Raw genomic sequence first — 47707 nt, 5'->3', positions numbered from 1 at the left:
AAGTTAAGCTCTTTAGCGCCGATGGTAGTTGGGGGCTGTCCCCCTGCGAGAGTAGGACGTTGCTAGGCCTACTAAGGTACTGCTGATTTTATCGGTAGTACCTTTTTTATTTCCAAAAAAGTATTCCCTTTTCATATTGAATCTTCAAAAGTTTTCTCTTCTTTCTAATTGCCACAAGCCACAAAAAAATTGTCAATTTTTCTCCATTCCAAAAAGAATTTAAACAACCTGTGACTGTATTCGACATTTCATATAAAACATGCAAGTTTTCTTTGTATTATGGAGAATGAAAACACATAAAAATTCCGCTTGAATGATGCTGTTCGCTAATAGTTTAACACACCTTATCTTTAAGAATTAATAAGTAGCTAAACAATTTAATATAATAATTTCATAAAGTAATTCTTCAGTAGACTAAATCACTAAAATAAATTGAATATTCAAAATAATGTTGACAAACAAATCATTGTACACTAGTATTTATTTTTATAATCGTAACGAATTTTATGACTTTACGAGTTAAAACGAAACGTGAAGCAAAGAATTTATTTTGATTTTCGGCTCAAAAATCTTTTGTTGAAGAATGTTTTATTACTTAAAAGGGGTTGGATGACTATTGAAGAGTTTAAGAGAACGGGCATTAGATTTGCATAAGAATTTGAATGGTAAATTAGATGTACAAATTAAGCTACCGGTAGAATCAATTGATGACTTGAGTCTAGCCTACTCACCAGGTGTTGCAGAACCTTGCATTGAAATTGAAAAAAATCCGAATGCTGTTTATGACTATACGATGAAAGGGAATTTAGTGGCAGTAGTAACGGATGGGACAGCTGTACTTGGTTTAGGGGATATTGGGCCAGAAGCCGCATTACCTGTGATGGAAGGAAAAGCACTTTTACTTAAACGCTTTGCAAATGTAGATGCTTTTCCGATTTGTTTAGATACAAAAGAGCCAGAAGAAATTATACAAGCCGTGAAAGCGATTAGTCCAACCTTTGGTGCTATTAATTTAGAAGATATTTCAGCCCCACGTTGCTTTGTTATCGAAGAGCGTTTACGTGAAGAATGTAAAATTCCTGTATTCCATGATGATCAACATGGAACAGCAATTGTAGTTGGTGCAGGTTTATTAAATGCGTTGAAGATTGTTAATAAAGATATTAAAAATGTTCGAATTGTTATTAACGGAGCTGGTGCTGCAGGAATATCTATTTTACGCTTATTACGCAGCTTAGGCTTTGAGCATATGATAGTTTGTGATTCTAAGGGAATTATTCATAAGGATCGTAAAATAGGTATGAATTCAATGAAAGAGCGTATTGCAAAGTATAGTAATCTAGAGGGATTACAAGGCTCACTTGAAGATGCATTAATAGGATCAGACATTTTTATTGGGGTGTCTGTAGCAAATGTTTTAACTGAGCAAATGATTCAGTCTATGAATGTTGATCCTATTGTATTTGCATTAGCAAATCCAAACCCGGAGATAACATATGACCATGCTAATGAGTGGGGAGTACGAATAATTGCAACGGGGAGATCAGATTATCCAAACCAAATAAACAATATGCTAGCATTTCCGGGTATCTTTAGAGGCGCATTAGATGTACGTGCATCAGATATCAATGAAGAAATGAAATTAGCAGCAGTTAGTGCAATTGCTTCTCTTATTACTGAACAAGATTTGAAAAATGGAAGAATTGTACCGGAGATTTTTGATACACGTGTAACGGATACTGTTGCAAATGCAGTAAGACTTGCTGCTTTATCAACTGGAGTTGCACGTATCCAACCACAAGGAAAAAAGATAGAGATTTTTTGAAGAAAGAAAATACACAGGATATTGAATCCTGTGTATTTTTTTTTATGAAAACTGTTATAGCAGTTATAATAAGAGAAGATCTATGTAAGGAAGTGACACTTTGGCTAAAAAACAAGTATGGTTTGAAGTAGAAGAAACAGAAACAATTGATGAATGTTTGGAAAGAATGAAGCAAGAAGGCTATATGCCTGTAGGAAGAAAAGAGGAGCCGCTTTTTCAAATGGTGAATGGAGAACCTGTTCCGATTCGTCAAATTATTAAATTTAAAGGGATGTCTATAGGAGAATAGTATAAAAAACAACCAAAATACGAACGATGAAATAAAACAAAAAGTTCATTGTTCGTATTTTATTATTGACTTGTAATCTTTCTCTTGTTAAAATGTGAGTAGAAAAACATCGAATCCCCATATATGCTAGAGGATTGGCTCTAGTGTCTCTACCCAGCACCGTAAATGCTGGACTATGCGGGAAAGCAACTTTAGGAATAATGTACAGGGGAAAGTCTATCTTTCATAGTCCTGTCATTTCAAAATCCTCAGGTATCTGCTTTTCACGCATGGTAATAATGTGTGAATTGGGGTAGCTGAGGATTTTTTATTTGCACGTAGAGCGAACAACAAATCAAAATCAGAAAAATTTAGCCGAGGCGCAATTAACAGGAGGCGTACATTACATGAATCCAAAAATTGGCGTAATCATGGGAAGTTCAAGTGATTGGGAAACTATGAAATATGCATGTGAGATTTTAGATGAATTAGACATTCCATATGAAAAAAAGGTAGTCTCTGCTCATCGTACACCTGATTTAATGTTTGAATATGCACAGGAAGCTCGTAACAGAGGATTACAAGTCATAATAGCTGGTGCTGGAGGAGCAGCTCATTTACCTGGAATGGTTGCTGCAAAAACGACATTACCTGTTATTGGCGTACCAGTTCAATCTAAAGCATTAAATGGAATCGATTCATTACTATCCATCGTGCAAATGCCAGGAGGTGTTCCTGTAGCAACCGTTGCGATCGGCAAAGCTGGAGCAACTAACGCAGGATTGTTAGCAGCGCAAATATTGTCAATAACTGATTCAAGTATTACTGAAAAAATAGAAGCAAGACGACAAGTGATGAAGATGAAAGCTTTAGAAAGCACAGGTGAGTTACAGTGATGAAAACCATTTTTCCTGGCCAAACCATTGGCATTATTGGTGGGGGTCAGCTTGGGCGTATGATGGCACTAGCAGCAAAAGAAGCAGGATTTAAAATTGCTGTATTAGAACCAACTATGGATTCGCCGTGTGGTCAAGTTGCAGACATTCGAATTGTAGCTCCTTACAATGATGAAACTGCTCTTGAAGAATTAGCAGAAGTTAGTGACGTCATCACATTTGAATTTGAAAATATCGATTATGAAGGATTAAAACGATTAACAGAAATTGCATATGTACCTCAAGGTGCTGAGTTAATCAAAATTACACAAGATCGTATTCAAGAAAAATCAACCATTAGTGAAGCGGGTTGTCCAGTTGCAAATTATATAGCATGTCAAAACTTCAATGAATTAGTTAAAAATATAGATAAAGTTGGTTATCCTTGTATTGTAAAAACGGCTCGTGGTGGTTATGACGGAAAAGGGCAACAAACGATTCATTCATCTGAAGAGTTAGAACTCGCAGCATCATTATTCGAACATTCAGCATGTGTAGCAGAAGCATTTGTTCCTTTTACAAAAGAAGTTTCCGTTATTGTTCAACGTAATAAACAGGGTGAAACGTATTGTTTACCAATAGGGGAAAACATTCATGTCAACCATATTCTTCATGAAACTATTGTGCCTGCTAGAATTGACAATAAGACAGCGGTATTAGCCATCGAAGCAGCAGAAAGAATTGCAGATTATCTCCAACTAATTGGAACACTAGCAGTTGAAATGTTCGTCCTTGAAGATGGAACGATTTTGATCAATGAATTAGCACCACGACCTCATAATTCTGGTCATTACTCAATCGAAGCTTGTAACATTTCGCAATTTCATCAGCACATTCGAGCAATCTGCGGCTGGCCTTTACGTAAGCCAAAACTTTGGAGCCCTTCAGTTATGGTCAATATTTTAGGGCAACATGTCATGCCTGTTACGAACTCTTTACTAAAATATCCAGATTGGTCTATTCACCTTTATGGAAAACAAGAAGCAAAGAAGAATCGGAAGATGGGACATGTTACAATAATGACGGATGATCTTGATCATACTATTAGAGAAATTGAAGATTCTGCCATCTGGGCAGAGTAGAAGGAGACAATAATGATAGCACGTTATACTCGTCCTGAAATGGGCGCAATTTGGACAGAACAAAACAGATACCAAGCATGGTTAGAAGTTGAGATTTTAGCCTGTGAAGCATGGTCAGAACTTGGTGAAATTCCAAAAGAAGATGTTGCGAAGATTCGCGAAAACGCAACTTTTGATATCGATCGCATTTTAGAAATTGAAAAAGAGACTCGTCACGATGTCGTAGCATTCACGCGTGCCGTATCTGAATCACTTGGTGAAGAACGTAAATGGGTACATTATGGTTTAACTTCAACTGACGTTGTAGATACAGCTCTTTCTTACCAATTAAAACAAGCAAATGAAATCTTAAGAAAAGATATTCGTAATTTTATCGATATTATTGCTGAAAAAGCAAAAGAACATAAATTTACAGTTATGATGGGACGTACTCATGGTGTTCACGCTGAACCAACTACATTCGGTCTAAAACTTGCCCTTTGGTATGAAGAAATGAAACGTAACCTAGAACGTTTTGAAGCAGCAGCTAAAACAATTGAAACAGGAAAAATTTCTGGTGCTGTAGGTACTTACGCAAATATCGAGCCATTTGTTGAACAATACGTTTGTGAAAAACTAGGACTACAAGCTGCACCAATTTCTACACAAACATTGCAACGTGATCGCCATGCAGAATATATTGCAGCTCTTGCATTGGTTGCTACTTCTATTGAGAAATTTGCAACAGAAATCCGCGGACTTCAAAAATCAGAAACTCGTGAAGTAGAAGAATTCTTTGCAAAAGGTCAAAAAGGATCTTCTGCAATGCCTCATAAACGTAACCCAATCGGTTCTGAAAATATGGTTGGTATGGCTCGTGTCATTCGTGGTCATATGGTGACAGCTTTCGAAAACGTTTCTTTATGGCATGAACGTGATATTTCACATTCTTCTGCAGAACGTATCATCTTACCTGATACAACAATCGGCTTAAATTATATGTTAACTCGTTTTGGTAACATCGTGAAAAACCTAACAGTCTTCCCAGAGAATATGAAACGTAATATGGGACGCACTTTTGGTTTGATTTACTCACAACGTGTGTTACTTGCTTTAATCGACAAGGGTCTTGTACGTGAGGAAGCATATGATACTGTTCAACCATTGACTGCAAAAGCATGGGATGAACAAATTCAATTCCGCGAACTTGTCGATGCAGATGAAAAAATTACTTCTTATCTTTCAAAAGAAGAACTAGATGATTGCTTCGATTACCATCACCACCTAAAACAAGTGGACATGATTTTCGATCGTCTAGGATTAAACTAAATAACTAAACCTAAACCGGGGGAATAAACAGTGGAAAAAGGTCAACTTTTGTATGAAGGAAAAGCAAAAAAATTGTATACAACAGAAGATGAAAATATTTTGTTTGTTGAATACAAAGATAGTGCTACAGCATTCAACGGTGAAAAGAAAGCAGAAATTGCAGGTAAAGGTGTTTTAAATAACAGCATTACATCATTGATCTTTGACAAATTAAAAGCAGCTGGTATTGACTCACACTTCGTTGAGAAAATTTCAGACAACGAACAACTTGTCAAAAAAGTAGATATTATTCCTATCGAAGTGGTAGTACGTAATATCGTAGCTGGTAGCCTTGCGAAACGATTAGGAATAGAAGAAGGAACACCTCTTAAACGTCCAATCGTAGAATTTTATTACAAAAATGATGACCTTGGAGACCCGTTTATCTCGGAAGAACATATTGACGTAATGGGCATCGCTTCTAAAGAAGAAGTGATGGCCCTTTACGACAATGGTTTAAAGATAAATGAAATTCTACGTCCATTTTTCTATGATATTGATGTAATATTAGTAGATTTTAAACTAGAATTTGGTCGTGATGAAAACGGTCAGGTGCTTTTAGCAGATGAAATTTCACCTGATACATGTCGTTTGTGGGATGCAAAAACAAAGCAACATCTTGATAAGGACGTATTCCGCCGTGATCTTGGTGACTTAACTGAAGTATATGAAATCATATTATCCCGTCTAGGAGGAGTTTCTAAATGAAAAAAGTGAAAATCTACGTAACACTTCGCGAAAGCGTGTTAGACCCACAAGGCTCAGCAGTAAAAGGATCCCTGCACACAATGGGATATAACGAAGTAGAAGATGTTCGCATTGGTAAATATTTAGAATTACAAATCGATCCTTCTGAACGAGACATCGATGGCATTGTAAAAGAAATGAGTGAAAAACTACTAGCGAATACAGTAATTGAAGATTACCGTTACGAAATCGAGGAGGCTAACTAAAGATGAAATTCGCAGTACTCGTATTTCCAGGATCGAACTGTGATTTAGATATGTATCACGCGATTCAAGACGAACTCGGTGAAGAAGCAGAATACGTTTGGCATGATGCAACAGATTTAAGCGGGTATGACGGTATTTTATTGCCAGGGGGGTTCTCTTATGGAGATTATCTTCGCTGTGGTGCAATTGCTCGTTTCTCAAATGTAATGGCTGAAGTCGTAAAAGCTGCAGAAGCTGGTAAGCCAGTACTTGGTGTATGTAATGGATTTCAGATCTTAACAGAAGCAGGGTTACTTCCTGGAGCTTTGTTACGAAACAAAAATCTTAAATTCATGTGCCGTACAGTAGATTTAAAAGTAGTAAACAATAATACATTATTTACAAACCAATATGATTTAGACGAAGTTATTCAAATACCAATTGCACACGGTGAAGGAAATTACTATTGTGACGAGGAAACTTTACAGCAACTAAAAGACAACAACCAAATTGTTTTTACGTATGCAAGTGAAAATCCGAACGGTAGTTTAGAAAACATCGCTGGTATTATCAACGAAAAAGGGAATGTTCTTGGTATGATGCCTCATCCAGAACGTGCAGTGAATGAATTAATCGGTGGCGCAGATGGTCTTGCCGTATTCAAATCAATTGTCAAACAGTGGAGGGAATCATATGTCAACCAAGCTTGAACCAACTTCTGAGCAAATTAAAGAGCAAAAGCTATACGCACAAATGGGCTTGTCAGACGAAGAATTTGCTCTAGTAGAGAAAATTCTAGGACGTACACCAAATTGGACAGAAACAGGTCTTTTCTCTGTAATGTGGTCCGAACACTGTTCTTACAAAAACTCAAAGCCTGTCCTTCGTAAATTCCCAACAAAGGGGCCTCGCGTATTGCAAGGACCTGGTGAAGGAGCAGGGATTGTTGATATCGGTGATGAGCAAGCGGTTGTTTTCAAAATGGAATCACACAACCATCCTTCAGCAATTGAACCTTATCAAGGTGCTGCTACAGGTGTAGGCGGTATTATTCGTGACGTATTTTCAATGGGCGCTCGTCCTATTGCTATGTTAAACTCCCTACGTTTTGGGGAACTAGATGCATCCAAACGTGTCAAATATTTATTTGAAGAAGTAGTAGCAGGGATTGCAGGCTATGGTAACTGTATCGGTATTCCAACAGTTGGTGGAGAAATTCAATTTGATCCATGCTACGAGGGAAATCCATTAGTTAACGCTATGTGTGTAGGTTTAATTGACCATAAAGACATCCAAAAAGGGATTGCTTCAGGTGTAGGTAACACGGTAATGTATGTTGGTGCTAAAACAGGTAGAGATGGTATTCATGGAGCAACGTTCGCATCAGAGGAATTAAGTGAATCTTCTGAGGAAAAACGACCAGCTGTCCAAGTTGGAGATCCATTCATGGAAAAATTGCTATTAGAAGCTTGCTTAGAACTTGTTAAGTATGACTCTCTTGTAGGGATACAAGATATGGGTGCTGCAGGACTTACATCTTCTTCAGCTGAAATGGCTTCAAAAGCAGGTTTTGGTATAGAGATGAATTTAGACTTAGTACCACAACGTGAAACAAACATGACACCTTATGAAATGATGCTTTCTGAATCACAAGAACGTATGCTAATTGTTGTGAAAAAAGGGCAAGAACAAGAAATCATCGACCTATTTGTAAAATACGGTTTAGATGCTGTAGCGATCGGGCATGTGACAGAAGATAAAATGCTTCGTCTTATTCATAAAGGTGAAGTAGTAGCAAATGTACCAGCAGATGCTTTAGCTGAAGATGCACCTGTTTATCACAAACCATCTGCAGTACCAGCGTACTTCACTGAATTCCAACAGATGAAAAACGAAGAGCTAACTGTAGAAAATTACAAAGAAACATTACTTGCACTTCTGAAACAATCAACCATTGCATCAAAAGAGTGGGTTTATGACCAATATGATTACCAAGTGCGTACATCAACTGTTGTAGCACCAGGATCTGATGCAGCAGTTGTACGTGTTCGAGGTACAAACAAAGGACTTGCAATGACAACAGACTGTAACTCTCGTTATATTTATCTAGATCCTGAAGTTGGTGGGAAAATTGCAGTAGCAGAAGCAGCGCGTAACATTGTATGTTCTGGGGGTAAACCTTTAGCTATTACGGACTGCTTAAACTTCGGAAATCCAGAGAAACCAGAAATCTTCTGGCAAATTGAAAAATCAGCAGATGGTATTTCAGCAGCATGTGAAGCATTAGAATCACCAGTCATAGGCGGGAACGTATCCCTTTACAATGAACGAAGTGGTGTTGCAATTTATCCAACTCCAACAATTGGTATGGTTGGTTTAGTTGAAGACCTAGCACATACAACTACACAAAAAGTAAAAGCAGCAAGTGATTTCATCTACCTGATTGGTGAAACAAAAACTGAATTTGGTGGCTCTGAACTTCAAAAATTACAAAATAACGGTCGTATTTTTGGTTTAGCACCAACAATTGATTTAGAAGTGGAAGCGACAAGACAAGAAGCGTTATTGCATGCCATCCAACAAAATCTTGTTGAATCTGCACATGACCTGGCTGAAGGCGGTCTTGCAGTTGCGTTAGCAGAAACAACATTTGGAACTGAATTTGGTGCAGAAGTAATTTTAAGCGGTTCAGCAGTTACTGCATTATTTAGTGAATCTCAATCTCGTTTCTTAGTTTCAGTAAACAAAGAAAATGCAGATGCATTCGAAGCAATTGTTCAAGATGCAACTAAAATTGGAAATGTGTTATCTAATCCGCAATTAATCATTCGTGACGAAAATAGCGAAATCCTAATTGAGGGTTCAGTTTCAGAATTCCAAGATGCTTGGAAAGGAGCTATCCCATGCTTGGTGAAATCAGAGGCTTAAACGAAGAATGTGGAGTGTTTGGTATTTGGGGTCATCCAAATCCTGCCCAAATGAGTTATTATGGCTTACACGCTCTTCAACATCGTGGTCAAGAAGGTGCGGGTATTGTTGTCACAGATGGTGAAAAACTGCAAGCTGTTAAAGGGGAAGGCTTAGTTAACGAAGTTTTTAATGGAGATAAGTTAGATAAGCTACAAGGAAAAGCAGCCATTGCACATGTTCGTTATGCAACTGCTGGTGGCGGTGGAATTGAAAATGTACAGCCATTGCTTTTCCATTCATCTACAGGCAGTCTTTCAATTGCGCATAACGGGAATTTGGTAAATGCGAATCATTTGAAAAAACACTTAGAACGTCAAGGAAGCATTTTTCAAACTACTTCTGATACGGAAGTGTTAGCGCATTTATTGAAGCGGAGTGGTTTTGGCTCTATGAATGATCGTGCCCAAAATGCTTTAACGTTATTAAAAGGTGCTTATGCTTTTTTAATCATGACAGAAGATGAAATGCTAGTAGCTTTAGATCCTCATGGTTTACGTCCTTTATCACTTGGAAAATTAGATGACGCTTGGGTGGTTGCTTCAGAAACTTGTGCTTTCGATATCATTGGAGCAGAGTTTGTTCGTGCTGTGGAACCAGGTGAATTAATTACGATCAATGATGAAGGCTTGAAATCAGAAAAGTTTGCATACCCTTCAGAACGTGCTATTTGTACAATGGAATATGTTTATTTCTCTCGTCCTGATTCAGATATTGATGGCATCAATGTCCACATGGCACGTAAACGTTTAGGAAAACAGCTCGCAAAAGAAGTGAATATTGAAGCAGATGTCATAACAGGTGTTCCAGATTCTAGTATTTCCGCTGCGATTGGTTTTTCTGAAGAAAGTGGTATTCCCTATGAATTAGGATTAATTAAAAACCGCTATGTAGGTCGTACATTTATCCAGCCTTCTCAAGAAATGCGTGAAAGAGGCGTTAAGATGAAGCTTTCTCCTGTGCGTCAAGTTGTTCAGGGCAAGAGAGTGATAATGGTGGATGACTCAATCGTTCGTGGTACGACTTCTAAAAGAATTGTAAATATGTTGAAAGAAGCAGGTGCCAAAGAGGTACATGTTGTCATTAGTTCACCGCCAATGACAAACCCATGTTTCTACGGTATTGATACATCAACGCATGAGGAACTCATTGCATCCTGTCATAGTGTAGAAGAAATACGAGAAGCAATTGGAGCAGATTCGTTAACTTACTTATCTGTGGAAGGAATGGTTCAAGCCATTGGAAGAACGGATGAGGGCCAAAATTGCGGACATTGTCTAGCGTGCTTCACTGGTAAGTATCCTACAGAAATATTCCCAGATACAATCTTGCCACACGAAAAAGAATTGGTACATTAATTTGAGGAGGAAGAATCATGTCAAAAGCATATGAACAAGCAGGCGTAAACATCGAAGCAGGCTATGAAGCTGTACAACGTATGAAATCTCATGTTGAGCGTACAGCAAGAAAAGGCATCCTAGGTACATTTGGTGGCTTTGGTGGCATGTTTGATTTGTCCGAACTAAACTTAAAAGAACCAGTTCTGATTTCTGGAACAGATGGTGTTGGTACAAAATTAAAATTGGCATTTATGACAGATAAACACGATACGATCGGGATTGACTGTGTGGCTATGTGCGTTAATGATATTGTAGCGCAAGGGGCTGAACCACTGTATTTCTTGGATTATGTGGCTGTTGGTAAAGCTGAACCAGCGAAGATTGAACAGATTGTAAAAGGTGTAGCAGATGGTTGTGTACAATCAGGCGCTGCTTTAATTGGTGGAGAAACTGCAGAAATGCCAGGTCTTTATGATGAGAGTGAATATGATTTAGCGGGTTTTGCAGTAGGTGCTACTGAAAAAGCAAATATCGTAACAGGCGAACGCATTATAGCAGGGGATGTATTAGTTGGTATTGCTTCTAGCGGTGTACATTCCAACGGGTACTCATTAGTTCGCAAAATTGTTTTTGCTGATGCGGGCTTAACACCAGATACAGTAGTAGCAGGATTCGAAGATCTTGGTCCAATTGGCGAAGCTCTTCTCACACCAACAAAGATATATGCAAAGCCAGTGCTTGAAATGTTAAAAGAGTCTGAAATTCATGGTATGGCACATGTAACAGGAGGCGGTTTCTATGAAAACCTTCCACGTATGATGCCAGAAGGACTTGCAACGGAAATTGATTTAGGAACATGGCCTGTTTTACCAATTTTCGAATTCCTAAAACTACAAGGTAATTTGCAACAACGTGATTTATTTAATGTATTCAACATGGGGATTGGATTTGTATTAGCTGTTCCTGCTTCTGAAGCAGAGCGCGTTATTGAAATTGCTGAAGCATATGGTGAAAAAGCTTATACCATTGGTCGTGTAGTAGAAGGAGAAGGAGTTATTTTCAAAGGCGATCATGATGGGAGTTTAGCATAATGAAGAAACAGGTATCTATCGCGGTATTTGCTTCTGGGAGCGGTACAAACTTCCAAGCGATTCAAAATACGATTGAACTTGGAAAGTTAAATGCAAAAATTGAATTAGTCGTTACAGATAAACCAGGCGCATATGTGACAAAAAGAGCCGAGGAAAAAGGGATACCTGTCTTAGCGTTGAATCCGAAAGACTTTGATTCGAAGGAAGCTTATGAAATAGAAGTGTTAAAAAACCTGCAAGAGAAACAGGTGGAATGTCTAGTGCTTGCAGGTTATATGAGATTAATAGGAGAAACATTACTATCCGCATACCCTTCGAAGATTGTTAATATCCATCCATCTTTACTACCATCTTTTCCTGGAAAAGATGCCATTGGTCAAGCTATGGCGCATGGAGTGAAGGTTACTGGGGTCACGGTTCATTATGTGGATGAAGGTATGGATACAGGTACGATTATTATGCAGAAAGCCGTTAACGTGATTGAAGGTAATCGAGATAAGACAGAGCAAGCTATTCATGAAGTAGAACATGAGATTTACCCAGCTGCATTGCAATCATTATTAGATTAATAATGTGATTGACTTCGCCAGAATTTACATACCAACACAAACATTGTTGGCTTAAACTCAAGGAGGAAATTATTGTGGGAAAACGTGCATTAATTAGTGTTTCTGATAAATCAGGCATCTTAGAATTTGCGAAAGAATTAGAGGCATTGGACTACGAGATTTTATCAACTGGTGGTACAAAAAAACATTTACAAGAAAACGGAGTAACTGTTACATCTGTAGATGAAGTAACAAAATTCCCAGAAATCTTAGGGGGACGTGTTAAAACATTAAACCCAATGATTCACGGTGGTCTTCTTGCAAAATATGATGATCCTGAGCATCAAGCTCAAATGCAAGAACATGGCATTGAACCAATCGAAATTGTATGTGTAAACCTGTATCCATTCGTTGAAACAATTTCAAAGCCAAACGTTGAGTTTGCTGATGCGATTGAAAATATCGATATCGGTGGCCCTACAATGCTACGCTCGGCTGCTAAAAACCAAAAATACGTAACAGTTATCGTAGATGCGAACGACTACGAAGCAGTGCTTGCAGAGTTAAAAGCAGATGGTCAAACAACGCTTGAAACACGCCGTCGTTTAGCAGCAAAAGTATTCCGTCATACAGCAGCGTATGATTCATATATCTCAAATTACTTAACAAACTACGTTGGTGAAGAATTCCCAGATCAATTAACACTAACTTATGAATTAAAACAACCTCTTCGCTACGGTGAAAATCCTCACCAAAAAGCAGCATTTTATCAAAAACGTCTTGGATCTGATTTTTCTATCGCATATGCCGAACAAATACATGGTAAGGAACTTTCCTACAACAATATTCAAGATGCGAATGCAGCACTTCAAATCATTAAAGAGTTTAAACAACCAGCAGCAGTGGCAGTTAAACATATGAATCCATGTGGCGTTGGTATCGGTGAAACAATTGCGGAAGCATTTAACGAAGCATACGAAGCAGATTCGACATCAATTTTTGGTGGTATCGTGGCACTGAATCGTGATGTAGATGCAGAAACAGCTGAAAAACTTGCTGGAATTTTCTTGGAAATCATTATTGCACCAGGATTTACAGATGAAGCTATTGAAAAATTAACTGTAAAGAAAAATGTTCGTCTACTTACAATCTCATTTGAACAACAAAAACTTGATCAATTCAATACCGTATCTGTTGAAGGTGGTTTACTTGTTCAAGAACCAGATCGCAAAGGGTTTGACGAAGCAGAAATTACAGTAACTTCTGAACGCCAACCAACTGAACAAGAATGGGAAGCGTTAAAACTAGGCTGGTCCGTTGTAAAACATGTTAAGTCAAATGCCATTGTTGTAACAGATGACAAAATGACTTTAGGCGTTGGTGCTGGTCAAATGAACCGCGTTGGTTCTGCTAAAATCGCTCTAGAACAAGCAGGCGAAAAGGCAAAAGGAGCAGCATTAGCATCGGATGCCTTCTTCCCAATGCCAGACACAGTTGAAGAAGCTGCAAAAGCAGGGATTACTGCTATTATCCACCCAGGTGGTTCAAAACGTGACCAAGATTCAATCGATATTGCAAACAAATATGGAATTGCAATGGTGACAACTGGGGTACGTCATTTCAAACATTAATCACTTTTGGGTTTGAGGAAGCTCGTCGGTTCGCCAGGGGAAAGCGAAGCTGATTTCACTTCAATTAAAGGGGTTTGTAATATAAAAACGAGTAATAAAATAGTTTTTCAGTGTCCATAGCACTAAGTGAAAGAATATACATTCTAAAATTTCCACAAATATTTCATAAAAGGAACACGCCCGCAATTTGAGCGTGTTTTCTTACATAAGGAGGAATTCCGATGAATATTTTAGTTATAGGCAGTGGTGGTCGTGAACATGCAATTGCCAAACAATTTGCAATGTCACCTTCTGTTGAAGAAGTATTTGTTGCACCCGGTAATGATGGTATGAAGCAAGATGCAACATGTGTGAATATCGCTGCAACAGATTTTGATGCGTTAATAACATTTGTAAAAGAGCATGCTATTGATTTAACCTTTGTTGGCCCAGAACAACCACTTGCTGAAGGAATTGTTGATGCATTTAACGAACAAGGTTTATTGATTTTTGGACCAACTAAAGCTGCGTCTCAAATAGAAGGAAGTAAATCCTTTGCGAAAGAAATTATGCAAAAATATAATATTCCAACTGCGGCTTATGCTACATTTACAGATGCAGAACAAGCAGTTGCATACATTCAGAAAATGGGTGCTCCAATCGTTGTGAAAGCAGATGGACTTGCAGCTGGAAAAGGCGTTATTGTTGCAATGAGTGAACAAGAAGCAATCGATGCAGTTCGTGATATGATTGGTAATCAACGATTTGGTGAATCTTCATCCAAAGTTGTGATTGAAGAATTTTTAGATGGTGAAGAATTTTCCTATATGTCATTTGTTCATAATGGACAAATTTATCCAATGGTCATTGCACAAGATCATAAACGAGCATATGACGGAGATCAAGGACCGAATACGGGAGGAATGGGAGCTTATTCACCAGTACCACAAATTCCTGATGAAGTGGTGCAACGTGCATATAACGAAATTGTTGTACCAACCGTTCAAGCGATGTCAACAGAGGGAACTCCTTTTACAGGGATTTTATATGCAGGATTAATCTTGACGAATCAAGGTCCAAAGGTAATTGAGTTTAATGCTCGTTTTGGGGATCCTGAAACACAAGTAGTATTACCAAGAATGTCATCTGATTTTGGAGAATTCATGATGGCATTAATGCATGAAAAGCCATTTGATTTATCATGGTCTGACGAAGCGGTGTTAGGTGTAGTTATAGCTTCTGATGGTTACCCTGGCGATGTTACAAAAGGGAATCCATTACCTTCTTTAAAAAATCTTTCACAAGAATTTTCAGTATTCCATGCAGGAACAAAACTCCAAGATGATCAATATGTAGGTAATGGTGGTCGTGTTTTATTAGTAGCTTCAAAAGCGCCAACATTAAAAGAAGCACAAGAAAAAGTTTATCAAGGATTAGAAAAAGAAGAATGGAATGGCTTTTTCTATCGTAGAGATATTGGTTGGAGAAATATAAAAACAGACCAAGCTTGAGGTTATATTAAATAAAAACTGCCCGAATAATTTTCGGGCAGTTTGCATCATGATTGTCCTGTCGTACCTTTAGGTTTAGATTGCTGGTTCGAATTCGATTGTTGCTTATTCGTTTGCTGATTTGAATTTGACTGTTGGTTAGTATTAGATTGTTTATTTGAGCCGGCTTGCATATTAGCATTATTTTGCTTTTGCTGATTTTGTTGGTTTTGTTGATTTTGTTGGTTTTGTTGATTTTGTTGATTTTGTAGGTTTTGTTGATTATTTTGATTGTTTTGTTGCTGGTTACCTGATGTGTTTGATGAAGAAGTATTTGCAAAGTCCTTCATCAATTGTGCAACATCAGCTATAGGATTAGTATTAGAGCCTGATCCCGTACTAGAAGAAGAGCCAGAAGAAGAACCTCCTCCATTCATACCACCCATAACAGCTGAAGCAACAGCACCTAATCCAGAACCAGCTGATGAGGAGTTAGATGAAGAACCGGAAGAAGAGCCAGAAGAAGAACCTCCTCCATTCATACCACCCATAATAGCCGAAGCAACAGCACCTAATCCAGAACCAGCTGATGAGGAGTTAGATGAAGAACCGGAAGAAGAACCAGAAGAAGAACCAGAAGAAGAACCTCCTCCATTCATACCACCCATAACAGCTGAAGCAACAGCACCTAATCCTGAACCGGCTGATGAGGAGTTAGATGAAGAACTAGATGAAGAACCAGAAGAAGAACCTCCATTCATACCACCCATAGCAGCCGAAGCGGCAGCACCTAATCCTGATGAGCCACCTGAAGAGGAGCTGGAATTGCTTGATTGAAATTCATTGAAAAGAGAAGTTAATGAGTTGTTCAAGATTGCTTTTGTAGGACAATATTTTAGAATACCTTCTGCCATTTTCATGGCTCCTAAAATAACCATTGCCCTACCTCTCATACAATCAGGTTTACGAGAGAGTTTAGCAACACCAAACGCTGTCATAGTAGCACCACAGGCGAACCGAGAAAAAGCATTCCGAGTACTTAAATTTTCATCTAATGGCATTAATTTAACCTCCAGTTGAAATAGTAATTATTCAAATCATAATGCTTTGCTTTCCTAAAGTGCTATGATACGATATACCTTATAATACCAAAAATACAAATTGAATTTTTTTCAATTACAAAATAATCGTGCCAAAAAAGCACACACTTTTAAGAAAGGAGATGGATGCAATGCTTGAACCAGCATGGAAAATTGGAGAAATACGACAACAAGTAGCTGTAATAGACGGAAAGGTAGCACCCAGTATTGTAATAACTAATGCTCGTTTTTTACATAGCATGTATAAACGATGGATGCAAGGGAATATCTGGATTTTAGGGGATCGCATTGTTTATGCAGGTCCTAAAATGCCCGTTAATACAAAGGGGACGGAAATCGTAGACGCAAAGGGACAAACAATTGTTCCAGGCTATATCGAACCGCATGTACATCCATATCAACTTTATAATCCCCAAACATTAGCGGATTATTCTGCACAGCTAGGTACTACTACTTTCATATCAGACAATATGACTTTATTTTTAGAACTCAGCAATAAGAAAGCGTTTTCAATTATAGATCAACTAAAGCAATTACCATTTTCATTTTATTGGTGGGTTCGCTTTGATTCTCAAACAGAACTACTTCATGAACATGATTTATTTACCACAACGACTATTCATGAATGGTTTGAACGCAGAGATGTATTATTAGGAGGAGAGTTAACTGGCTGGCCGAGATTAGTGGCTGGAGATGATCAAATGCTTTATTGGTTACAAGCGGCAAAAGCCTATTGTAAAAAAATAGAAACCCATTTACCAGGAGCTTCTTCTCGAACATTAGCACGATTAAAACTATTTGGTGCAGATGGTGACCATGAATCGATGACACTTGAAGAAGTGGAAAATCGAATTCTTCATGGCTATGCTGTAACGTTAAGACATTCCTCAATCCGTCCAGATCTACCTGATTTATTAAAAGAAATTGTAGATAAAGATTTAGATATTTTTGACCACCTAATGATGACAACTGATGGGGCGACACCATCATTTTATGTAGATGGGATTATGGATAAATGTATTCAAGTGGCGCTTGATGCAGGTGTAGACCCAATTAATGCATACCAAATGGCATCTTACAATATAGCTCGTTATTACAATATGACGGATTTACATGGCTTTATCGCAACAGGTCGCTATGCAACATTGAATATTTTACAAGATGAATACCATCCTGTACCTTTAAGCGTTTTGTCAAAAGGAGTTTGGCTAAAACGTGATGGTGAAAAGGTTTGCTCATTAGAGGAAGTTGATTTCTCAGCATTAGGTTCATTAGATTTAGACTTTGATTTATCAGATGAAGATTGCCAGTTTTCAATGCCATTTGGTATTGAGATGGTCAATGATGTCATCACAAAACCATACAAGGTTTCCGTTCATACAAATGATGGACATTTAAGTGAAGAACATGATGAATGCTATTTAATGCTTGTTGACCGTAAAGGTAAATGGCGTGTGAATACATTAATTAAAGGCTTTGCAAACAAACTCCAAGGTTTCGCTTCGTCTTACTCTTGTACAGGAGATATAATTTTAATAGGTAAGGATGTTCAAGCAATGCTTCAAGCATTCCACGTAATGAAAGAAATGAATGGTGGAATTGTCATAGTAGAAAATGGTGAGGTAGTAGAAAAATTACCATTACCAATTGGTGGAGGCTTATCTGAAGAGCCATTAGAAAAACTAATGGAGCAAGAAAAAGCTTTAAAAGCAGCCTTAGCAGAACGAGGATATCCTCATGGAGATGCAATCTATACTCTATTATTCTTACAGTCAACACATTTACCTTATATTCGAATTACACAACGAGGTATTTTCGATGTAATGAAGAAAAAAGTCTTATTTCCATCTGTTATGAGATAGTCGTACTTTAAAGTGTTAAATTGAAATTAGTATATCTATGATGTTAAAATATAAATGATAATAGACCGTTGTCATAGGGAAGCTGCGAACTCTTTGACATGTTACAATCATGTATATTTTGTCCATCAGGGGATCATCCTACACCTTCCAATCCTGGACGAGAAAAAAGTCGTTAGGCACCCGAATAGGGAGGAGGAAATAAATTTATGCAAGTCGAAAAAATTAAAGGCCATCAAACAGACCAATTGTTCAAAGCCGTTTTAGAACTAAATAATCTTGAAGAGTGTTATAAGTTTTTTGATGATTTATGCACAATTAGTGAAATCCAATCATTAGCGCAACGATTTGAAGTAGCGCATTTATTACGCTTGAAAAAAACATATGAAACCATAAAAAAAGAAACAGGTGCATCTACGGCTACCATTTCTCGTGTACGCAGATGTTTTGATTATGGTAATGATACGTATGACGAAATGTTGGGACGTCTTTATCCAGACGAAAAACCCTTTCAAGCACCTAAATAAGACATATTTTCGTTTTGAAGAAAATAAGGATTGAGAAACTGGACAGATTCTGTTCAGTTTTTTCCTTTTTATGAAATTGCTATTGTAGATGATCATATTTAAACATCGGATATCTAAAGAGAAAACTTGCATTGCTATCTATGTTGAAGTGGAATCAACGTAGACTCCTGCAGGAAAGTATCTTAGTAGAAGTGGAATTAGCGGAGACTCCTGTGAGCTAGACGAGACCCCGGAGCAAAGCGAGGAGGCTCGTCAGTTCGCCCACGGAAAGCGGAGCTAATTCCACTTCAGACAAAAACTGATTTTTACTTTCGACTTGTTTTAAAGGAATCTATGAATAATCTAGCTATAAAACTAATTCGCGAATAGAGCCATAAGTATGATTTGTGTATACTGTTAACAGAAAGAAATATAGATAGGTGGGTAATTAATGGAGATAAAAAACTGGCAGCATGTGTTCAAGGTTGATCCAGCAAAAAATATAACAGATGAAGAACTAGAAGCATTATGTGAATCAGGTACAGATGCAATAATAGTGGGAGGAACTGACGATGTAACAATTGACAGCGTGTTAGATTTACTCGCTCGTATTCGTCGTTTCACTGTTTCCGTAGCATTAGAAATTTCTAACTTAGAATCTGTAACTCCAGGTTACGATTATTATTTGATTCCAACCGTATTAAACAGCACAGACACAGCTTGGGTTAAAGACTTGCATCATGAAGCGATCAAAGCATTTGGGGATATAATGATGTGGGACGAGCTAGTTGCAGAGGGCTACTGTATCTTAAATGGAGATTGTAAAGCAGCTAAATTATCTAGTGCAAAAACAGATTTAGATGAAGATGATGTAATTGCATATGCAAGAATGGCTGAAAATTTCTTTAGACTACCTGTATTTTATATGGAATATAGCGGCACATATGGTGATCCGCAATTAGTCAAAAAGATTAGTCAAGAATTAAAACAAACTCAATTAATTTATGGCGGTGGCATTACTTCTACAGCTCAAGCTAAACAAATGGCTGAATATGCAGATACAATTGTTGTAGGGAATATTATTTATGACGATTTAAAAACAGCATTACAAACCGTAAAAGCAGTGAAAGATATAAAATAATATAGTATAATTAAGAACAAATGTTTGTATAAGGTGGTGCGTTATGGAACAGCTAACGAAGAACTTAATCAAAGGTATGAATAAAGAACAAGAAGAGGCTGTCAAAACGACAGAGGGTCCGCTACTAATTATGGCGGGTGCTGGCTCTGGTAAAACGCGCGTGCTAACTCATCGTATCGCATATTTAGTTATTGAAAAACAAGTATATCCATCTAAAATTTTAGCGATTACATTTACCAACAAAGCCGCGCGTGAAATGAGAGAACGAATTGATGGATTACTTGGTAATGGCACAGGAGAACGTATGTGGGTTTCAACTTTCCACTCTATGTGCGTACGTATTTTAAGAAGAGATATCGATCGAATTGGCTTCAACAAAAACTTCTCAATTCTTGATACATCCGATCAACTCACAGTGATAAAAAATGCTTTAAAGGAGCTAAATATAGACTCGAAACGATTTGACCCACGCTCAATGTTAAATGCTATTAGCTCAGCAAAAAATGAATGTATTGATGTCAAAGCATATCAAGCACAAGTAAACGAATCTAATCCTTACGAACGCACAGTAGCGCAAGTATATGAAAATTACCAAAAACGTTTGCGCAAAAATCAATCACTCGATTTCGATGATTTGATCATGCAAACGATTCGTTTATTTGAAGAAGTACCTGATGTATTGGAACATTATCAAAATCGTTTCCAATATATCCATGTGGATGAATATCAAGATACCAACCATTCACAATACCGTTTAGTGCAAATGCTAGCTAAGAAATTCCAAAATATTTGTGTAGTAGGAGATTCTGACCAATCCATTTATCGTTGGCGTGGTGCCGATATCCAGAACATTTTATCTTTCGAAAAAGATTATCCGACTGCTAAAGCAATCATGCTTGAGCAAAATTATCGTTCTACTTCTCGCATCTTACAAGCGGCTAATGACGTCATAAAAAATAACGCCAGTCGTTATCCAAAAAAACTTCGTACAGATAACGAGGAAGGCGAGAAAATTTCGCTCTGTCGCTCATATGACGAAAAACAAGAAGCTCAATTTGTCGTTAAGACTATTCAAGAGCTAATGGAAAAAGAAAATCGCTCATTAGATGATTTTGCTATTTTGTATCGTACAAATGCTCAATCTCGTGTAATGGAAGAAATGCTAGTGAAATCGAATATGGAATATACCATTGTCGGTGGCACAAAGTTCTATGATCGTAAAGAAATCAAGGACTTACTCGCATATCTACGTTTAATTGCGAATAATGATGATGATTTATCTTTAGCTCGGATTATTAACGAACCGAAACGTAGCATTGGTGCAACATCATTTGAACGAATGGCACAATTTGCAATTGATCAAGATCGTTCTATTTTCGATGCATTAAAAGAAGTCGATTTTATGGGATTATCGGCAAAAGCTACAAATGCAGCAATTGCTTTCCACACAATGATTTCAAACTTTACTAAAATGCAAGAATTTATGTCTATATCAGAACTAGTAGAAGAAGTTCTTGATAAATCAGGATATCGTGACATGTTAAGAAATGAAAAAACAATCGAAGCGGAAAGTCGTTTAGAAAATATTAATGAATTTCTATCTGTAACAAAAGCTTTCGAAGAGCAAAGTGATGATAAATCATTAGTAGCATTCTTAACAGATTTAGCATTGATTGCAGATATTGATTCACTTGATAAGGAAGACGAGTCAAAAGGTTCAATCGTATTAATGACGATGCACTCTGCAAAAGGTCTAGAATTTCCAGTTGTCTTCATCATCGGAATGGAAGAAAATATCTTCCCACACTCACGATCATTGCAAGATGATGATGAAATGGAAGAAGAACGTCGTTTATGTTATGTGGGGATTACGAGAGCAGAACAACAATTATATTTAACATGTGCGCAATCTCGTACAATTTTTGGACGCAGTAGTTTCAACCGCCCATCACGGTTCTTACAAGAAATTGGGACGGAAATACTTGATGAAATTTCTATACAAAATGGTCATTCACCTAATACAAGTAATAGTTTCGGTACATCAACACGTCGTACTTCAGGCTTTACAACACCACAAACCCGTAAAACAACCATTACACCTACGTATAAACAAACCGGTGGCGACCAAATTGGGTGGAAGGCTGGCGATAAAGCCTCACACAAAAAATGGGGAATCGGTACTGTCGTTGGAGTACGTGGTGAAGGCGAAAATACCGAATTAGATATTGCATTCCCAAGTCCAACTGGGATCAAACGATTATTAGCGAAATTTGCACCAATCGAAAAAGTCTAATCATATATGGAGGAAAAAGAATGGATAGAATTCAATTGGAAAAGCGTGTAGCAGAGTTAAATCAGCTTCTTCATGAATATGGACATGCCTATTATGTATTAGATAACCCGGTTGTACCGGATGCAATTTATGATCAACTTCTACATGAACTAATAGCATTAGAAAAAGAAAATCCTGATTTAATCTATCCAGATTCACCAACTCAACGTGTGGGTGGGGAAATTTTATCTGGTTTCCAAAAAGTTACGCACCAATATCCAATGCTAAGTTTAGGTAATACATTTAACGAAAGCGATTTGAATGATTTTGACCGTCGCGTTCGATCTGTAATCGGGGATCATTTCTCTTATGTATGTGAATTGAAAATTGACGGATTAGCTATTTCATTACGTTACGAAGATGGAGTTTTCATCCAAGGGGCAACTCGAGGTAATGGTACAATTGGTGAAGATATTACCGAAAATCTAAAAACAGTTCACTCTGTACCACTTCGTTTAAAAGAGCCAATCACAATTGAGGCACGTGGTGAATGTTATATGCCGAAACGTTCATTTACTAATTTAAATAAAGCACGTGCTGAAAAGGGCGAAGAACTATTTGCTAATCCACGTAACGCTGCAGCAGGCTCTTTACGACAACTTGATCCTAAAATTGCAGCAAGTCGTAACTTAGCTACTTTTATTTATGCGATTGGTGGCAGTGGTGAATCATATGGTTTAACAAGTCATAGTGAAGCTCTAGATTATATGGATAAGCTAGGCTTCCAAACAAATCAAGAACGACGCAATTGCAAAGACATACAAGAAGTGATGGCTTATATTGAAGAGTGGACAGAAAAGCGACCAACATTACCATACGAAATTGATGGTATTGTTATTAAAGTAGATAACTATGTGCAACAAGCTGAATTAGGGAACACAGTGAAAGCTCCAAGGTGGTCAATCGCGTATAAATTCCCTGCAGAAGAAGTTGTAACGACTGTGATAGATATCGATTTAACGGTTGGCCGTACAGGTGTTGTCACTCCTACAGCTATTTTAGAGCCTGTACAAGTAGCAGGAACAACGGTACAACGTGCTACATTGCATAATGAAGATATTATCCGGGAAAAGGATGTTCGTATCGGAGATAAAGTCATTATTCGTAAGGCTGGCGACATTATCCCAGAAGTTGTGTCTGTATTATTCGACCAACGAAGTGAAGATATCGAACCTTTTGCAATGCCATCTCATTGTCCAGTATGCGATAGTGAATTAGTCCGTATCGAAGGTGAAGTCGCTTTACGTTGTGTGAATCCACAATGTTTTGCCCAAATTTCAGAAGGTATGGCGCATTTCGTATCACGTAATGCTATGAATATTGATGGCTGCGGTGAAAAAGTAGTAGAACAATTATTAAAATCAGAGCTTGTAAGAGACGTGTCTGATTTATATCATCTACAAGTTGAAGAACTTGTACAGCTAGATCGAATGGGTGCAAAATCTGCAACGAATTTAGTGGATGCTATTGCAGAATCAAAGAAGAATTCATTAGAGCGATTATTATTTGGACTTGGTATACGTCATGTGGGTGCAAAAGCAGCAAAATTAATAGCCGAAGAGTTCGAAACAATGGATCGATTAATGGATGTCACCGAAGAAGAATTAGTCAATGTTTTTGAAATTGGAGAAAAAATGGCGGACTCTATTGTTTCGTACTTTGATAGTGAAGATGTACAAGCATTAATCACTCGTTTACGTGAAGCTGGCGTTAATACGACTTATTTAGGTAAAAAAGTAAATGCTGAAGAAATTGACAGTGCATTTGCGGGCAAAACAATTGTGTTAACTGGTAAATTAGAACAATTGACACGAGAAGAAGCAAAAGAGAAAATAGAGGAGCTAGGCGGAAAAGTGACAGGTAGCGTAAGTAAAAAAACAGATCTTGTCATTGCCGGAGCAGAGGCAGGCTCAAAACTCACTAAAGCTGAACAACTTGGCATCGAAGTGTGGAATGAAGACCGTCTTATTGAAGAACTAACAGAGTAAAGGAGCATTCAAGACAATGAACCGACTTCGCTGGATACCAGCTATGGTTGTAACAGCTATGCTAGCAGGCTGTAGTTTACCTTCTTTGACAAAAGATTCAAAAGTTGTACAATCAACGAATTCGAAAGATAAAGAAGAAACAACAATCATTCCTAGTATGCAAATTGATAACCAATACTACCGTACACTTTTACCATATAAAGAAAGCGCAAGTAGAGGTTTAATTGTTTCAAATATTAATACAAAATATGATGTAAAAGAGGCCGAAAGTGGTCTATTACGTTTATCTCAGCAAGCATTTGATCCAGATAAATATTTTTTCCAAGAGGGACAATATTTAGATAAAAATACTGTTAATTCATGGTTAGCTCGCAGTTCCCAAGATCCTGCGGGGCTAAATCCAAAAACGACAAAAAATATGTCTCCTACAGAACGTGCAAAAACAGCGCCAATTTACTTGGCGCATATTGTAGAACAAAACTACTTACAAGAAACAGGTAAGAATAAAGTAAAACTAGCAGGGGTTTCAATTGGACTTGCATTGAATTCAGTTTACTACTACCAAAAAGAACAATATGGTGCAACCTATGAGGAAGACATTCCACAAGCTGAACTTGAAGCACAAGGCAAAAAAATCGCTTCACAAGTAGTAAAACGTTTACGTCAAATAGATGGACTATCAGAAGTTCCGATTACTGTCGGTCTATTTAAACAACAAAGCCGATCTGCCATCGTACCAGGAACATACTTTGCTTACACAAACGTTGATCAAGGTAGCGCTCAAATTAAAGATTGGAAAAAGGTTAATGAGGAATATGTTCTTTTCCCAACAAGTGAGTCAAACAACAAATACCGTGATATCAACGAAAACTTTAATTATTTCAAACAAGATATTGATAAATACTTTTCTAACTATACTAATATCATTGGTACAGGATTCTATCAAAATGATAAGATTCAAAAACTAGAAATCCAAATACCTATAAAATTCTATGGTTCATCAGAAATAATTGGTTTTACTCAATATATGGCAGGAGAAGTAATGGATCAATTCCCAAAAGGTTTACAAGTAGAAGTGAATGTTACATCTATTAATGGTCCAGAAGCATTAGTTGTCAAAAAAGCAAATACAGACGAACCATATATCCATATTTATAATGACTAAGTAAAAGAGGTTGACCCAAAAAGATGGGTCAACTTCTTTTTATTTTGGCTTTGTTACATGATATTGTTGTTTTTTTAATGTATCTTACTTGATTGAAAGGCGGTGGCTCCTGAGGGAAAATGAGCGAGGGCACTGAAAAAGTAAAAATATTGTATAGCTATCTTTGTTGATGTGGAATTAGCGAAGACTCCTGCGGGAAAGCGAGAAAGGTGAGACCCCGCAGTGAAGCACGGTACGGGCTTCCGAGGAGGCTCAACGCTCGCCCGCGGAAAGCGAAGCTAATTCCACATCACTCAGCAAGCAGATTAATACTATTAATATTTATATTGAAACACTTTTTCAGTACCTAAAAAACGAGCCAGACTTGTCCTCACTAGAGAACGGAAGTTTTTCTTAGATGAAGCTAGAGAAGCGATGTATAGTTAAACAAAGCCTTAATCTTTGAAATTAATGGCAATACTTTTCTTTGTGACGAAAAATTGTATAATTTTTAATGGGACAATTTTTTATTGAATTTATCGATATAATAATAACTAATCAACTTACATTGCGTAGGGGGAATCAAACCCTTTATTTTCAAGCATTTAAACGCGCTTTAGTGAATAGAAGTGTCTTGCGCATTTCTTTAGAATAATGATATTATTATCGGTATGGTTATTGATTTCGGAGGTGTGAAAAATGGCAAAACTTTCAAAAGAAGAAGTGAAACACGTAGCGAATCTTGCTCGCCTTGCAATTACAGAAGAAGAAGCTGAAAAATTTGCAGCTCAACTAGGTGCAATTACTGACTTCGCTGAACAATTAAATGAACTAGATACTACAAATGTAGAACCTACTACTCACGTATTACCGTTAGTAAACGTATTACGTGAAGACGTAGCAGCTAAAGGTTTAGATCGTGAAGTTATGATGAAAAACGTCAAAGAACAACAAGATGGCTTAGTCAAAGTACCACCAATCATTACAGAATAAGACTAACGTTAGGAGGGACAAGAATGTCACTATTCAAAAAATCAGCGGCAGAATTACAAGAGCTATTACATAGCAAAGAAATCACAATCGCTGACTTAGCACAAGAAGCGTACAACCGCATCGATGCAGTTGATAGCGAAGTAGGTGCATTTTTAGCATTAGATAAAGAAAACGCATTAGCACAAGCAAAAGAAATGGATGAAGTGCCATTTGAAAACCGTGGACCACTTTACGGTTTACCAATTGGGGTAAAAGATAATATCGTTACAGAAGGATTAGAAACAACTTGTGCTTCTAAAATCCTAGAAGGCTTCAACCCAATTTACAATGCAACAGTTGTAAACAAATTAAAAGAAGCTGGTATGGTAACAATCGGTAAATTGAACATGGATGAATTTGCAATGGGTTCTGCAAATGAAAACTCTGCGATCAAACCAGTTCACAACCCTTGGAACTTTGCTCATGTACCAGGTGGTTCTTCAGGTGGTTCAGCAGCAGCTGTAGCAGCAGGAGAAGTACCATTCTCACTTGGTTCTGATACAGGTGGTTCAATTCGTCAACCAGCAGCCTACTGTGGTGTTGTAGGTATGAAGCCAACATATGGTCGCGTATCTCGTTTTGGATTAGTTGCATTCGCATCTTCTTTAGACCAAATTGGACCAATTACTCGTAATGTACGTGACAATGCTTTATTACTTGAAGCAATCGCAGGCGTTGACGAACACGATTCAACTTCAGCAAATGTAGAAGTACCTCACTATGTTGACCAATTAACTGGTGACATTAAAGGACTTAAAATTGCTGTACCAAAAGAATACTTAGCTGAAGGTGTTAGCGATGCTTCACGCCAATCAGTATTAAATGCAATCGAAAAATTAAAAGAACTAGGTGCTACAGTTGATGAAGTATCACTTCCTCACTCAAAATATGCACTAGCTGCTTACTATATCTTATCTTCTTCTGAAGCATCTTCTAACCTTTCTCGTTTCGATGGTATCCGTTATGGTTATCGTGCTGAAGCAGATAACTTAGATGAACTTTACACGAAAACTCGTGCTGAAGGCTTCGGTGATGAAGTAAAACGTCGTATCATGCTTGGTACTTACTCATTATCAGCTGGTACTTATGATGCTTACTACAAAAAAGCACAACAAGTACGTACATTAATCAAACAAGACTTCGATAAAGTATTCGAAGAGTATGATGTAATCGTTGGACCAACATCTCCAACACCTGCATTCAAACTTGGTGAAAACATCGATGATCCGATGACAGTGTACGCTAACGATATTTTAACTGTTCCTATTAACCTTGCTGGTGTACCTGCTATCTCAATCCCATGTGGTTTTGACAATGGTCTTCCATTAGGTTTACAAATTATTGGTAAATACTTCGAAGAAGGCACAGTTTACCGCGTGGCAGATGCATTCGAACGTGCTACAGACTTCCACGAAAAAACGCCTCAAACTTGGGAGGTAAAATAATATGAATTACGAAACAGTCATTGGTTTAGAAGTACACGTTGAGTTAAAAACTCAATCTAAAATCTTCTCACCATCACCAAATAAATTCGGTTCAGAACCAAACACAAATACTTCTGTAATCGACCTTGGTTACCCAGGTGTACTACCTGTCTTAAACAAAGAAGTTGTCAACTTTGCGATGCGTGCTGCTCTTGCACTAAACATGGATATCAACCAACATACAAAATTTGACCGTAAAAACTACTTCTATCCTGATAATCCGAAAGCTTACCAAATTTCACAATTTGATAAACCAATCGGTGAAAATGGTTGGATCGAAATCGAAGTAGGTGGCAAGAAAAAACGTATCGGTATCACTCGTATCCACATGGAAGAAGATGCTGGTAAATTAACTCACGGCAAAAACTCTTCATTAGTCGATTACAACCGTCAAGGTACTCCTTTAGTTGAAATCGTATCTGAACCAGATATGCGTACTCCTGAAGAAGCTTATGCTTACCTTGAAAAACTAAAAGCCATTATCCAATACACAGGTGTTTCAGACGTGCGTATGGAAGAAGGCTCACTACGTTGTGATGCCAACATCTCAATTCGTCCTTATGGTCAAGATGAATTCGGCACAAAAGCTGAATTGAAAAACTTAAACTCATTTAGCTTTGTACGTAAAGGTCTTGAATATGAAGAACAACGTCAAGCTGCAGTATTAAATGCTGGCGGCGAAATCAAACAAGAAACTCGTCGTTTTGATGAAAAAACAGGTAAAACAATTTTAATGCGTGTTAAAGAAGGAACAGATGATTACCGTTACTTCCCAGAACCAGACTTAGTTGATATCGTAATCGACGATGCATGGTTAGAACGTGAAAAAGCGATGATTCCAGAACTTCCTGATGCTCGTAAAGAACGTTATGTAACTGAATTCGGCCTACCAGCTTACGATGCACATGTATTAACACTTTCTAAAGAAACAGCTGATTTCTTTGAAGCAACTGTAGCTGCAGGTGCGGATGTAAAACTTTCATCTAACTGGTTAATGGGTGAAGTTTCGGCTTATTTAAATGCTGAACAAAAAGAACTTTCAGAAACAGCACTTACTCCAGAAGGACTTGCTGGCATGGTGAAATTAATCACTGCTGGGACAATCTCTTCTAAAATCGCTAAAAAAGTATTCCAAGAACTTGTTACAAATGGCGGCGACGCTGAAAAAATCGTTAAAGAAAAAGGCCTTGTTCAAATCTCTGATGAAGGCGCACTTCTTAAAATGGTTACAGAAGTTCTTGATAACAACGCTCAATCAATCGAAGACTTCAAAAACGGTAAAGACCGTGCAATTGGCTTCTTAGTAGGTCAAATTATGAAGGCTTCTCGTGGACAAGCTAACCCACAAATGATTAACAAACTTTTATTAGAAGAAATCCAAAAACGCTAATAAAAAGGTTATCTAAAAGGAAAAACCAACAAACTACATTGTTTGTTGGTTTTTTTTACAATAAATATAGAGAAATAAGCTAGTTGATTTGCACTGCTTCCTACGTGTTGCTAAAGTAGAGGAGCTCGACTGTCCCGCTTTTCCTCAAATTTAAGAAATCCGTTTCTTATTTCGGAGTGATAGTCCAACTCCAAACACCCCTGCTATAAAGGAAACAGCTGAGATAGTGTAATAGAAAACATGTCCACCATAAGCATTATAGATAAACCCACCGACTGAAGAAGAAATAATCCCTGAGATTCCAAAGAACAGTAACGCTAAAACAGTTTGTCCAGTAGCTCTCCATTCTCGAGGAACTATTTGATACAAATATTGAATTGCGGCAGTGTAATAGATTGGGAATGTGAACACTTGTAGACTTTGAATTACTGCTAATAAAACAGGGCTGTCTACTAAACCTGATAAGAAAAAGCGAAGCGCATAGAAGAAGATGGCAATCGTTATAATTAGTAATTCTTTTCCCTTACGTAGCCATAAATAGCTTAGGGCAAATACAATAATCTCAGTAGCTGCCGAGATGAAAAATGCAATTCCAACAAGTGATGTATCTCCACCTAATGTATCAATATGAATACCTAAAAAAGTATCATTCATACGTGCAGGAATGGAACTAATGAAAATTAATATTAAAAATAATATCATTTCTTTATTCGTTAAAATCTTTTTCAAACCATCAATTGTAACGGGTGTTGAGGAGGTTGGTGCATCAGGGAGCTTCCACATAATGATGAAGCAAATGACACCAAGGAGCACAAAAAGAATAGAAATACTATTCATACCAAACCACTTCATCACATAGCCAACAACTAACGATAAAACTGCATAACCAAGTGCCCCATATGTACGTACAGAACCATAACTAGTTCCTGCGGCTTCGGTCATTGTATAGTTTAAGCTTTCAGTTAAAGGATCTAGTGGCATTAAAAAAAAGTAAACTAACATTGCTGCAATAACTAGCCCCCAAAAGCTACTCGTATTAAATAAGGCAAAACCGCAAACTGCAGTCAAAAATATTAATAGAAGCATAACTTTTCTCAATGTCTTTGTTTTATCACTAATCATTCCCCATAAAGGCTGTGCGATGATGGTAACAAAACCACCTGCCCCAATAATTAGTCCAACCTCGCTTGTCGTTAAACCCTGTCCTTTTAAAAATACAGGTAAGAATGGAATGAAAAGAGCTAATAAACCAAAAAACAAAAAGTTGTGTCCCTTTAAAAGACTTTGAACATTCAACGAATTTCAATCCTTTCCTTATTTCAATGAATAATATTACAGAAATATAAGTTCATAAACAAATGATGGAATTTTCTAAATTCTAGGTTTGTATTTTTGCGAAAAAAAAGAGAACCTATTACACTGATATTAGGAGGAGATTGAATATGAAAACAGAGCAACAATATTTTGAAGAAGGCTTATTGATTAAGGATTATATGGAGCAAATGACAACATTAAAAGAGGAAAGTTTTACTGTATATCATCAATTTCAAATGCCACATGATGAAAACTTTCTATCTTTATTGAACGAGAAGAAACCACATATTTTAGCAATTACCGAAGATTGGTGTGGTGATGCGATGATGAACAACCCTATTGTTCGTCGTATTGCTGAAGAAACAAATTTGGAAGTACGAGCAGTATTTCGTGATCAAAATTTAGAATTAATGGATCAATATTTAACGAATGGTGGCCGCTCTATTCCGATCTATATCTTCTTAAATGATCAAGGTAATGTAATTGGTAAATGGGGGCCACGTGCACCGCAGCTACAGGAATATGTTTTAGAAAAGAAAAGTGAGCTCCCTGCACAAGATGATTCAACATTTGCAGAGAAGCAAAAAGCATTATTTGCAGGCATTATAAAGGAAAATACAACAAATGAAAAATTCTGGGGATGGGTTTACGAAGATATTAGTAGAGCACTCATTTTAGCTCTTTCGTAAAATGGACATTTGCAGTACATGACTACTTCGGTATAAAATATATGAAGGTCCTTAATTCATACGAATTCAATTTAATGGCTGCCTCAGCATAAACTATATGAGACAGCCTGTTTTCTACTTTATTCAAAGCTAGGAAACCATTTTGTAAAGAGTTCGTTATCATATATTATAAATATCAAGAGTAGGAAGGTATAACTATGAAGCGAGCACGTATCATTTATAATCCAACTTCAGGTCGTGAGATTTTCAAAAAGCACTTACCTGACGTATTAGCAAAATTAGAAGTTGCAGGCTATGAAACATCTTGTCATGCTACAACATGTGAAGGCGATGCAACTACTGCTGCTAAAGATGCAGTCGAAAGAGAATTTGATATTATCATCGCTGTAGGTGGAGACGGCACTTTAAATGAGGTCGTCGCAGGTGTTAGTGAATTTGAACATAGACCAAAAATCGGATTAATTCCGATGGGGACTACAAATGATTTTGCACGTGCAGTCCATATTCCACGAGACATTGACAAAGCGGTTGATATTATTATTGCAGGTGACAGCATTCCTGTAGATGTCGGTCGTGTAAATGATCGTTATTTTATCAATATTGCTGGTGGGGGTAGAATTACCGAGCTAACCTATGAAGTGCCAAGTAAACTAAAAACAATGTTGGGACAACTTGCGTATTATTTGAAAGGTATTGAAATGTTACCGTCCATCAAAGCAACAAAAATGCGTATTGAATTTGACGGAGAAGTTTTTGATGATGAAGCCATGATGGTATTAATCGCATTAACAAATTCTGTTGGTGGATTTGAAAAGCTTGCACCAGATGCAAGTCTCAATGATGGATTATTCTCTATTTTCATTTTGAAAAACTGTAATATAGCAGATTTTGTGAAAATCGTAACGCTTGCAAGTAGAGGAGAACATATGAAGGATCCTCATATCATTTATGCTAAAGCAAGCGAGATTAAAATTACTTCAGATGAAAAAATACAGCTGAATTTAGATGGAGAATATGGTGGGGATGCACCAGCAGATTTCAAAAATTTAAAACGTCATATTGAGTTGTTTGTACCAATTAATGAAATACGTGAAATAGATCGACCTAAAAATTAATAGGATATAGTAAAAGGCTAGAAAGTGTATGAAGCACTTTCTAGCCTTTTTTGTGTTTAAAAGTAGCTCGCTTAGGCTAATGATTAAAATGTTACTTTATTCGGTATAACTAGCAATCATATTAGCCATATATGAATCATCAGCTAGTAATGCAGATGTGATTAATAATGCTTCTGCTAATTCTTTATTAGAAGCATTTTTGTATGGACATCTATGCAATATGGGCAAAGTGTTGCATGAGCAACATCAACTGCGATAATTCCTCTAAATTTAGTAGAAAAGAAAAAGGTACCTTCTTTTAAAGTAGTGTTGCTAAAGTGAACATAATTAATAAAAGCCTCAGCTTCTTTTCAAGCTACGCTAGATTTTTTAAATTAGAGCCTTCATAAAATGCATCATCTGCATTATCTTTGAGTGCTTTGTCCATATTAGTACTATGCGTTATTGCACCACCAGCTTCTATTGCAGTGGTTACATAAGCATCTTCCCTTAATTCTTGAAGTGAAGCACTAAGGTGTTCAGCTTTTAAAGAATAAAGAAATTGATCTTTGAAATGCAGGACTACTGTTAAAGTAAAGATGTTTTAATGCTAAAGCATTTTAAAGGTAGATGACACATAAAAAAGGATGTTGAGCTTTTTATCATTACACAATGGAATCTCATAAGAAATGAAACTTAGTTTATGACTAAGGAAGGAGAGAACGCCGTGTATAAACAACATGAGAAAAAGTTGATTTGTACTAGTTTTATTGTTGCAGGGATTATGTTGATATCGATCCTTGGGAGAATTTTTGGACATTAAGGAGGTTTAAGGATGGTTAATGATCATGCGGTGTTTTTTAGCCGCCTATTAACGGAGCTTACGTTAACATTTCATATTATTTACGCCACAATTGGTGTCGGTGTTCCACTCATGATAATGATTGCTCAATGGATAGGTATCAAAAAGAAGGATGAGCATTATATTTTGCTAGCTAGACGTATTGCAAGAGGTTTTGTCATTACTGTAGCTGTGGGTGTTGTGACAGGAACAGCAATAGGGTTACAATTATCGCTTTTATGGCCAAATTTTATGCAGCTAGCTGGTAATGTCATTGCATTACCACTCTTTTTAGAAACCTTCGCCTTCTTCTTTGAAGCCATTTTCTTAGGAATATACTTATATACATGGGATCGCTTCGAAAATCAAAAGAAACATCTTTTATTATTAATACCGGTAGCTGTCGGTGCTTCCATGTCGGCGATTTTTATCACAATGGTGAATGCATTTATGAATGCGCCACAAGGATTTGAAGTCATAAATGGCCAAATAGTAAACATTCAGCCGCTCGTAGCTATGTTCACCCCAGCAATGCCAACAAAAGTCGGGCATGTGTTACTAACAGCTTATATGACCACTGCATTTGTGTTAGCAGCAATTGCTGCTTTTAGAATGATAAAAGGCTCTAACCATATTTATCATAAAAAATCATTGTATCTATTTATGAAACTGGGCTTGGTGTTCTCCATCGGAACAGCTGTTGTGGGTGATTTCTCTGCAAAATATTTAGTAGAATATCAACCAGAAAAATTAGCTGCTGCCGAGTGGCATTTTGAAACAGAAAAAGGTGCTTCACTACTAGTATTCGGTCTTAGAGATGGAGAAGATGTCAAATATGCCATCCGAATTCCTTATGCTTTAAGTATTTTAGCGCACAACAATCCATTCGCAGAAGTGACAGGGTTAAATGAGTTCCCGGAAGACGAAAGGCCACCACTTTATATTCATTTCTTGTTTGATTTAATGGTTATGATTGGTTTCTTTATGGTAGGCGTATCTGCCGTTTATGTGATTGGTAAAATTAGAAGATGGCGTTTTATCCATTCAAGATGGTTCCGGTGGGTTGTAGTTGCTGGTGGACCTCTATCTATGATAGCAATTGAAGCTGGATGGTGGTTAACAGAAGTAGGGCGACAACCGTGGATTTTAGTGAAGTATATGAAAGTTGCAGAAGCAGCAACCTCTAGTCAGCATGTGGATTTAATGTTACTCCTCTTTTGCCTAGTGTATTTGATTCTTGGAATCGGAAGTGTTGTAGTACTTCGTCGAATGTTCAAAAAGAATCCGATTGAACGGGAAATTGCAGATCGTCATACTGAAAAGGGTGGTGGTATTTCATGAGTTTAGAAGTACTAGGAATCTCCGTATTGTGGCTATTCTTATTCGGTTATGTCATCATCGCTTCGATTGATTTTGGTGCAGGATTCTTTAATGCGTACAGCTTGCTAATCGGGAAGAAGCATATTTTAACAAATATTATTCAGCGCTATTTATCGCCTGTATGGGAAATTACCAATGTCTTTTTAGTTTTCTTCTTTGTAGGGATGGTCGGATTCTTCCCTAAAACAGCATACTTCTATGGCACAACTTTACTGGTTCCTGCAAGTATTGCGGTTGCTTTACTCGCTATTCGAGGAAGCTACTATGCATTTGAATCGTATGGTACGAGGGGACATAGAGGCTATTCCTTCATGTACGGAATGTCGGGTTTATTAATACCGGCAGCATTATCCGTCGTATTGACCATTTCTGAAGGTGGTTTTATCAACATAATCGATAATTACCCTGAACTGGATTATGGTGCATTATTTACGAGTTCCCTTACATGGAGTATCGTTTTGTTAGCATTAGCTGCAGTTCTTTATATTTCAGCAACGTTTCTTACTTGGTATGCCCATAAAGCTGGAGATAGAGAAGCGACGAAGTTATTGCGAAAATATGCGCTTATTTGGTCAGTACCATTAGCGATTTCAGTAATCGGAATTATGGTTGAATTACAAAAGCACAATATCGAGCATTTTAACAGAATGGTTGATGTTTGGTATCTGTTTGCGATTTCAGCTGTTATGTTCGTTATTACCGTTTGGTTTATCGGTCTTAAACGTAATTACGGCCTTGCAGTGTGGCTGTTGATCGGGCAGTTTGCATTCGCATTCTTTGGGTATGGCATTTCACATTATCCGTACTTACTTTATCCATACCTTACTTTATACGATTCCTTTACGAATCAGGCAATGGCGATTGCTTTAGTTATTGCTTTCGTTCTAGGGTTATTGTTACTCATACCATCATTGTTTTTGGTTCTAAAATTGTTCTTGTTTGATAAGGATTATGTACGAGGTAAAGAAGACCACCATGCTTAAAGGGGGAAAAGCCAAATGGAAAAAATCCTTATTTTTTATGGACCATTTATTGTAGTAATTGTCTCAATTGTCATTGGCTTTTACGTCGCTTCAAAAGATGGAGCAGTTACAAGGGATGAGAAATAAATAGTTCTGAATCCAAGGGCAATTAGAAGCTCTTGGATTTTTTCTTTGCTTAGGTCATGATACAATAGAAGGACTGAAACGGAGGATGCACGAATGACAGCACCAGTAAAGAAAAATGACCGATTATCGGTTTATATAGAAGATTTAACACATGACGGGGCGGGTGTCGCAAAAGTCGATGGCTATCCGCTTTTTATCCAGGGTGGACTGCCTGATGAACAAGTAGAAGTCCATGTCTTAAAAACATTAAAAAATTATGGGTTCGCTAAAATTGTGAATATAGAAGTGCCATCGAAAGAAAGAGTGGAGCCTGAATGTGGTGTCTACGCGCAATGTGGTGGTTGCCAACTTCAACATCTTTCTTATGAAGGCCAATTAAAATGGAAAGAAAAAATGGTTCGAAATGTGATGACACGAATTGGTAAAATTGATGCACCTGTTCATCCAGTAAAAGGAATGGACAACCCGTGGAATTATCGTAATAAAGCCCAAATCCCATTTGGCTTAAATGGTGATGTGCCAATCGCAGGGTTTTACAAAACAAAATCCCATGCCATTGTCGATACAGACCGCTGCCGTATCCAAACACCAGAAGCTGATGCGGTTTTAGAAGGCTTAAAACCACAACTTTGGAAACTAGGCATCAAACCTAATAACGAAGAAACAAAACAAGGAATGCTACGTCACGTCGTTGTTCGTAAAGCACGTTCAACAGATGAAGTAATGGTTGTACTTGTTACGAAAAAGCGCAAATTCCCACAAGCTGAAGCAGCAATTGAGCTTATTCGCAAACTTGTACCAAATGTAAAATCCATCATGCAAAATATTAACCCAGAAACAACGAACGTCATCTTTGGTAACGAAACCATCAACCTTTGGGGACAAGATACGATTGAAGACCATATCGGCGATGTACGCTTTGAAATTTCAGCCCGATCATTCTATCAAGTAAACCCAATCCAAACAGAGGTATTATACAAACAAGCATTAGACTACGCGCAATTAACAGGCAAAGAAACAGTCATCGACGCATATTGCGGAATCGGTACCATCTCACTATTCATGGCGAAAAAAGCAAAATATGTTATGGGTGTCGAAATCGTCCCACAAGCGATTGAAGATGCTAAACGAAATGCTAAACTAAATGGCTTTGATAACACTTACTTCGAAGCAGGACCAGCTGAAGATGTTATTCCACGCTGGTACAAAGAAGGCAAAACTGCTGACGTCTTGATGGTCGACCCGCCGAGAAAAGGTTGCGACGAAGCACTATTAAAGACGATTTTAGAACAACGTCCAAAACGCATTGTTTATGTATCATGCAATCCATCCACATTAGCAAGAGATTTACGAATTCTTGAAGATGGTGGGTATAAGACGCAGGAAGTGCAGCCAGTTGATATGTTTCCACATACGGCTCATTGTGAAGCGGTCGCGTGGTTGGAGTTGGTATAATAGAAAAGCAGTTGATATAGAAAAAATCTATACCATCTGCTTTTTTGTTTATAAAAATACCATTCCGGACAGATTTTCGTTAAAATAAAAATTGTCGATTTTCACAAATTATAAATGTCCAAATGTACTTGTGTTTGATAGTAAGTTATTAAGCATGATATAAGTGTAAAAGAAGTGGAACATTTGTCTTTATTATATTTTTTAACCGAGAGTTTGAAGTTGTATCCATAGTGAGAGGAATTGAGTTTGAAATGATAGATAATTTTTGGCGTGATTTACCACGACCATTTTTTGTACTTGCACCAATGGAAGATGTGACAGATGTTGTTTTTCGTCACGTAGTAAGTGAAGCCGGTCGACCGGATGTATTTTTCACAGAGTTTACAAACTCGGATAGCTATTGTCATCCAGAGGGCATGAAAAGTGTGCGTGGCCGTTTGCTGTTTACAGAAGATGAACAGCCAATGGTGGCACATATTTGGGGGGATAATCCCGAATATTTCCGTCAAATGAGTATTGGCATGGCAGAGCTAGGTTTTAAAGGCATCGATATTAATATGGGCTGCCCTGTACCGAATGTGGCATCGAGAGGGAAAGGTAGTGGACTTATTCTGCGTCCAGACGTTGCTGCAGAACTTATTCAAGCAGCAAAAGCGGGCGGACTGCCTGTCAGCGTAAAAACACGACTGGGCTATAAGGATGTAAATGAGTGGGAGGAGTGGCTAACGCATATTTTAAAACAGGATATTGCGAACCTTTCTATTCATTTACGTACAAGAAAAGAAATGAGCCAAGTAGATGCGCATTGGGAGCTAATTCCGGAAATTAAAAAATTACGTGACCGTATCGCACCAAATACGCTACTAACAATCAATGGAGACATTCCTGACCGTCAAACTGGGCTTCAGCTTGCTGAACAATATGGTATTGATGGCGTTATGATCGGGCGAGGTATTTTTAAAAATCCTTTTGCTTTTGAAAAAGAGCCAAAAGAGCATAGCAGTAAAGAATACCTTGATCTTCTAAGACTGCAGCTTGATCTTCAAGATCAATATGCGGAAGCACTTCCACGTTCAATCACAGGGCTTCATCGCTTTTTCAAAATTTATGTCAAAGGCTTCCCTGGAGCTGCTGAATTAAGAAATCAATTGATGAACACGAAATCAACAGATGAAGTGCGTGCATTGCTTGATAACTTTGGAAAAGAATGTTGATAGGACAGGGACAGTGAAATGATGTAACTCTCAAAAAGTTAGAGAAAAATGAATACATTAATGTAATAATCCCAGCAGTACACTTGTGTTGCCACATACACTTACCACATTGTGAGCGGTTACGTGGTTAGTTATTGTAATTATATTAAAAGAACGAATTCCGATTGGTGGAATTCGTTCTTTTTTGCTTGTTAATGAGAATATATAGCTCAATTCATTATAGGTAAAAGCTTATAAATGTGAAAGGAAATGAAGAATATAAAATAAATTTTTTGCTCAGTGAAAAATTGAAAGGAAATGGAAACCCTTTTGTTGAAATAAGTGAATATTTCGACAAAAAACAGAGGTTGGTGAATAGACATTGGTTTTTAAAGATGCATATATAAAAGAAGTAACTATTTTTAACCATATTGGAAATAAAATAAAAACAGAAGACAGAGAGATTAATATCATTGCTAGATTAGAAGAACCACTTGTCGTAGTTTTAGGATCGGTATTGGATGATGAGGAGTGCGATGTACTAATTCAGATGGCAAAAGACCGACTTCAGCGTTCAAAAATCGGAGGAACCCGAGAAGTCAGTGATATACGAACAAGCAGCGGTGCGTTTTTAACAGACATCAACAATGATATTCTTGCGAGGGTGGAAAAAAGGGTATCTGTCATTATGGGGATTCCGATAGAGAATGGGGAAGGGCTTCATATTCTGAACTACCAACCGGGTCAAGAGTACAAAGAACATTTTGATTTTTTCGCTTCTACAAGCAAAGCAGCGAGTAACAATCGAATAGCAACACTTGTGATTTACTTAAATGATGTGGAGGGGGGAGGAAGCACCTTTTTCTCAAAACTAAACTTTTCTGTTAGTCCGCAAAAGGGCATGGCGGTGTACTTTGAATATTTTTATAACGATCAAATGTTAAACGAATTAACGTTGCACGGAGGAGCGCCAGTTGTAAAGGGAGAAAAGTGGATAGCCACACAATGGATGAGAAGGCAGAAAATAGACTAAATCGACCAAGTAAACGAGTCGTTAGTCGAATCCTTTCAAATCAATAGTTTCTTGGAATTATAGAAAACTGTGGTCACATCAGGTCGTCCTTACCAAACTTTTTATGGTACATGATGGCTGTCTAATCCAAATTTATATATCGAAAAAAGCTATTCTTTCCTAGACAGATTGTGAAAGAATAGCTTTTTAATGACTATGGAATAAGTTACAAGTGAAGAGAATTGAAGTAGCTCCTTTTTTAAAAAGCAGAAAAGTGATAGACTTACCATTGACTTCCATAAAATGATGGCTCTTTTCTAAAAGATTGTTGTTTTTTAAAAGGTATTGTTAAGGCGAACTATAGAAACAAGAAGTTGATTGGAGCGAGCATCCTGGAGCGGAAATCAACTTATCACATTCTTAAATACAACAAAGTTTACGAAAACAGCTTTAAATAAAGAAAGGAGCGTCACATGATTGCATTTTTACTTACTTTAAGCCGAATGTTAAAAGCTTTTTTTATGGCGTGGAAAGATAAAGAATTTCAAGTGTTATTTGTATTAACAGGTTTAACGCTTTCAATAGGAACTACTTTTTATAGTACGATAGAAGGAATGCGTGTTATAGATGCTTTATACTTTAGTGTTGTCACATTGACGACAGTTGGGTACGGAGATTTTAGTCCACAAACGGACTTTGGGAAGATTTTTACTATTTTTTATATTTTTATAGGAATTGGTTTAATAGCTGGTTTTATTCGTAAAATCGCACTAACTATTGCATCATCAAATATCGTATCATCAGAAAGAAAGAATAAAAATAACTATGATAATTCCGGAAAGCAAAAAATTATGTAATTATTTAACCGTATCGCACCAAATACGCTACTAACAATCAATGGAGACATCCTGACCGTCAAACTGGGTACAGCTTGTTGAACAATATGGTATTGTTGGTGTTATAATCGGGCGGGGTATTTTTCGAAATAAAGAGAGCTCAATGTTCAAATTAATGTTACAGTTAGAAAGAAAATTATAAAAGTGAGTAGGCGAACAAACATGATCGAGGTAAAAACATCTCCATTAAGTGATGGAGAATTCAATAGAGGGGTATTTGCTACAGTTGATATCAAAAAAGGAGAGCTTTTACATAAAGCACCTGTAATTTCTTATCCAAACGACCAGCATCAGTATATAGAGCAAACTTTACTGGCTGATTACGCTTTTGAGTATGGGATAAATCACTCTGCTATCCTTCTTGGTTATGGAATGTTATTTAACCATTCTTATGAACCCAATGCAATTTATGAAATTAGTTTTGAAAATCACACATTTGACTTCTATGCTTATACAGATATAAAAGCAGGAGATGAAATTTTAATCAATTATAATGGCGATGTTGATAACAAAGATCCACTGTGGTTTGATCAGGACTAAATTTTAAAAAGTTGTATAAAAAGGTATTACGATGAGCTTATCATAAATAGGCATGATTTTTAGTAAGAATTACTTTCTTAACGGGACTTTAATCCATAGAGGATTAAAGTCCTTTTTGTTGAACTCATTGTATTAATGGGGCATTTTAATTCAACAATGAGTAAAGCTTTTTTGTCCTTCTATTATATCTGAAGAAGGATTTATATCCCTTTCAACGAATTAGTAAGGTTAAAACCTGGAAGTTGGTGGATGGATGAATGAGATAATAAACTATTACAATCAATTTGATGAGTGGGGAAGACTAGAACGTGAACCGATTGAATTTCAGGTGAATTGGCATTATATAAAAAAATATTTACCTCAGTCAGGACATATTCTGGATAATGGTGCTGGACCAGGTAAATATTCAATGGAACTTGCTAAAGAAGGATATAAGGTTACACTAACTGATTTAACACCAAGATTGGTCGATATTGCTAAAATAAAAGCAAATGAGCTTAATTTAGAAGGACAATTTGAAGGATTTTACGCAGCTGATGCCAGAGAACTTAATATGTTTAATGATGAACAGTTTGACTCAACATTAATGCTTGGTCCAATGTATCATTTACAGGAAGAAAATGAACGTATTAAAGCTGTTAAAGAATTAAAAAGAGTGACAAAAAAAGGTGGACTGGTTTTTGTTGCTTTTATGCCTCGAATTAGACATATCCTAACATCGCTTTTATTTCCAGAGAATTGGAGACCCAATAATAACATGGACTCCATTATCGAATTTTCTAAAACAGGTAGCTTTAGACACGCAGATGAAGGACGTTTTACAGGAGCGTACTATTTTGATATTGAAGACATTAAGCCTTTTATGGAATCACAAGGATTTGAAACAATAGATCTAATAGGTTCCAATGCAGGCTCTATTTTAAATACTGATAGTTGGGATTATTGGAGAGATAAAGGTGAACATCAAGTAAAAAAAATAATCGATTTAATAATAGAAAGAGCAACAGACCCTTATATTTTAGGGGTTTCACCACACTTACTTTACATTGGTAGGATTAAATAATCGAACTTATATATTTCTCATAAGAAAACCAGTGCCTATTATAGACACTGGTTTTTTTTGTTCAATAGTGAGTATTAAACTATTTCAAAAAGTCTGGATTCATATAACTAGGATTTGGATATTCATAAAATCCTTTTCCATTTTGTATACCTAGTCTACCTTTATCAAGAAATTCTGTTTTCAAATACTCTGCAACTTTAGCAGCTTTCTTATCCCCTGCTTCAGCTTTTGCAAGGGAAAGATTATAAGGTGTATTAATTCCGACTATATCTAAAATAGCGAATGGGCCGTTTGGAGCTCCAGTTGCAATCATCCATGTTTTATCGATAGTTTCTGGGTCTGCAATGCCATTGACTAATAGATTTTGAGCCGCATCTAAAAATGGTACTAATAATGAATTTAAGATATATCCAGGTTGTTCTTTATGGATAGGCAGAGCAACCATTCCAATAGCTTTTGCAAATTCAATGACTTCTTCAAAAACTTCTGTATTAGTACCTGGGTGTTTCATAATTTCAGCGGTATTATTTTTCCATATTTCGTTTGCGAAGTGTAGAGCCAAGAATTTTTCTGGTCTACCTGTATATTCAACGAATTGACTTGGTAACATAGTTGAAGAATTTGTTGCAAAAATTGTTTTTTCAGGTGCAACCTTCGCTAATTCTTTATAAAAGTTTGTTTTTATTTCAACTATTTCTGGTATTGCTTCAATAATTAGGTCAGCATTTTCTACTGCTTTTGCTAAATTTGAGTAGAAAGAAATGCGTCCATAAGCTGCATCAACTTCTTCTTGGGTAGCTTCTAAATCTGCTTGGTATCTTGGTTTTAAATCATTAAGTCTTTCTTTTGCACGATCTAATGCTTCATCATTAATATCATAAACAGATACATTAAATCCGTTAAAAGCAGTTTGGAAGGCAATTTGACTTCCCAAAACGCCACTACCAGCTACAGTGATATGCTTGTAATCCATTGTATTTCTCTCCTTTAAACTTAAAATTACTATTGTTATTTGATTGCACCTTTATTCTAGCACCGTATCTTATTAATGGAAAATTGGATATACTAATTAATAATTAAGTAAAACTTAAGTAGGAGAAAAAAATGAATCTTGAGCAATTACGATATATTATAGAAGTTTCAAAATCTGGTTCACTCACAATGGCCGCACAAAAATCACATATTACTTTATCTGCAATCAGTCAATCCATCTCGTTATTAGAAAAAGAATTAGGTGTCACATTATTTACAAGGTCTCGTGGACAAAGTGCAATGCCAACTGAGGAAGGAAAAGTCGTCATTGAAAAAGCAAAAGAGATTTTAGTGAAAATAAATGAATTAAAAGAGGAAGTAGACACTTATAATAATACACTTTCAGGTGAATTAAGAATTGCAACCATTCCTGGACGAATGCACTTACTGGTGGATACTGTTGCTGGTTTTAAAAATGATTTTCCAGATGTCAAAATTAAAATATCTGAGCAAGGGCCAAAAGAGATTATCGAGAATATTCTTACGGATAAAATCGATATGGGCTTAATGGTACTAAATGAAGAATATTTACCTAAAAATAGCGATCTCGTGTACGAAATGGTGTTGGAAGGGAAAATGGTTGTTGCTGTTAATAGTAAATCGAAATTATCCCGAGAAAAATCAATTACTCCAGAAATGTTAATGAAGGAAACATTAGTACTTTATGATGATGCCATTATCCAACAATTTATGGATGAAAACATTGCGAAATGTAATGATGTAAATATTCTATTTGTGACAAATAATGTTGTAGCAATAAATAATGCCATTGAAAAAGGTTTAGCCGTTACTCTCGGATTAGATTTTTCTTTTGATAAAAATCCAATTTACAAACGCAATATCGTGACAATTGATTTGGAAACCCCTGAAAATAAGCTCGTTTCTTATGGATGGGTCAGACCTAAAAACAAGCCTTCTTCTCAAATTGCCAAGACATTTATTAAAAGGTTAACACTCGATATTTAATGGTTATGCATTTCAAGAGCAGAAAAAAGACGCCAATATCAAAATATGTCATCTGTTTTAAGTCATTTCATAATGCAAAATTTATATTAAATATCCGAACATTAAATTATGTTTATTTTTTTGTGGAGCGGAAGACGGCGACTCCTACGGGAAAAGCTTGAGCTGAAAGCCCCGCAGGAACGGAGTGACGAGGAGATTGAAGCCAAGCCCGTGGAAAGCGCCGTCTGTAGCGGAACTTTAAAATCTGAATATTGGAAATTTAATGTGTTGAAATGTTCGTATTTAAAAATCGATTTATGAAATTGATTTAAATATAAAAAACAAATAATTAGGAGGCTTCTAAATGAAGAAAATTTTACTTGGTTTATTAACAATAGTACTAGCAACAGCTCTAGCTGCATGCGGGAACGGAAATGATGCGAAAAAGGATACAAGCAAAGCAACAGAAACAAAAGAAATTAAAATCGGTGCAACAGCAGGTCCTTATAGTGATATGTTGAAAAAAGCAATCGTTCCTGGACTTGAGAAAAAAGGCTACAAAGTTGAAGTAGTAGAATTCAGTGATTATATTCAACCAAACAAAGCTTTAGATTCAGGCGATATTGATGCGAACTTATTCCAACACTCCATATACTTAGAAAACTTTAACAAAGAGAACGGTACAAAATTAAAAAAATTAATTATCGTACCAACTGCACCAATGGGCTTCTTCTCGAAAAAATATAAAACAGTTGATGAAATTAAAGACGGTTCGACAGTAGCAATTGCAAATGATCCTTCAAATGAAGCACGTACATTAAAATCTTTACAAGAGCAAGGGCTAATTAAAATTAACGATCAAATCGATCAATTAAAAGCTTCAACAAAAGACATTAAAGAAAATCCTAAAAACTTAAAATTCCAAGAAATTGAAGCAGCTGGTTTACCACGTGCTGTTGAAAGTGCAGACCTTGTTGGTGTTCCGGGTAACTTTGCATTAGCTGCGGGTATGAATTTACAAGATGCTGTATTCCTAGAAAACATGCCAGACCAATTCCGTAATGTTGTAGCAGTACGTGAAGCAGATGAAAACTCTCAATTGTCTAATGATATTATCGAAGTCGTAAAATCAGCTGAATTTGAAAAAATAATCGACTCTGACTTCAAAGGTTTCGGTAAACCTGAATGGATGAAAAAATAAATTAAATACAAGTTTTTCAAAAAAGTAAGTAAAAAATAAAAAACTAAAGGGCCATCTCGATATAATGAGATGGCCTCTTTTCATTTCAATTTTCCTTCCATCTCCTGAAAACTGTGGACAAGTAAATACTTTTGGATACCTCGAGCTTGTTTAATGGCTTCTGTGGAGTAGTGTTTAAAATTTTCCTCATCCTGCCTATTAAAAGAAATCAAACTTTCAATTGAAGATGACATCCATTTTTGTGATAGTTTTGGCAGCAAAGCTTCTGCTTGTTCAAAATTCCCTAGATATGCTTCGCTATGCGCAACCATGTAACTTTGAAAAGGCTCTTTCTTAATTTGCTTTGCTTCAAATAGGGCTTGATCATAATTATTCTCAAGAATAGCAAGTATAGATGCATAATTATGTTTCACATAAGGTTGCTTATAAGTGGTGATAATATTTTGTAGAGCCACTTTTTGCTCGGATTCGGAATGATGGGCGATGGCGTATGGATAGGCATATAAGGCTTTATGTTTATTTATCTCAAGGAAGCGTTCGACTTTTTTTAGATTATTGGTCCATAAAAGAGCATTGAAGTGAGGATACATGGTGAATAAAAAAACATAAAGAAAAAGTAAAATGAAAATTCCCCATTTAGGAATATCCATTAAAAGTAAAAAGGTACAAGCAATAATTGCAAATAAATAAATGAGGGTTAATTTCCATAACTGCATGAATTTCACTCCTTTTTAACCATTATAAGTAAAATTTTCAGAAAAGTCTCATTTCGCGTATGTGCATTGTTGGAAAACAGATATTGTATTTTAATAAAATACATTATATAATCTGGTTAACGAAAAACATTGATAAACCTTGAAATAAATGGTTTAATATGTGCATTCCAAAAATACAATTGTATTTGAGTAATATATGTCTACTCCACAAACACAGATGTAGCTGACAAAAGGAGGAAATAAAATGAAGAAAATCATGATTACTGGTGCGTGCGGTCAAATCGGTTCAGAATTAGTAGCGAAACTGCGCGATGAGTATGGCCAAGATAATGTATTAGCAACAGATATAAGAAAAGCTTCAACACAATCAGGACCTTTTGAAATACTTGATGTTACGGATGCACAGCGTATGCACGAAATTGCAAAAGACTTCTCTGCAGATACAATGATGCATATGGCAGCATTGTTATCAGCAACTGCAGAAGAAAAACCATTATTTGCGTGGAATTTAAACATGGGTGGTCTAGTTAATGCATTAGAAGTTTCTCGTGAATTAGGCTTACAATTCTTCACACCAAGTTCTATCGGTGCTTTTGGTCCGTCAACACCAAAACATAATACACCGCAAGATACTTTGCAACGTCCAACAACGATGTATGGTGTGAACAAGGTAGCTGGTGAATTATTATGCGACTATTACCACACCCGCTTTGGTTTAGATACCCGCGGAGTCCGTTTCCCAGGTTTAATCTCGAATGTTACGCCTCCTGGTGGTGGTACAACTGACTATGCTGTGGATATTTACTATAAAGCAGTACAAGAAGGAAAATATACATCTTATATTGCGAAAGATACTTACATGGATATGATGTATATGCCAGATGCCTTGCAAGCGATTGTTGACTTAATGGAAGCAAATCCAGATAAATTAATCCATCGTAATGCGTTCAACTTAACAGCGATGAGTTTTGAACCAGAAGAAATTGCAGCATCTATTCGCAAACAAGTGCCTAACTTCAAAATGGACTATGATGTAGATCCAATTCGTCAAGCAATCGCAGAAAGCTGGCCGGATTCAATTGATGCAAGTGCTGCAAAAGAAGAATGGGGATTTAAAGCACAATACGATTTAGATGCGATGACAGTCGATATGTTGAAGAAATTAGAAAAAAAATTAGTTATTTAACATAAGTAGTTTTTAAAATAAAAAAGAGCACGTTGTAAGTCTCGCGTAAAGACTTACAACGCGCTCTTTTATTTTCAGTAAAATTAAGGGAGAGTAGTTTTAGTTATTGTAATTCTTTAGCTATAATAATGAGTTTTCCTTTGTCTAATTCTTTTTCAGCTGCAGCAGCTTCTTCTTTACTTAAACCAATTGCTTCCATTTGACTGCGTAGTTCGTCACCACGGGAAATCATATAATTTTTCATTGATTTGAAAAATCCTTGATCTTTCATACCTACTTCTGCTGTATCTAACGCATCTGTAATATTTTCTTCTCGTTCATCGAAATGCGCGAAAACATAAATATGATCTCGGTTGTAGCCTTGTGACTCTAATTTCTCAATTTGACTTCTTGCTTGTACTGCATTTTCCACTGAAATGTTATTCATCATTTCAATCTCCTCCTATTTTGGATTCTACTTATGGTATTCCCAAAATTAAAAAGATTAAACGTGATATTTACTTTGCATTACTTAATAAATGGATAAGAAGTAAATTGTTCAAATAAATCAATTTCATAATGCAAAATCATAAAAAATATATGAATATTAATAAAAAACTTGTATAGCTAACTTTGTTGATGTGGAATTAG

Annotated in this window: 43 protein-coding genes, 1 pseudogene and 1 riboswitch; of the genes and pseudogenes, 38 read left to right on the top strand and 6 right to left on the bottom strand. The window is 36.7% G+C overall.

Annotated features, from left to right (window positions below):
- The first annotated feature begins 616 nt into the window (after positions 1–616).
- From ABE048_RS01140 to purD, 14 genes are all read left to right on the top strand, one after another.
- Positions 617–1825, top strand: coding sequence for an NAD(P)-dependent malic enzyme (locus ABE048_RS01140; RefSeq protein ID WP_430308647.1), 1209 nt, complete (start codon positions 617–619; stop codon positions 1823–1825).
- A 100-nt stretch (positions 1826–1925) separates the two neighbouring features.
- Entirely contained in the window at positions 1926–2114 is a 189-nt protein-coding gene (locus ABE048_RS01135) for an NETI motif-containing protein (RefSeq protein WP_430308646.1), read from the top strand.
- A 97-nt stretch (positions 2115–2211) separates the two neighbouring features.
- Positions 2212–2310, top strand: a riboswitch (purine riboswitch).
- A gap of 190 nt (positions 2311–2500) precedes the next feature.
- A complete protein-coding gene (purE, locus tag ABE048_RS01130) occupies positions 2501–2989 on the top strand; it encodes a 5-(carboxyamino)imidazole ribonucleotide mutase (RefSeq protein ID WP_430308645.1) in 489 nt (162 codons plus the stop codon).
- Positions 2986–4110, top strand: a complete 1125-nt coding sequence (purK, locus tag ABE048_RS01125) for a 5-(carboxyamino)imidazole ribonucleotide synthase (protein ID WP_430308644.1) — start codon at positions 2986–2988, stop codon at positions 4108–4110. Before purE ends, purK begins: the two co-directional genes overlap by 4 nt.
- 12 nt (positions 4111–4122) lie before the next feature.
- Positions 4123–5418, top strand: a complete 1296-nt coding sequence (purB, locus tag ABE048_RS01120) for an adenylosuccinate lyase (RefSeq protein WP_430308643.1) — start codon at positions 4123–4125, stop codon at positions 5416–5418.
- A gap of 30 nt (positions 5419–5448) precedes the next feature.
- A complete protein-coding gene (gene purC / locus ABE048_RS01115) occupies positions 5449–6165 on the top strand; it encodes a phosphoribosylaminoimidazolesuccinocarboxamide synthase (protein WP_430308642.1) in 717 nt (238 codons plus the stop codon).
- Complete coding sequence (gene purS, locus ABE048_RS01110) at positions 6162–6410, top strand: phosphoribosylformylglycinamidine synthase subunit PurS (protein WP_430308641.1); 249 nt, start codon at positions 6162–6164, stop codon at positions 6408–6410. Before purC ends, purS begins: the two co-directional genes overlap by 4 nt.
- Positions 6411–6412: 2 nt before the next feature.
- Positions 6413–7099, top strand: coding sequence for a phosphoribosylformylglycinamidine synthase subunit PurQ (gene purQ / locus ABE048_RS01105; RefSeq protein ID WP_430308640.1), 687 nt, complete (start codon positions 6413–6415; stop codon positions 7097–7099).
- A complete protein-coding gene (gene purL, locus ABE048_RS01100; protein ID WP_430308639.1) occupies positions 7083–9317 on the top strand; it encodes a phosphoribosylformylglycinamidine synthase subunit PurL in 2235 nt (744 codons plus the stop codon). The genes purQ and purL overlap by 17 nt, the downstream gene beginning before the upstream one ends.
- Entirely contained in the window at positions 9293–10714 is a 1422-nt protein-coding gene (gene purF / locus ABE048_RS01095) for an amidophosphoribosyltransferase (RefSeq protein ID WP_430308638.1), read from the top strand. Before purL ends, purF begins: the two co-directional genes overlap by 25 nt.
- 17 nt (positions 10715–10731) lie before the next feature.
- On the top strand, positions 10732–11787 hold the full coding sequence (gene purM, locus ABE048_RS01090) for a phosphoribosylformylglycinamidine cyclo-ligase (RefSeq protein ID WP_430308637.1): 1056 nt from the start codon (positions 10732–10734) through the stop codon (positions 11785–11787).
- A complete protein-coding gene (gene purN / locus ABE048_RS01085; RefSeq protein ID WP_430308636.1) occupies positions 11787–12356 on the top strand; it encodes a phosphoribosylglycinamide formyltransferase in 570 nt (189 codons plus the stop codon). Before purM ends, purN begins: the two co-directional genes overlap by 1 nt.
- 74 nt (positions 12357–12430) lie before the next feature.
- Positions 12431–13966 carry a bifunctional phosphoribosylaminoimidazolecarboxamide formyltransferase/IMP cyclohydrolase gene (gene purH / locus ABE048_RS01080; RefSeq protein ID WP_430308635.1) on the top strand — a complete coding sequence of 512 codons (1536 nt, stop codon included), beginning with the start codon at positions 12431–12433 and terminating at the stop codon, positions 13964–13966.
- 221 nt (positions 13967–14187) lie between these two features.
- Positions 14188–15456, top strand: a complete 1269-nt coding sequence (gene purD, locus ABE048_RS01075) for a phosphoribosylamine--glycine ligase (protein WP_430308634.1) — start codon at positions 14188–14190, stop codon at positions 15454–15456.
- Between the two features lie 47 nt (positions 15457–15503).
- On the opposite strand, the gene ABE048_RS01070 is transcribed toward purD, so the two are convergent.
- Positions 15504–16496 carry a hypothetical protein gene (locus ABE048_RS01070; RefSeq protein ID WP_430308633.1) on the bottom strand — a complete coding sequence of 331 codons (993 nt, stop codon included), beginning with the start codon at positions 16494–16496 and terminating at the stop codon, positions 15504–15506.
- A 170-nt stretch (positions 16497–16666) separates the two neighbouring features.
- On the opposite strand from ABE048_RS01070, the gene ABE048_RS01065 reads away from it, so the two are divergent.
- The 9 genes from ABE048_RS01065 to gatB all read left to right on the top strand — a co-directional run bounded on the left by ABE048_RS01065 (position 16667) and on the right by gatB (position 29411).
- Positions 16667–18397: an adenine deaminase C-terminal domain-containing protein gene (locus ABE048_RS01065; RefSeq protein ID WP_430308632.1), complete on the top strand. Its 1731-nt coding sequence runs from the start codon at positions 16667–16669 to the stop codon at positions 18395–18397.
- A 206-nt stretch (positions 18398–18603) separates the two neighbouring features.
- The gene (locus ABE048_RS01060; RefSeq protein ID WP_430308631.1) at positions 18604–18921 is read left to right on the top strand and encodes a YerC/YecD family TrpR-related protein; all 318 of its coding nucleotides are present in this window, start codon (positions 18604–18606) and stop codon (positions 18919–18921) included.
- Between the two features lie 430 nt (positions 18922–19351).
- Positions 19352–20041 (top strand): heptaprenylglyceryl phosphate synthase, encoded by a 690-nt coding sequence (locus ABE048_RS01055; RefSeq protein ID WP_430308630.1) that lies wholly within the window; start codon positions 19352–19354, stop codon positions 20039–20041.
- A gap of 43 nt (positions 20042–20084) precedes the next feature.
- Positions 20085–22334: a DNA helicase PcrA gene (gene pcrA / locus ABE048_RS01050; RefSeq protein ID WP_430308629.1), complete on the top strand. Its 2250-nt coding sequence runs from the start codon at positions 20085–20087 to the stop codon at positions 22332–22334.
- 20 nt (positions 22335–22354) lie between these two features.
- On the top strand, positions 22355–24361 hold the full coding sequence (gene ligA, locus ABE048_RS01045) for an NAD-dependent DNA ligase LigA (RefSeq protein ID WP_430308628.1): 2007 nt from the start codon (positions 22355–22357) through the stop codon (positions 24359–24361).
- Positions 24362–24377: 16 nt separating this feature from the next.
- The gene (locus tag ABE048_RS01040) at positions 24378–25526 is read left to right on the top strand and encodes a CamS family sex pheromone protein (protein ID WP_430308627.1); all 1149 of its coding nucleotides are present in this window, start codon (positions 24378–24380) and stop codon (positions 25524–25526) included.
- A gap of 678 nt (positions 25527–26204) precedes the next feature.
- Positions 26205–26498, top strand: coding sequence for an Asp-tRNA(Asn)/Glu-tRNA(Gln) amidotransferase subunit GatC (gene gatC / locus ABE048_RS01035; RefSeq protein ID WP_397540123.1), 294 nt, complete (start codon positions 26205–26207; stop codon positions 26496–26498).
- A 23-nt stretch (positions 26499–26521) separates the two neighbouring features.
- Positions 26522–27982 carry an Asp-tRNA(Asn)/Glu-tRNA(Gln) amidotransferase subunit GatA gene (gene gatA / locus ABE048_RS01030; RefSeq protein ID WP_430308626.1) on the top strand — a complete coding sequence of 487 codons (1461 nt, stop codon included), beginning with the start codon at positions 26522–26524 and terminating at the stop codon, positions 27980–27982.
- A gap of 1 nt (position 27983) precedes the next feature.
- Positions 27984–29411, top strand: coding sequence for an Asp-tRNA(Asn)/Glu-tRNA(Gln) amidotransferase subunit GatB (gene gatB / locus ABE048_RS01025; protein WP_430308625.1), 1428 nt, complete (start codon positions 27984–27986; stop codon positions 29409–29411).
- A 150-nt stretch (positions 29412–29561) separates the two neighbouring features.
- Here gatB and ABE048_RS01020 read toward each other — a convergent pair whose 3' ends face one another.
- Positions 29562–30707, bottom strand: a complete 1146-nt coding sequence (locus ABE048_RS01020; protein WP_430308624.1) for an MFS transporter — start codon at positions 30705–30707, stop codon at positions 29562–29564.
- Positions 30708–30853: 146 nt separating this feature from the next.
- Here ABE048_RS01020 and ABE048_RS01015 point away from each other — a divergent pair, with 146 nt between their 5' ends.
- Together ABE048_RS01015 and ABE048_RS01010 are read left to right on the top strand one after the other, a co-directional pair.
- The gene (locus ABE048_RS01015) at positions 30854–31414 is read left to right on the top strand and encodes a thioredoxin family protein (protein ID WP_430308623.1); all 561 of its coding nucleotides are present in this window, start codon (positions 30854–30856) and stop codon (positions 31412–31414) included.
- A gap of 197 nt (positions 31415–31611) precedes the next feature.
- Complete coding sequence (locus tag ABE048_RS01010; protein ID WP_430308622.1) at positions 31612–32529, top strand: diacylglycerol kinase; 918 nt, start codon at positions 31612–31614, stop codon at positions 32527–32529.
- 176 nt (positions 32530–32705) lie between these two features.
- Here the strand turns inward: ABE048_RS01010 and ABE048_RS01005 are convergent, their stop codons facing one another.
- Positions 32706–32786, bottom strand: a complete 81-nt coding sequence (locus tag ABE048_RS01005; RefSeq protein WP_430308648.1) for a hypothetical protein — start codon at positions 32784–32786, stop codon at positions 32706–32708.
- A gap of 557 nt (positions 32787–33343) precedes the next feature.
- Here ABE048_RS01005 and ABE048_RS01000 point away from each other — a divergent pair.
- The 10 genes and pseudogenes from ABE048_RS01000 to ABE048_RS00955 all read left to right on the top strand — a co-directional run bounded on the left by ABE048_RS01000 (position 33344) and on the right by ABE048_RS00955 (position 41997).
- Entirely contained in the window at positions 33344–34690 is a 1347-nt protein-coding gene (locus tag ABE048_RS01000) for a cytochrome ubiquinol oxidase subunit I (protein ID WP_430308621.1), read from the top strand.
- Positions 34687–35712, top strand: coding sequence for a cytochrome d ubiquinol oxidase subunit II (locus ABE048_RS00995; RefSeq protein ID WP_430308620.1), 1026 nt, complete (start codon positions 34687–34689; stop codon positions 35710–35712). Before ABE048_RS01000 ends, ABE048_RS00995 begins: the two co-directional genes overlap by 4 nt.
- 15 nt (positions 35713–35727) lie before the next feature.
- Positions 35728–35838: a cytochrome bd oxidase small subunit CydS gene (gene cydS, locus ABE048_RS00990; protein WP_430308619.1), complete on the top strand. Its 111-nt coding sequence runs from the start codon at positions 35728–35730 to the stop codon at positions 35836–35838.
- Positions 35839–35931: 93 nt separating this feature from the next.
- Positions 35932–37293, top strand: a complete 1362-nt coding sequence (rlmD, locus tag ABE048_RS00985) for a 23S rRNA (uracil(1939)-C(5))-methyltransferase RlmD (RefSeq protein WP_430308618.1) — start codon at positions 35932–35934, stop codon at positions 37291–37293.
- A 230-nt stretch (positions 37294–37523) separates the two neighbouring features.
- The gene (locus ABE048_RS00980) at positions 37524–38507 is read left to right on the top strand and encodes a tRNA dihydrouridine synthase (protein WP_430308617.1); all 984 of its coding nucleotides are present in this window, start codon (positions 37524–37526) and stop codon (positions 38505–38507) included.
- A 361-nt stretch (positions 38508–38868) separates the two neighbouring features.
- Positions 38869–39519 carry a 2OG-Fe(II) oxygenase gene (locus ABE048_RS00975; protein ID WP_430308616.1) on the top strand — a complete coding sequence of 217 codons (651 nt, stop codon included), beginning with the start codon at positions 38869–38871 and terminating at the stop codon, positions 39517–39519.
- 452 nt (positions 39520–39971) lie between these two features.
- Positions 39972–40355, top strand: coding sequence for a potassium channel family protein (locus ABE048_RS00970; RefSeq protein WP_430308615.1), 384 nt, complete (start codon positions 39972–39974; stop codon positions 40353–40355).
- Positions 40356–40485, top strand: a pseudogene (locus ABE048_RS00965) (tRNA-dihydrouridine synthase); the annotation flags it as partial. It lies immediately after the preceding gene.
- A gap of 71 nt (positions 40486–40556) precedes the next feature.
- Complete coding sequence (locus ABE048_RS00960) at positions 40557–40934, top strand: SET domain-containing protein (RefSeq protein WP_430308614.1); 378 nt, start codon at positions 40557–40559, stop codon at positions 40932–40934.
- A gap of 253 nt (positions 40935–41187) precedes the next feature.
- Positions 41188–41997 carry a class I SAM-dependent methyltransferase gene (locus ABE048_RS00955; protein ID WP_430308613.1) on the top strand — a complete coding sequence of 270 codons (810 nt, stop codon included), beginning with the start codon at positions 41188–41190 and terminating at the stop codon, positions 41995–41997.
- Positions 41998–42076: 79 nt separating this feature from the next.
- On the opposite strand, the gene ABE048_RS00950 is transcribed toward ABE048_RS00955, so the two are convergent.
- Complete coding sequence (locus tag ABE048_RS00950) at positions 42077–42970, bottom strand: 3-hydroxyacyl-CoA dehydrogenase (RefSeq protein WP_430308612.1); 894 nt, start codon at positions 42968–42970, stop codon at positions 42077–42079.
- A gap of 131 nt (positions 42971–43101) precedes the next feature.
- On the opposite strand from ABE048_RS00950, the gene ABE048_RS00945 reads away from it, so the two are divergent.
- The gene (locus ABE048_RS00945; protein ID WP_430308611.1) at positions 43102–43995 is read left to right on the top strand and encodes a LysR family transcriptional regulator; all 894 of its coding nucleotides are present in this window, start codon (positions 43102–43104) and stop codon (positions 43993–43995) included.
- Positions 43996–44338: 343 nt separating this feature from the next.
- On the top strand, positions 44339–45175 hold the full coding sequence (locus ABE048_RS00940; RefSeq protein ID WP_430308610.1) for a MetQ/NlpA family ABC transporter substrate-binding protein: 837 nt from the start codon (positions 44339–44341) through the stop codon (positions 45173–45175).
- A gap of 80 nt (positions 45176–45255) precedes the next feature.
- Here the strand turns inward: ABE048_RS00940 and ABE048_RS00935 are convergent, their stop codons facing one another.
- A complete protein-coding gene (locus ABE048_RS00935) occupies positions 45256–45891 on the bottom strand; it encodes a hypothetical protein (RefSeq protein WP_430308609.1) in 636 nt (211 codons plus the stop codon).
- A 244-nt stretch (positions 45892–46135) separates the two neighbouring features.
- Here ABE048_RS00935 and ABE048_RS00930 point away from each other — a divergent pair, with 244 nt between their 5' ends.
- Entirely contained in the window at positions 46136–47077 is a 942-nt protein-coding gene (locus ABE048_RS00930) for an L-threonine 3-dehydrogenase (protein ID WP_430308608.1), read from the top strand.
- Between the two features lie 103 nt (positions 47078–47180).
- On the opposite strand, the gene ABE048_RS00925 is transcribed toward ABE048_RS00930, so the two are convergent.
- Positions 47181–47507 (bottom strand): general stress protein, encoded by a 327-nt coding sequence (locus ABE048_RS00925; RefSeq protein WP_430308607.1) that lies wholly within the window; start codon positions 47505–47507, stop codon positions 47181–47183.
- Positions 47508–47707 lie beyond the last annotated feature (200 nt).

Source organism: Rummeliibacillus pycnus (assembly GCF_050459865.1).
Lineage (GTDB): Bacteria > Bacillota > Bacilli > Bacillales_A > Planococcaceae > Rummeliibacillus > Rummeliibacillus pycnus_B.
The sequence above is the reverse complement of the archived record's forward strand: the minus strand, read 5'-3'. Positions and strand labels throughout refer to the sequence as shown.

Coding starts and splice junctions, on each gene's coding strand:
- purE (WP_430308645.1), top strand. CDS start 2,501: ATGAATCCAAAAATTGGCGTAATCATGGGAAGTTCAAGTGATTGGGAA.
- purB (WP_430308643.1), top strand. CDS start 4,123: ATGATAGCACGTTATACTCGTCCTGAAATGGGCGCAATTTGGACAGAA.
- purS (WP_430308641.1), top strand. CDS start 6,162: ATGAAAAAAGTGAAAATCTACGTAACACTTCGCGAAAGCGTGTTAGAC.
- purQ (WP_430308640.1), top strand. CDS start 6,413: ATGAAATTCGCAGTACTCGTATTTCCAGGATCGAACTGTGATTTAGAT.
- purL (WP_430308639.1), top strand. CDS start 7,083: ATGTCAACCAAGCTTGAACCAACTTCTGAGCAAATTAAAGAGCAAAAG.
- purF (WP_430308638.1), top strand. CDS start 9,293: ATGCTTGGTGAAATCAGAGGCTTAAACGAAGAATGTGGAGTGTTTGGT.
- purM (WP_430308637.1), top strand. CDS start 10,732: ATGTCAAAAGCATATGAACAAGCAGGCGTAAACATCGAAGCAGGCTAT.
- purN (WP_430308636.1), top strand. CDS start 11,787: ATGAAGAAACAGGTATCTATCGCGGTATTTGCTTCTGGGAGCGGTACA.
- purD (WP_430308634.1), top strand. CDS start 14,188: ATGAATATTTTAGTTATAGGCAGTGGTGGTCGTGAACATGCAATTGCC.
- ABE048_RS01070 (WP_430308633.1), bottom strand. CDS start 16,496: ATGCCATTAGATGAAAATTTAAGTACTCGGAATGCTTTTTCTCGGTTC.
- ABE048_RS01065 (WP_430308632.1), top strand. CDS start 16,667: ATGCTTGAACCAGCATGGAAAATTGGAGAAATACGACAACAAGTAGCT.
- ABE048_RS01060 (WP_430308631.1), top strand. CDS start 18,604: ATGCAAGTCGAAAAAATTAAAGGCCATCAAACAGACCAATTGTTCAAA.
- ABE048_RS01055 (WP_430308630.1), top strand. CDS start 19,352: ATGGAGATAAAAAACTGGCAGCATGTGTTCAAGGTTGATCCAGCAAAA.
- pcrA (WP_430308629.1), top strand. CDS start 20,085: ATGGAACAGCTAACGAAGAACTTAATCAAAGGTATGAATAAAGAACAA.
- ligA (WP_430308628.1), top strand. CDS start 22,355: ATGGATAGAATTCAATTGGAAAAGCGTGTAGCAGAGTTAAATCAGCTT.
- ABE048_RS01040 (WP_430308627.1), top strand. CDS start 24,378: ATGAACCGACTTCGCTGGATACCAGCTATGGTTGTAACAGCTATGCTA.
- gatC (WP_397540123.1), top strand. CDS start 26,205: ATGGCAAAACTTTCAAAAGAAGAAGTGAAACACGTAGCGAATCTTGCT.
- gatA (WP_430308626.1), top strand. CDS start 26,522: ATGTCACTATTCAAAAAATCAGCGGCAGAATTACAAGAGCTATTACAT.
- gatB (WP_430308625.1), top strand. CDS start 27,984: ATGAATTACGAAACAGTCATTGGTTTAGAAGTACACGTTGAGTTAAAA.
- ABE048_RS01015 (WP_430308623.1), top strand. CDS start 30,854: ATGAAAACAGAGCAACAATATTTTGAAGAAGGCTTATTGATTAAGGAT.
- ABE048_RS01010 (WP_430308622.1), top strand. CDS start 31,612: ATGAAGCGAGCACGTATCATTTATAATCCAACTTCAGGTCGTGAGATT.
- ABE048_RS01000 (WP_430308621.1), top strand. CDS start 33,344: ATGGTTAATGATCATGCGGTGTTTTTTAGCCGCCTATTAACGGAGCTT.
- ABE048_RS00995 (WP_430308620.1), top strand. CDS start 34,687: ATGAGTTTAGAAGTACTAGGAATCTCCGTATTGTGGCTATTCTTATTC.
- cydS (WP_430308619.1), top strand. CDS start 35,728: ATGGAAAAAATCCTTATTTTTTATGGACCATTTATTGTAGTAATTGTC.
- rlmD (WP_430308618.1), top strand. CDS start 35,932: ATGACAGCACCAGTAAAGAAAAATGACCGATTATCGGTTTATATAGAA.
- ABE048_RS00970 (WP_430308615.1), top strand. CDS start 39,972: ATGATTGCATTTTTACTTACTTTAAGCCGAATGTTAAAAGCTTTTTTT.
- ABE048_RS00960 (WP_430308614.1), top strand. CDS start 40,557: ATGATCGAGGTAAAAACATCTCCATTAAGTGATGGAGAATTCAATAGA.
- ABE048_RS00955 (WP_430308613.1), top strand. CDS start 41,188: ATGAATGAGATAATAAACTATTACAATCAATTTGATGAGTGGGGAAGA.
- ABE048_RS00950 (WP_430308612.1), bottom strand. CDS start 42,970: ATGGATTACAAGCATATCACTGTAGCTGGTAGTGGCGTTTTGGGAAGT.
- ABE048_RS00945 (WP_430308611.1), top strand. CDS start 43,102: ATGAATCTTGAGCAATTACGATATATTATAGAAGTTTCAAAATCTGGT.
- ABE048_RS00940 (WP_430308610.1), top strand. CDS start 44,339: ATGAAGAAAATTTTACTTGGTTTATTAACAATAGTACTAGCAACAGCT.
- ABE048_RS00935 (WP_430308609.1), bottom strand. CDS start 45,891: ATGCAGTTATGGAAATTAACCCTCATTTATTTATTTGCAATTATTGCT.
- ABE048_RS00930 (WP_430308608.1), top strand. CDS start 46,136: ATGAAGAAAATCATGATTACTGGTGCGTGCGGTCAAATCGGTTCAGAA.
- ABE048_RS00925 (WP_430308607.1), bottom strand. CDS start 47,507: ATGATGAATAACATTTCAGTGGAAAATGCAGTACAAGCAAGAAGTCAA.